The organism is Vreelandella sp. L-25 (assembly GCF_056857535.1).
On record NZ_JBSXNH010000084.1, the window covers coordinates 115,343 to 162,776 of the forward strand.

Sequence of the window (47,434 nt, forward strand, 5' to 3'; positions counted from 1 at the left end):
TTCACGACACTTACGGCATGGCGATTGCCAACCTGTACGCCGTACTGGAAGAAGGCGTGAGCGTGATTGATGCCGCCACGGCAGGCCTGGGTGGCTGCCCCTACGCTAAGGGCGCATCGGGCAACGTGGCCACCGAAGACGTGCTCTATTTATTGGAAGGGCTGGGCATCGATACCGGCATCGACCTTCAGGCAGTGATCGATACCGGCTACTGGATCACTCAGCAGCTTGGCCGTCAACCCAGTGCCAAAGTGGCACTCGCCAAAGGGTGTGCCAAAAGCAGCAAAGCATAACGCCACCCAAACAACCTAATAATTAAAAATGCGTCACTTCCCGTTCAGATAAGAAAAAGACATCGGAGACTCACCATGGCATCACCTGCAACCTTGCCCAGCTACACCAGCAGCACCGCAGAAAAGCCGCTGTTGGGCATGACCATTGGCGATAAATTCGACCAAATTGCCGCCCAGCACCCGGATAACGATGCGTTGATAGCGCTACACCAGAATATTCACTGGAGCTACCGCGAGCTTCAGCAGGAAGTGAACCGCTGCGCCCGCGCCCTGCTCGCGATTGGTGTACAAAAAGGCGACCGCGTGGGCATTTGGGCACCCAACTGCAGCGAGTGGACGTTGGCCCAGTTTGCCACCGCCAAAATTGGCGCAATTCTCGTGAACATCAACCCGTCTTACCGAACCCACGAGCTGGAGTACGCGCTGAACCAGTCCGGCGCGCGCTTTTTAGTCACCGCCAACCAATTCAAAAGCTCCGACTACACGGCGATGCTGTTCGAGCTGGCGCCAGAACTCAACAGCTGCGCGGAAGGTCAACTAAAATCACAGAAGCTGCCCGAGCTTGAGTGCGTGATTAATTTAAGCGCCGACAAGCACAGCGGCATGTGGCGCTGGGCAGATTTCATCGCCGAAGCCGACAAGGTGAGCCAAACCGACGTGGACGACCTACAGGCCACGCTGCAGTTCGATGATCCGATCAATATCCAGTACACCTCTGGTACCACCGGCTTTCCCAAAGGGGCCACACTCTCCCACCACAACATCCTGAACAATGGCTTTTTTGTGGCGGAAAGCATGGGCTTTACCAGCGAAGACCGTTTGGTCATCCCGGTACCCCTCTACCACTGCTTCGGCATGGTGATGGGTAACCTGGGCTGCGTGACCCACGGCGCGGCGATGATCTACCCAGATGAAGGCTTCGACCCCGGCAAAGTGCTGAAAGCCGTTCATGAGCAGAAAGCCACTGCGTTGTATGGTGTTCCTACCATGTTCATCGCCGAGCTTGAGCACCCGGATTTCGCCAGCACCGATTTTTCGACGCTGCGCACCGGTATTATGGCGGGTTCCATTTGCCCAGCAGAGATCATGAAGCAGGTCATCAACAAGATGAACATGAAGGGCGTGCAAATCGCCTACGGCATGACCGAAACCAGCCCGGTCTCCACGCAAACCGGCGCGAACGACACCATTGAAAAGCGCGTTTCCACCGTGGGCCGCACCCAGCCTCACCTGGAGAGCAAGATCGTCGACCCCGGCAACGGCGGCATTCTACCCCGTGGCGAAATCGGCGAGCTGTGTACCCGTGGCTACAGCGTGATGCTGAAGTATTGGAACAACGATAAAGCCACTGCTGAGGCCATCGACGAGACAGGCTGGATGCACACCGGCGACTTGGCCACCATGGATGACGAGGGCTACATCCAGATCGTCGGTCGCATCAAAGACATGGTGATTCGCGGCGGCGAAAACGTCTACCCGAAAGAGATCGAAGAGTTCTTGTACGCTCACCCGGCGATTTCCGAAGTACAGGTCACCGGCGTGCCAGATAAAAAGTACGGCGAAGAGCTGATTGCCTGGGTGAAGCTCAACAGCACAGCGGGCGAGATTACCGGGGAAGACCTGCGCGAATACTGCAAAGGCAAAATCACCCACTTCAAGATCCCGCGCTACTTCAAGTTCGTGGATGAGTTCCCGATGACCGTGACCGGCAAAATTCAGAAATTCAAAATGCGCGAAATCTCGATTAAAGAGCTGGGGCTGGAAGACCAAAAGTAAAAGGGATCGAAGCTGTTACAACGATCAACTGTCGATCAGAACAACCCGTAGCGGAGGCGTTCGCCAGGGTTGTTCTGATCCTGAGACGTTAGCACCAACCGAGGTTCCCCATGCCCACTTCCCTCGCCCACCACTACCATCAAGCGCTGCGCGACCAGGATATCCTTAACCAACTGAGCTCCCACTACCCCGATGGCCCCACGCTGCATCAATTAGCACCGCTCGACCAGCTGCATATTGGCGGTATCGCCGCATCGAAAAGGCTCTTGGATTTGCTCGATCAGAGCGCCCCTATGGCGCTGGATATTGGCGCAGGGCTGGGGGGATTGATGCGCCAGGGGGCCGCATTGGGTTTTCATCTCACCGGACTGGATATTACCCACCGCTTTAACGTGCTGAATCAAGCCATCAGCGAACTGGCAATGACACAGCCTCCTAACGATTCATCAGCGGGCACTCTGCGCTGTGTGACGGGAGATGCCTGCGCACTGCCGTTTAGTGATGCCAGCTTCGATGCTGTGCTGTTCCAACACAGCCTGATGAATATGCCCGATCCTGCACGCGTACTGGCCGAGTGCCGCCGCGTGCTGCGCCCCGGCGGGCAGCTGGTGATGCATGAGGTGGTCAGCGGCCCTCACTGCGAGGCACTGCGTTTTCCGGTGCCCTGGGCAGAAGGGCCGACACACTCGCATTTGCTGACGTTGGCGGCATTGACACAGCGACTGCAAACGGCGGGCTTCGATATTCGACACTGCGAAGACTGGAGCCACACCGCGCTTAAATGGCGCCAGCGCCAGCGTCAAAAAGAGCAGGCCCCGCGTACCGGTGTGCTCTCCCCGCAGTGGGTGTTTGGCGAACGGTTTATGTGCATGGGTAAACATTTATTGGAAAACTTGGCGAATGGTGCAATTAACGTGGTGGAAATCAGCGCCCGTTGCTAGTCTGTTAGGGATAACGTCAACAAGAAAGGACAAGAGGAACGCCAATGAACCGCTTGGCAAGCACCCTGCTCTTGAGTCTGTTCGGCACGCTCCTACCCCTAGAAGCCACCTTGGCCGATGATGACGCTCCTGCTCTCTCCTATGCAGCCCCCAATAGCGAATGGATGCGCCTCGATAACGGTGTGGTGCTGGAAGGCAGCGACCTGAGCAGCCTGGACACCAACACCACCGGCTTTCGGCTGACCGCGGGATTCAGCCCCGAACAGCTGCCCCGGCTGGATATCGGTGCCGAGATCGCCTATCGCGAAAGTGAAGAAGTCCCCATTACTTCCCAGATGAACCCGCTGCTCATGGACACCCTGAGCCTGGGTGGCGCCTTGGTGGCAGGCGTGCGCATGGGCGCCGTCAGCATTTATGCCAAGTCCGGCTTCACCGAGTGGCGTGGTGAAGCGTACCAGCCCCAGGCCGATGATGGCGGCACGGCGCTACTGCAAGGCTTCGGCGCCACCATGACCATCAACCGGTTGATCAGCCGTTTCGAGTACGAGCGTATCGATGCAGCCACGCTCAGCCACCTCAATATGCTCAGCGCTTCGCTACACCTGCCGTTTTAATCCCAGTTTTCGATGCTGCCAGCCGAGATGTCTCTTGACTCGGCGTTTATCCGTGTTAATGTACTATCGTACTAGTACATTAACACGGATTACATCGACCGCTGGTGACTCACTCATGCCCCTCTCTCCGTCACACTATCAGACTGAGCTGGTACGCCATCTGGTGGCCATCGAGACCCCCGAGGCCATGGACGCTGCGCTGGCAAGCCTTCTGACACCAGCAGAGTACCAAGAAATCAGCAAACGCCTACAGATTTTTAAGCTGCTGCGCGATGGCGTGCCCCACCGCAAAATTGCCGAAACCCTAGGCGTGGGTATTGCGACCGTGTCACGCGGATCACGCGCGCTGACGATGTTAGCCTCTTCACGGAATGATCACTTATGAGCACTACCGATACGGCCGCTGCGGCAGGCCCACAGCCGTTTACCCTGCCCCGCAAGCCCCACTACGTTACCCTGGCGGCGGACTGCGACTTCTTTGCCCTATTTCAAAAAATCGAGCGGCACTTCGATACCTGCTACATGCTGGAGTCGCTGGGCGAAGATAGCCACATGGCGCGCCACTCGATCATTGGTTTCGACCCCGAGTACACGCTCTACGCCAATGGCACCACGCTGACCATTGAAAACCGCGACGGCGATGCCAAGCATTACCAGAGCGACAATCCCTACGAGCTGCTGCGCAGCCTGATCCCGCAAAATATTATTTCACGCAAATACGCGGGCGGATTAAGCGGTTACCTGGGCTACGACGCCATGCAGTACTTCGAGCCGTCGCTGACGCTGAAAGCCAGCGACGACTTCGATACGTTCCGCTTTGGGCTGTATAAAGACGGCTTGATCCTCGACAAGATGACCGGGGAAGTCACCTACTTCTACTACGACAATAGCCGCTACGAGTTTCTGCAGACGCTGATCGACGCCGACGACGAACCCGCAGGCCCGCTGCACATTACAGCGCTGGGCGACACCATGAGCAAAGCCGAGCACGCCGAAGCGGTCGCCAAGGTGAAGCAGGACATCATCGACGGCAAAGTTTTTCAGTGCGAAGTGGGCTTTAAAAAGCGTTTTCGCATTCAGGGCGACACCCTGGCGCTTTACGAGCAGCTGCGTACCATCAACCCCTCGCCGCAGATGTACTACGTGAAGTTTGGCGAACAGAAGCTGATTGGCGCGAGCCCCGAGCTGCTGTTCCGCCTGCGCCAGGGCGAGATGGAGACGTTCCCGCTGGCAGGCACTACCCTGCGCGGCCAAACGCCCCAGGAAGATACCCAGCTTGCCCGCGCGCTGCTCAACGACCCCAAAGAGATCGCCGAGCACAATATGATTGTGGACCTGCACCGCAACGATATTGGCCGAGTGGCCCAGTTTGGCACGGTGAAAGTACGCAGCCTAATGGATATCAAGCGCTTCAGCCACGTTCAGCATATCTCTAGTGAGATCGTCGGAATCATTGCCGAAGGCGAAGACATGTTCACCGCGCTGGCCAGCAACTTCCCGGCGGGCACGCTAACCGGCGCACCTAAAATCGAAGCGATGAAAATCATCGATGACCTAGAAACCGATGGGCGCGGCCCCTACGGCGGCGCGGTGGGCCAGTTCTCTTTCAACGGCGACTGCACCTTTGCGATCCCGATCCGTACGGTGTTTGTCAACGGCGAGCGCGCCTACGTACAAACCTGCGGCGGCAACGTGTACGACAGCAACGCCGAGGATGAATACGAAGAGATTCGCCGCAAATTCGCCGGCACTCGCAAGGCCTTGGCCCCCTTTATGGATACGGAAACGGAGAGCCCCGCATGAAGGTGCTGATCATCGATAACTACGACTCCTTCACCTATAACCTTTACCAGTTTATTGGTGAGATTCTGACCACGGAGAAGAATCGCGGCGAGCTGCCTCATTTTGAGATCATGGTGAAGCGCAATAACCAGATTGATTTTAAAGCGATTGAAGCCATGGCGCCGGATCGCATTATTATCTCGCCTGGCCCAGGCTCGCCGGATGACCCGCGCTACTTTGGCGTATGTGCCGAGGTGATTGAGAAGCTGGGCAAAACCACGCCACTGCTGGGGGTTTGCTTAGGCATGCAAGGGATTGTGCATGTGTTTGGCGGCAAGGTGGTCAAAGCGCCGCTGCCAATGCACGGTAAAATCAGCCCCATTAATCACAATAACCAATCGGTATTCAACGGCGTGCCCGACCAGCTTGAAGTGATGCGCTACCACTCACTGATTGCCGATGCGGCGACACTTCCAGAGTGCCTAGAAGTGACCGCCACAGTAGGTGCACTCACCGCCGACAACTTTGCTGAGCGCGGCCGCTGGCAGGCAGCGGGTGAATTTGAGCTGATGGGCGTAAAGCACCGTGACTACCCAATTCACGGCATTCAGTTTCACCCGGAGTCGTTTGCCACCGAGGGCGGCAAAGAGCTCATCGCTAACTTCCTATTTGCCCCTAACGCAGTGGCATAACCGCGACAAGACCACCTAACACTGCAATATTGAGCAGCACCGTGGCCCAATAAACGCGTCGAAAGCTGGTTTTTTGGGTCTTGTGGCGCAGCTGCTGCTGCGCGCACCATGCCCCCGGCCAACCGCCTAGCAGCGCCAGCCAGTGCAGCGTTTTCTCACTCACCCGCTGGCGCTGTTTAATCGCGGCCCGCTTATCCCACGCATAGAGAACGTAGGTAATCACGCTGGCCGTCGCATACCACGCCAGTAGGTAACTCATATAAGTTGGCATCTCTGTCATGGAGAACTACTTGCGCCGGGAAGGCGGCTTACCGGAGGCAGCTTTACCCCCGCTGGGGCGTCCGCCCTTTATCGCGCCCTTACGCGCGCCCGGTTTGCCGCTAGAGTGGCTCCCGGGCCTCCCCTTTCCTTTAGTGGCCGGTCTTCCCGCTGACACTGCTCCTTTGCCGCCTGACTTACCAGCAGCGGCCCCTTTTGCCTTGGGATCCTTGCGGGCTTTGTTACCCGCGCCGGCACCTGAAGAGGCCCGTTTTGCTGCCGTCTTTTTATCCTGCGCGCTACTTCTACCGCCGCTGTAGTTGGGTCGGGCGATTTTTTTCTTCTCAGGTGCTTTCTTCTCAGATGTTTTCTTCTCAGGCGCTACATCTGAGGTTTCGGTGAGGGCAACAATGGTCTCGATCTCTTTGGGCGTCAGGTCACGCCAATCCCCCAGCGCCAGCCCTTTCAGCGAGACGTTCATGATGCGCGTACGTACCAGTTGCGTCACTTCGTAGCCAAAGTATTCGCACATACGGCGAATTTGGCGGTTGAGCCCCTGCACTAGCGTGATATTGAACACAAAGGTGGACTCTTTAACCACCTGACACTTTTTGGTCATCTGCCCAAGGATCGGCACGCCGCCCTGTATACCGGCAATAAACTCGTTGGTGATCGGTTTATCGACCGTCACCACGTACTCTTTTTCGTGGTTGTTGTTGGCGCGCAGGATTTTGTTGACCAAGTCGCCGTTGTTGGTGAGAAAGATCAACCCCTGGGAGTCTTTATCTAAGCGCCCAATGGGGAAAATACGCGTGCCGTGCTTCACAAACTCAACGATATTGTCTTTTTCTGCCGACTCCGTGGTGCTGACAATCCCCACCGGTTTGTTGAGCGCGATCAGTACTAAATCCTCCTCTTCCTGCGGCTCAATCTCCTGGCCGTTGACCTTTACCCGATCCCCCGCGACCACTTGGTCACCAGTGGTTGCCCGGCGGCCGTTGATCCACACATTGCCCTGCTCGACAAAGCGGTCCGCCTCCCGGCGGGAGCAGAGGCCGCTTTCGCTGATGTATTTATTGATACGGGTAGATTTTCGTAACGACATAAATCGCCATATAGCCTAAATAAACGTTAAAAAGAGGAGCCGGGCTGCTTGAGGAACTCGACCTCTTCCGGAGTCGAGGCTCTGCCCAAGACCGCATTGCGATGCGGGTAGCGCCCAAAGCGATCGATAATCTGTTGGTCGATTTGGGCATCTTTCTTAAACCACTGGGCTGGCGACAACTCCTGAAACCAGAATGCCAGCACGGCCTGAGCGTCTGTGGTCATGTTTCTGCCTCCAACACTGGACATAAAGAAAAGCGCCGCCACCCATCGGTAGCGGCGCTGGTGGGCTGTCTTCAGCTTAGCCGGTGTTACGCAGGCCAGCCGCAATACCCGCCATGGTGACCATTAACGCGCGGGAGAGATCTGGGCTAATCGCCCCATCAGCATCCCGGTTACGCTGCAAAAGCTCGGCTTGCAGGCCATGCAGCGGGTCGATGTAGGGGTTGCGCACGTCAATCGCCTGACGAATCAGTGGCGTGTTCTCCAGCAGTTTCTCCTGCTGCAGGATATCTAACACCACGTCTTCCAGACGCTCGAAGCGCTCACGGAGTTTTTTGCCCAGCGCTTTTAGCGACGGCTCGTCCACCAAGCGGTGCTCGTAGTAGGCGGCAATCGCCACGTCTGCTTTGGCTAGCAGCATCTCTAACATATCCAGGTAGGTGCCAAAGAAGGGCCACTGGGTGCGCATTTCTTGCAGCACTTCACGGCCGCCGGGCTGCTCCAGACGGCGGGAGAAGGCTTCGCCACTGCCAAGCCAAGCGGGCAGCATCAGGCGGATCTGCGTCCAGGCAAAAATCCAGGGGATCGCCCGCAGGGTTTCTACGCCACCATCCTGACGGCGCTTGGTGGGCCGCGAGCCTAGCGGCAGCCTACCCAGCGCGCCCTCCGGCGTCACCGCACGGAAATAGGGGACGAAGTCGGGATCTTCCCGTACAACACCCACGTAAGCCGCATGGGCCACCTTGGCCAGTTGATCCATCTCTTCGCGCCAGTGGGGTTCCGGCGCGGGCGGTGGCAATAGCGTGGCTTCCAGCACCGCACAGGCGTAGATCTCCATGGAACGCAGCGCGATATCCGGCTGGCCGAACTTAAAGCGAATCATCTCGCCCTGCTCGGTCACCCGCAGGCTGCCGTTCACGGAGCCAGGCGGCTGAGACAGAATCGCCGCGTGAGCCGGGCCGCCACCACGGCCAACGGTGCCGCCACGGCCGTGGAACAGCGTTAGGTCCACACCATGTTTCTCACACACGTTCACCAGCGCTTCCTGGGCGCGGTACTGTGCCCAAGCGGCGGCGAGCTGACCGGCATCTTTGGCGGAGTCGGAGTAGCCGATCATCACTTCTTGGCGGTCTTTCGTCAGGGCGCGGTAGCCCGGCAGCGCCAGCAGCTGATCAACCACATCCCCCGCGTGGTCCAGGTCGTTGAGGGTCTCGAACAGCGGCGCGATGGGCAGCGTTACTTGCCCACCCACTTCCTTCATCAACAGTGCCACGGTGAGCACATCAGAGGGCTCGGCGGCCATGGAGATAATGTAAGTACCCAGCGCTTCCGCGTGCTCCTGGGCGATCACCTTGAAGGTATCGATGACTTCCCGGGACTCTGCCGAACACTCCCAGCGGCGGGGAATCAGCGGGCGGCGAGACTCAAGCTCCGCCAGCAAAAACTCCTGACGCTGGGTTTCGCTCCACTCCTGGTAATGGCCTAGCCCCAGGGAGCTGGTGAGTTCTTCCATTACTTGGGCGTGGCGGCTGGCTTCCTGGCGAAGGTCGAGCTTGGTCAGCGTGACGCCGAACACGGCCACGCGGCGCAGGGTATCCAGCAGCGCACCGTTGGCAATGGTATCCAGCCCCACGTCGCACAGCGAGCGGTAGCAGGCCAGCAGCGGCGCGTAAATTTGGTCGCGGGTTTCAATAATCGGCCCGCCATCGTAGTTGCGGCCATCCAGCTGCGCTTTTGCCCAGTCGCGGGTGGCTTCCATTTTGGTTAGTAACCGTTTGAGCAGCTCCCGGTAGGGTTCCGCCACATCGCCCACTTCGGCTTTTAGGGCGCTGTTGGCTTTCCACATGGAGAGCTCGGTTTTGAGCTGTTCTAAATCGCGCAGATAGAGATCCGCTGCCATCCAGCGGCCTAGCAGCAGCACTTCCTGGGTGACTTTGGCGGTGACATTCGGGTTGCCGTCGCGGTCGCCACCCATCCAGGAGGCGTAGCGAATCGGCGCGGCATCCAGCGGCAGGCGCTCGCCCGCAGTGTCCAGCAGCAGGTTATCCAGGTCGCGGTGGAAATCCGGCACCGCCTGCCACAGCGAGTTCTCGATCACCGCAAAGCCCCACTTCGCCTCATCCACCGGCGTTGGGCGTTCGTGACGAATCTCGTCGGTATGCCACGCCTGACTAATCAGCTCTTCCAAGCGGCCTTGGGCGCGGGCGCCGCGTTCGGGGTAATCCTCGGAGCTTTCGATCGCAGTCAAGCACTCATCGATCGCATCGTATTTTTGGATCAGCGTACGACGGATGACCTCGGTGGGGTGAGCGGTCAGTACGAGCTCGACGCGCATATTAGCCAGGGTTTCCACCAGCTTGCGGGGCGAGTTACCGGCCTGCTGAGCGCGCCCCAAGAGCTCCCCTAGCGCGGGCTGCGAACCGGGTTTGTAATCCTCCACCCGACGGAACCGTGCCCGGTAGTGCTGCTCGGCGATATTGGCCAAATTCAAGAACTGGTTGAATGCGCGGGTCACCGGGAGCAGGTCCCGCTCGGGTAGCTGACGCAAATACTCGATGAGCTGGCGCTGTTGAAGCGAGTCGCCCTGGCGACCGCGCTTGGCGTGGGCACGAATGGTTTCAATCTTATCGACAAACGACTGGCCTAAGTCATCGGCGATGGTACGCCCAAGACTGTCCCCCAGAATACGCACGTTATCGCGCAGTGATTCGTGTAGATCATGACTCATTGGCGTGGCCTCCTTGCGGGGTCGCGTTGATAGGTGGTGACATTAGCGTTGTTCTTGTGCTTTCGCGGCTTGCCAGTGACTTTCCATCTCATCCAGCGAGGCCTCGTTCACAGGGCGCTCTGATTCAGCAAGCGCGCGCTCGACAAAGCGAAAGCGACGTTCGAATTTTGCGTTGGTACGGCGCAAGCACTGTTCGGGATCGGCACCCAACGTGCGCGCTAAATTGGTGACGGCAAACAGCAGGTCGCCGACCTCCTCCTGGGCGTGCTGACGATCCCCCGCCGCCAGCGCCTCTTCGACCTCCTCCAGTTCCTCGCGAATTTTGGCCAGTACGCCCTCGGCATTCGACCAATCAAAGCCTACGCGGGCGGCCCGCTTCGAGAGCTTGGCGGCGCGGCTTAACGCAGGCAGCGTTCGGGGTACATCGTCCAGCACCGAAGGAGGTTGCGTAGCACGCTTGGCGCGTTCGTCGGCTTTGAGCGCTTCCCAGCGGCTATTCACCTGCTGGGTCTTTACTTCATCGGCACTCACGCCGGTCGGGCGACGGGACGCCAGCGTTCCGTCTGGGAACACATGGGGATGACGGCGCAGCATCTTGGCGGTCAGCGTATCGACGATATCGTGAAAATCGAAGCGCTGCTCTTCTGCGCCAAATTGGGCGTAATAGACCACTTGAAAAAGCAGGTCGCCGAGCTCGCCGGGCAGTTCATCGAAGGCGCGACGCTCGATGGCGTCGGCCACTTCGTAAGCCTCTTCCAGGGTGTGGGGCACGATGCTGTCCCAATCCTGCTGGATATCCCACGGGCAGCCCTGCTCCCGGTCGCGCAGCACGGCCATTAGGGTGAGCAAATCCTCCAGGGTATGACGCATCAGGCCCCTCCTTTACGGGCACTTTTCTCGGGATCGGCGTTACGCAGGCGACGCACTTCGGTCACGTTGGGCAACTGCTGAATACGCGAGAACAGCCTGCCCAGGGATTCAAGGCCATCGACTTCCAGGGTAATCCTCAGTCGGGCGATGCCCTCGTCGGTATCCGTAAGCGTGTTGACCGCTAACACATTGACCTTTTCATTACCCAAGAGACCGGTCACATCGCGCAGCAGGCCGGAGCGGTCCCAGGCTTGAATCTCGATGGTCACCGGGTAGCGAGTGTGTGCCCGCTCGCCCCACTCCACCTCGATAATGCGCTGGGGCTCTTCCATACGCAATTGGAGAATGTTGGAGCAATCCTGGCGGTGGACGGTCACGCCGCGCCCCTGGGTAATAAAGCCCACAATAGGCTCACCGGGCACCGGGCGGCAGCAGTTGGCCATGCTGGTTTTCAGATTGCCCACCCCCAGCACGGTGATATCGCTTTGGGTCGCCTTGCTGGGCTGGCGGCGTGGTTTTGCCAATAGGCGGTCGAGCTGCTCCTGGTCGTCGGTTTCACCAAACAGCTGTTGGGCCTGGTGCAGCACTTGCCCAATACGCAGGTCGCCAGCCCCCAGCGCCGCGTACATATCGTCGGCGTTTTGGTAATTAACGGCCTTGGCGAGCTTGGTCAGGTCCAGCCCTTCCACATCCAAGCGGCGCATTTCGCGCTCAAAAAGTACCCGACCTTCATGCAGGTTTTGGTCGCGGGCCTGGTGCTTGAACCACGCCTGGATTTTTGCCCGGGCGCGGGAGGTGCGCACGTAACCTAAGCTGGGGTTGAGCCAGTCACGGCTGGGGCCGCCTTTGGTGGCAGTAAGAATCTCGATCTGCTGGCCGGTTTTGAGCTTGTAGGTCAGCGGTACGATACGGCCGTTAACCTTGGCTCCCCTGCAAAGGTGGCCAATTTCGGTATGCACCCGGTAAGCAAAATCGATCGGCGTGGCGATACGCGGCAGGTCGATGACGTGCCCATCGGGGGTAAAAACGTAGATGCGGTCTGGGGCGACATCGCTGGAGAGGCCTTCGCGCAGGTCGCCAAAGCCGCCCACTTCGTCCTGCCACTCCAATACTTGGCGCAGCCAGGCGATTTTCTCTTCGTAGCTGCGGCTCTTGGCGTTGGTATCGTGGCCTTTATAGCGCCAGTGGGCACACACCCCAAGCTCTGCCTCGTCGTGCATGGCAAAAGTGCGGATCTGAATCTCCAGCACCTTGTTTTCCGGCCCGAGTACCGCCGTATGCAGCGACTGGTAGCCGTTTTTCTTGGGGTTGGCAATGTAGTCGTCAAACTCGTTGGGAACGTGGTGCCAGCGGGAGTGGACAATCCCCAGTACGGTGTAGCAGTCGGTGACTTCCGGCACCAGAATACGCACGGCGCGTACATCGTGCACTTGCGAGAAGTCGATCCGTTTGCGTTTCATTTTGCGCCAGATGGAGTAGATGTGCTTGGCTCGACCACTCACGTCGTAACGGTGAATGTGTTGCGCTTCCATCAGGCTTTTGAGGGTTTCGACGACGTCGTGAATATAGCGGTCGCGGTCCAGGCGCTTCTCCGCCAATAGCTTGGCGATAGCCTTGTACTCATCCTCGTGCAGGTAGCGAAACGAGAGGTCTTCTAGCTCCCATTTGATCTGGCCAATGCCCAGGCGGTGGGCCAGCGGTGCGTAGATATCCGCTACTTCCCTGGCGACCTGTAAGCATTTCTCACGGGGAGCGTCTTTGACTTGGCGCAGCGCACAGGTGCGCTCGGCAATTTTGATCAGGGCAACGCGCACGTCGCCCACCATATTCACCAGCATTTTGCGCAGGTTTTCCTGCTGGTTGTACTGGCTCATGCCATGGTTGGGTGCCAACGGGTAGCTAATGGCGGCCATTTGCAGCACACCGTCGATCAGCTTCGCCACTTCATCCCCAAAGCGTTTGGTCACCGCCTCCAGGCTCAGCAGCCCTTCCCGCACGGCGCGGTAAAGCACGGCCGCCTCTAGCGCTGGCTGGTCGAGCTTCAGGTCGGCGAGGATGTCCGCCATCTCAAGCCCCATGCGGAAGCTGGAGCCGGGCGACAGCCACACGCGATGGGTTCGAGGCGCTTCCCGATCTAACTGCTCGGCAAGCTCGCAGGCTTCCTGCAAACGCTCGGGTTCACGTAGGCGCACATCTTCTTGAAGGCGCGTTAACCATTGTTGTATGTCCACCTTTCCGCTTTCTGTCAGCGGTTGGTCTTCACGCACTTTCACCATGACGTTCACTCATCCTTTCTGGGTGACGGCCTCCACACCGCCGCCACCAATGCTCGCTGCAAAGGGCAGGCTAGCCCGCATATTCAAACAGCATCAGCGTTTCCATGTGGGCAGTGTGCAGAAACATATCTGCCACTGTGACTTGCTTGACGCGATATCCCGCATGCACAAGGTGTGCCGCATCCCTGGCCAGCGTGGCCGGGTCACAGGAAATATAGGCCACCTTCGCCACCTGATGGCGCCCCACTGCTTGGCAAATAGCTTCCGCCCCGCTGCGTGGGGGATCTAATACCAACGCATCCACCGAACGCTCGCGAAGCAGTGTTTTTACCGCTATTGCATCGTTTAGATCTGCCTGCTGAACGCTCACATTGAGCTGGTTCAGCGCTGCGTTAGTGCCAAGGCGCTCTACCATGGCGGTGTTACCTTCTACCACGTGCACGCTGGCGCCTGCAGCGGCCAGAGGAAGGCTGAAGTTCCCCATCCCGGCAAACAGGTCGAGTAGCTGCATCCCAGGTACTGGCGTTAACCATGCTACCACCTGAGACACCATCTTTTGATTGACCTCGGCATTTACCTGCAAAAAGTCACCTGGCGCAAACTGCAGTACCAGTTCAGGACCAACGTCTTCCTGCGCGGGCGACACACCAAGCGCACTCAGCGAAAAGCGCTCTTCCAACACAGGCTCTGCACCATGCCAGTGCAAGGACGGTGACTCACGCCCTAACCATGCGCCTAATCTCACTTGGTGCTGGTCAGCAAACCCTTGCCAGCGCTGCCAATCCTGCGGCTGCTCTTTTAACTGCCTGACCAGCACCACCGTAGCCTGGGGCGTCGCCAGCAGTTCAATATGCCCTACCGCGCGGGGTGCATCCAGTTCAGTAAGCAGTTGCTTTAGTGGGGCTATCAGTGCTTGAAGGGCAGGTACCAATACATGGCAGTGGTCGATATCCACCAGCCGGTGGCTGTTGGCGGCACGAAAACCTAGCCGAACACTTCCCTGAGCGTCGACTTTAACACCTAGCCGCGCCCGTCGGCGGTAACCTTCCTGGTGCCCAGAAATCGCCGCCACCTCGCCAAGCGGTATGCCTTGGCGCGCCATTAATTCGCTAACGACTTCACGCTTGTGGGCGCGCTGGGCATCCACCGCCAGATGCTGCAAATCACACCCGCCGCAGTGTCCGAAGTGGCTGCAAGGCGGCGTCACCCGCTGGGGCGAGGTAGTCATCAGCGCTTTCACATGCGCTTCATCAAAGCGCTTGCGGGTGATGTGTATCGCCACCTCAACCTGTTCGCCCGGTAGCGCTTGGTCGACAAACACGGTTTTACCCGCCGGGTTATGGCTAACGCCACGGCCATCGTGGGCTAACCGTTCAATCACCAGCGGCGCCGAGAAGTCGCTAGTGGTAGCCGCACTCTTGGCCGCCTTGCCGTTGCCGCTTGGCTGGCGCGCCAGCCCGGAGTGGCCGGAGGCGGGACGCGGCGGCCGCCGCTTACCCAACATAGCCATCTATACCTCCGGGGCAAATAAGCCCGTGGAGAGGTAGCGGTCACCACGGTCACAGACAATAAACACGATGACCGCATTTTCGGTTTGTTCAGCAATGCGCAGCGCACCCGCTAGGCTTCCGCCAGATGAAACGCCTGCCAGAATGCCCTCTTCTCGGGCCAGGCGGCGCATATGCGCTTCCGCTTCTTGCTGGCCGATATCCAGGGTGGTATCCACGCGCGGCGCTTCAAAAATCGCTGGCAGATACTCTTTAGGCCAGCGACGAATGCCGGGGATACTGGCCCCATCAGCGGGCTGCAAGCCCACAATCTGAATCGCGCTGTTCTGCTCTTTAAGATAGCGCGACACGCCCATGATGGTGCCCGTGGTGCCCATTGAGCTCACAAAGTGGGTCACTTCACCGCCGGTTTGCTGCCATATTTCTGGCCCGGTAGTGCGGTAGTGCGCCAGCGGGTTATCTGGATTAGCAAACTGATTGAGCGGCTTACCTTCACCCCGGGCAATCATGGCATCTGCGATGTCACGAGCCTCTTCCATACCGCCTTCTTTACTGGCCGTAATCAGCTTAGCGCCGTAGGCCGCCATGGCCTGCTTGCGCTCGGCGGAAGCATTTTCCGGCATAATCAGGGTCATGTTGTACCCTTTTAGAGCCGCCGCCATAGCAAGCGCAATGCCGGTATTGCCGGAAGTCGCCTCAATTAACGTATCCCCTGGGGAAATTTCCCCACGAGCTTCCGCTTCACTCAGCATAGAGAGCGCGGGACGATCTTTCACCGAGCCCGCGGGGTTATTGCCTTCGAGTTTGGCAAGCAGCGTATTGTTCTTCCCAGCGGTAATTCGCTTCAAGCGAACCAAGGGCGTATTGCCGACCACATCTTCAAGCGTGGGATAATTCATCGAACATTCCTTATCGTAACCGTTATGCTGCATTATATCGGTGCTGCCTGTGACTGGACAGGCAACCTACTAGATTCAACGAGCTTCTTTCATGTCATTAAACACGCGCCTGCTGTTTGCTCTGCTTGGTTTCCCACTGTTGGTCTACGCCGTTATGGCAATATTGCTTGTTATCCAGAGCGACCTGGGAGGACGCGACGAGCTTAAAGAGCGCTTAATCAGCGCTGGTGAGTTGATGGCTCCCAGCTTAGGCGATGCCATGGCCGACGGGGATTTACAGCGCCTTGAAAAGCTCGCTAGGCAGCTGTTGGAGCATCGCGGGCTGCGAGCCGTGACGCTGTTTGATGAACAGGGCAACCGTCTGCTGGTGCTAGGTAGCTCTATGCCACCGCCTAGACTGGATGCGCCAATGGCAACGGCCATCACCATGGAAGAGGACGCCTGGCGGCTGCGGGTGCCGCTGGGCAGCAGCGACACCCTGCGCATGACGAACGGGTGGTTAGAGGCTGAGATGGATACCCGCACCCTAACGCTTGAGCGCTATAAGCTTATTGCAAGCCTGAGCCTTGGCGGTATGTTGCTGGGGTTACTGCTATTTTTAATCGCATTTGCCATTAGCCGCTATGCTACCCGTCCAATCGAAGAGGCTAACCAGGCACTTTATCGCCTGTCGCGTGGCGACTACAGCTTGCTAATATCATCGGCCAAGCCCACCGAGCTAAAGCAGCTGGCCGATCATATCAACCGTTTAGCCGAACATTTCCAGCAGGCCCAGCGGGATATGCAGAGCCAGATTGAGCAGGCCACCAGTGAGCTGCAGGAGTCGATGGAAACCATCGAAGAGCAGAATATCAAGCTAGACCTTGCTCACCGCAGCGCGCTGCGCGCCAATGCTGTTAAATCCGAATTTCTGGCCAATATGAGCCACGAGATCCGCACACCGCTCAACGGCATTATTGGTTTTTGCCGCTTGCTGGGCCGTTCATCCCTCGACACCCGGCAAGAAGAGTGGCTGGAGCACGTTCGCCGCGCCTGCGATAACCTACTGATGCTGGTGAATGATGTCTTGGACTTCTCCAAACTGGAAGCCGACCGGCTGACTCTGGAAGAGGTCGATGTCGATATTGTTGCCCTGGTTGACGAAATTATTGGCTTGCACGCCCCTGAAGCACAGCGCAAGCAGCTGCACTTGGTCGCCATGGTATATGACGATGTGCCGACTCCCTTATGCGGCGACCCGTTACGCATTCATCAAGTGTTGAACAATCTGCTAGGCAACGCACTAAAATTTACCAACGAAGGCGAGATCATCATTCGCGTTATGCTGGATAGCCAAGAGGGTCAGCATGTCATACTGCATATTAGCGTGAGCGATACCGGCATTGGTTTAAGCGATGAGCACCAGCAGCAGCTCTTTAGCGCGTTCTCACAAGCCGAACCGAGTCACTCTCGCCAGTTCGGCGGCAGCGGTTTAGGGCTGACCATTTGCCGCCAGCTTATTCAGCGGATGGGTGGGGAGATTACGGTAGAAAGCGAACTGGGTAAGGGGTCGACTTTCTCATTTACCCTGCCTCTTCTGGCACACCAGGCGGCTGAGCGCCCGCCGGAGCTGACGCTAGATAACCCCACTATTCGCCTTCACGAAACGCACCCACCCACTCGCCATGTGCTAGAGCATTTACTAGTACGCTGGGGCGCGCGCCCAGTCTCGTTTATTAATGCCGGCAATGAATCGCTGCTGATGCTATGTCTGGCGCAGAGTGACTTTGAAGGTGATCGCAAAGCGTACTGGCAGTCCGTGATTGCGCAAACTCCCTGCCCGGTCATTATTCTGGCGAATACTACTAGCTTTGACCTACCCACGTGGGAATTTCCCTACGGCGGCGAAATGCTGTGCAAACCGTTTACTCGGACGCAGCTTGTGACCACCCTGCGTCAGTTGCTGCAACTGCAACCACTCCCCCTTGCCAGTGAAGCAGTCAGCAAACCGCCGCTTGCCCCTCGCCTAACAATTTTGATTGTCGACGATAACTCGTCAAACCGTGAACTGTTAAAAGCGATGCTGGAGAGCGATACGCTACACATTGTGCTAGCAGAAAGCGGCCAAGAAGCACTGGAGTTTGCGCGCCACCAAATTGCCGATATGGTATTGATGGATATCCGCATGCCGGGGATGGACGGCATACAGGCCACACAAGCGCTGCGGCGTATCAATAATAGCTGGGCGCGCTGCCCTATTATTGCCGTGACGGCCCATGTACTGAGCACTGAACGACAGCAGTGGCTGGCCGAAGGGCTGGATGATGTGCTGATCAAACCCATCGACGATGCCCAGCTACAACAGCTGTTGCAGCGCTTTTTAGGAATTGCACCACGAAAAGCAGCCCCTACTGAAGCAGCTTCCACTCGTCAGTCACAGGTTCCCACCGCTCCCCCTAGCTCGCTGCCAGCGGTCGATTTGATGCTAGGTGCACGCTTGGCAGGAGGCAGGGAGACCTTAGCCAAGCAGCAACTGGTACGGCTCATTGACAGCCTGCCGGAGAGCGAGCAGCAGATACGCGACGCCTTTCAGGCAGGCGATCTAACGGCGCTACTGGACTGGGTGCATGGACTAAACGGAGCCAGCCGCTACTGCGGCGCACCAGAACTAGCCCTGTTGGTGGAAACCCTAGAAACGCGCCTGCGTACCAGTGGCCTACGCCATGTAGAGGCACTGCTTGACGAGCTATACGTCGCCATGACGCGCCTTAGCCAAGAGCGAGCTTCGCTGGTGAACTAACTGCCCCATCGGGGGCAGCTGGTTAGTTCTCTAACACCACAAAGGCGACGGCGTAGTCGGCTTCATCACTCAGCGTAATATGCGCGGCGGTCGCCCCGCTGGCGGTGAACCGCCGCTGCGCTTCACCGCTCAGTTTAAGGCTGGGCTTCCCCAGGGCATCATTGATTACCTGAATATCGCCCCACTGCATCCCCTGGCGAAGCCCAAGGCCCAGGGCTTTCACAAAAGCCTCTTTCGCCGCAAAGCGCTTGGCAAGATAGGCGACTGCTTGTCCCTTCTCCTGCCACACCGCCTGTTCGTCGGGCCCTAAGATACGCTGAGCAAAGCGCGGGCCGTGACGCGTCACGGCCTGGCGAAAACGCTCAACTCGGGCAATGTCCGAGCCAATTCCCACAATCATGTTAATGGCCGCAGCAGTGGTGACTGTCGCCGTGATCGTGGTCATGCTCGTGCTCATGGGCATCAAGCGCAGCCATTAAGCCCGCTTCTTGCCCGGCAATGATTAGTCGTTTCATCTCTTGCACGGCTTCTTTCAAGCCGACAAACAGCGCACGGGCAATGATCGCGTGGCCAATGTTCAGTTCATTAACACCGGGTAGCGCCGCAATGGCTTCCACATTGTGGTAGTGCAACCCGTGACCAGCATTGACCACCAAGCCCAGAGATACGGCGTGTACCGCCGCCGCGCTGAGGCGGTCATACTCGGCGTTGGCCTCGGCACTCCCCGGTTTTGTCTCTGCATAGGCTCCGGTGTGTAACTCGATGGTAGGCGCGCCTGCGCGCTTGGCCGCATCAATTTGTGCTTCATCCGGGTCGATAAACAGCGATACATCGCAGCCAATCGCAGCGAGACGCTGGCAAGCACTGGCGATATGATCAAAACCGCCGACGATATCCAACCCGCCCTCGGTGGTCAGCTCTTCGCGCTTCTCGGGCACCAAGCACACATGGGCCGGGCGCACTTCTTCTGCCAGCGCCAGCATCTCTTCGGTGACCGCCATTTCAAGATTCATGCGCGTATTGAGCACCTCCGCCAGCAGGCGCACGTCACGAGGCTGAATATGGCGGCGGTCTTCGCGTAGGTGGACGGTAATCCCATCGGCTCCAGCTTCTTCCGCCAACAGCGCTGCCTGAACCGGGTCGGGGTAACGAGTGCCACGGGCCTGACGCAGCGTGGCAATATGGTCGATGTTAACGCCGAGTAATATCCGTGGGGGATGCATAGCGGGTCTCCAATCAATAAGCAGCGATAGGTCGTTATCGCGATCAATAGTAACGGTTGTTCACTAACGATGACGGCGGCGGGCTAAATCCAGCATCAGCTCGCGAGAACGTAATGCCGTTGGGCCAAGATGGGGGGCCAGCGCTGCCCGCATGACCGCTTTCAGAGCGCTCGCTAAGCCCGTAGGCTGCCAGTCGCCTTGCTCTATGTAGCGTAAGGTGCGACCTTCAATACCCTGTTCCGCCGCCACAAAAGCACGGCTGTCAGCATCAAAGCGATAGCGTTGGTGCGGGTCCAGCGCTCCGCCTTCAGGGGTACAAAAACGCGGCGTGGCCTCAAGCACCTCCAATAGCGCCCACTCATAGCGTCTAAGCGCCAAGCCCCGCTCCGCAGGTACCGGCAGCGCATCTAGCAAAGCACTATAAAAAGCAAAGACATCGGTGGCGACCAGTTCAAGCGGGAGTAAGCGAGTAGCAATTTCATTGGCGTAGAGACCACACAGCAGGCCTTCGCCTGCTAGCAGCGCGGTGTGACCTCGCGATTCCATCAACGTTAACCGTTTTAACTCTCGCTCTCCCCGCCATGACACAAATAGCGGGGTGAACGGCTGCAGCCGCTGGCGAGATTTAGAACCGGGCCGCTGGCCGCCGTGGGCAACCGCCCGAATGCGGCCATGGTTGAGCGTTAATAAGTCGACCAGCGCGCTGGTTTCACGATATGCCCGACGGTGCAGCAGAAACGCAGGCTCGGCGGTCATGGCGGTGCTCAATCGAGATCGTAACCCAGGCTCTTCAGTGCCCGCTCGTCATCCGACCAGCCGCGCTTCACCTTCACCCACATATTCAGCATGACCTTAGTACCCAGCGCACGCTCCATATCCAGGCGCGCTTCACGGCCAATACTCTTGATTCGGTCGCCGTTCTCGCCGATCAAAATCACTTTCTGACCTTGGCGCTCCACCAAAATCAGCGCACTGATGTGCGTGACGCGCTCGGTCTCGCGGAACTCTTCGATCTCGACCGTCATCTGGTAAGGCAGTTCGTCACCTAGCTGGCGCATGACTTTCTCACGCACCAGTTCGGCCGCCATAAAGCGCAGGCTCTTGTCGGTGATTTGATCTTCTGGGAAGAAGTGGATGCTCTCCGGCAAGTGCTTGGCGACTTCCTCCTCCAGGGTCTCTACCTGAGTGCCGTGCTTGGCGGAGATGGGCACAACGGCAGCAAACTCACGGCGTGCGCCTACCTCGGCCAGCCAAGGCAGCAGGTCGGCTTTATCCTGGAGACGATCAACCTTATTGACCGCTAGAATTACCGGCGCTTTCACATGCTCTAAACGCTTTAATACGGACTGGTCTTCGTCGGTCCAGCGAGTGCGGTCGATGATGAACACCACGCAGTCCACATCGCGAAGCGCCTGGGTCGCCGCCTGGTTCATGAAGCGGTTGATGGCCTTGTTGCGATCTTTGGACATGATGTGCATGCCCGGCGTGTCGACGTAGATAAACTGCGTCTCTTCAACGGTTTTAATGCCCATCACTTGGTGGCGGGTGGTTTGTGGCCGCCGCGAGGTAATCGAAATTTTCTGCCCCAGAATCCGATTCATGAGGGTTGATTTGCCTACGTTGGGACGGCCAACGATGGCCACGAATCCGCAGGTTAGGCTCATGATTTGTCTCCAGGGGGTTGTTCGAGATAGGACAGTGCTTCTGCCGCAGCCTGCTGTTCAGCGTGGCGGCGGCTGGGGCCTTTACCAGTGGTATGCTCGCTTAGTAGCTCGATGTAGCACTCCACGGTAAAGGTCTGGGCATGCGCCTCTCCCTTTACAGAGACCACTTCATAGCGCGGCAGCGCCGCTTGGCGCGACTGCAAAAACTCTTGTAAGCGTGTTTTAGGGTCTTTTTGGGTATCTTGCAGCGAAATATTTTCTAGACGCTCGGCATACCACGCCAGCACGCGCTCGCGTACCGCATCCATACCGGCATCCAGGTAAATCGCGCCTATCACGGCTTCCACGGCGTCTGCGAGAATTGACTCACGGCGGTGGCCGCCACTCTTCATCTCACCGGAGCCTAAACGTAAACACTCACCGAACGCCATTTCCCGCGCCAGTTCGGCGAGGGTTTGGCCTTTTACCAAGCGGGCACGCAGGCGGGAAAGCTGCCCTTCCCGCGCCTGGGGAAAGCGCTGAAACAACGCTTCGGCAATCACGAAATTGACGATAGAGTCACCTAGAAATTCCAGGCGCTCATTGTTACGACCACCGTAGCTGCGATGGGTCATGGCCAGTTCCAAAAGCGTTGGGTCGCCAAAGGTATGACCGATTCGTCGGCAAAAAGCGGTTAAGGAATTACTCACAGTGCTCCTACGTCATTGACGTTAACTAAGATAACCACACTAACGGTTTGTAAATTATGCTGCTTCATTCAATACGCCGTACGCTGGTGAAGCTGGGCAGGCCGCCATCCCAGTGCATCCAAACAGCAAACGCGCGGCCCACAATGTTATCTGCGGGCACAAAGCCCCAGTAGCGGCTGTCATTGGAATGGTCGCGGTTATCCCCCATAGTGAAGTAGTGGCCTTCAGGCACGACGACTTCGCTCATTTGCGGGCCTGGGTCACGGGGGTTGTTATAAATAAAGTGGCTGACTTCGCCTAACTGCTCTTCCAGCAGTAGCTGTTGGGGAGAGAGCTCCGGGCCCTCTTCAATCAGTACTTTGGTAACCGGCTCGCCGTTGATATAGAGCTGCTTGCCCTCATAGCGAATACGGTCGCCGGGCAGGCCCACCACGCGCTTAATAAAGTTCACCGATGGTTCTTCGGGGAAGCGGAACACCATCACATCGCCCCGCTCAGGGTCGTCTACCTCCAAAAAGCGGTTATGGACAACAGGCAGCCGAAGCCCATAGGCAAATTTATTCACTAGAATAAAGTCACCGATTTCCAGGGTAGGCTTCATGGAACCAGAGGGAATCTGAAACGGCTCTACGATAAAGCTACGCACCACCAACACGACGAGTAGCACCGGAAAAAACGAACGCGCGTAATCGACTGGCCACGGTTCTTTTAGGAGCTTTTCCCGAGTTGGCGCATCCAGGCCTTCCATGGTGGCCGTTTCAGCTTTGGCCACACGCTCACGGCGCTTTGGCCGAAGCACCAGCACATCCAGCAGATAAATGGCTCCAGAGAGTGCAACGGCGAGTACCAGTAATAGTGAAAAATCCATGTGGGGTTCGTATCCCTAGTCGTTTACCTTGAGCACAGCAAGGAAGGCATCTTGGGGAATTTCAACACGCCCCACCTGTTTCATCCGTTTCTTACCGGCTTTCTGTTTCTCTAGCAGCTTTTTCTTACGGCTGACGTCGCCGCCGTAACACTTAGCCGTGACGTTTTTACGTAGAGCCTTCACCGTAGAACGAGCAACCACCTGACCACCAATCGCTGCCTGAATCGCTACGTCAAACATCTGACGCGGAATCAGCTCTTTCATCTTTTCCACCAGCAAACGGCCGCGGGAGTGAGCATGGTCGCGGTGGATAATGACCGCCAGGGCGTCGACTTTATCACCGTTAATCAATACATCGAGACGCACCAGTTTCGCCGCTTCAAAGCGCTCGAAGTTGTACTCTAGCGAGGCATAACCGCGAGAGATGGATTTTAAACGGTCAAAGAAGTCCATGACCACTTCCGACATGGGCAGCTCATAGGTCAGCTGAATCTGGTTACCTAAAAACTGCATGTCCAACTGGGTGCCACGACGCTGCTCGCACTCGGCGATGACGTTACCTACAAACTCCTGAGGTACCAGAATGCTGGCACGCACGATGGGCTCGCGCATCTGCTCTACATCGGCCATATCAGGCAGCTTGGAGGGGTTGGAGACGTACTGGATGTCGCCGTTCTTCATGGCGAGTTCATAGACAACCGTTGGCGCGGTGGTCAGCAGATCCAGATCGTACTCACGCTCCAAGCGCTCTTGGATGATCTCCATATGCAGCGTGCCGAGGAAGCCTACGCGGAAACCAAAGCCCAGTGCATCGGAGTTTTCCGGCTCGTACTCAAGAGAAGCATCGTTAAGGGCGAGTTTTTCCAGGGCATCGCGGAAATCTTCATAATCGTCCGCACTCACTGGGAACATACCAGCGTAAACCTGCGGCTTCACTTTCTGGAAACCTGGCAGACGCGGCACGTCTGGGGTCTTGGTGTGGGTGATGGTATCGCCCACGGGTGCCCCATGAATCTCTTTGATACCGGCCACGATAAAGCCGACTTCACCGGCACGGAGGATATTGGTCTCTTTGCGCAGCGGGGTAAAAATACCCACTTCCGTGGCGTTCCAGTCGCGGCCAGTCGACTTGATGCGAATTTTGTCGCCTTTGCGCAACGTGCCATCAAATAGGCGTACTAGAGAGACAACTCCTAGATAGTTATCGAACCAGGAGTCGATAATCAGCGCTTGGAGAGGTGCTTCAGGGTCACCTTTAGGAGGCGGAATATCCCGTACTAGACGTTCTAACAGCGCATCAATGCCAATACCGCTTTTCGCTGATACCTGACAGGCATCGGTGGCATCTAAGCCGATAATCTCTTCTACTTCCTGAGCTACCCGGTCGGGGTCGGCCTGGGGAAGGTCAATTTTATTAAGTACCGGTAGTACTTCCAGGCCCTGCTCAATCGCGGTATAGCAGTTAGCCACTGACTGTGCTTCCACACCTTGGGCGGCATCAACCACCAGCAGCGCCCCTTCACAGGCGTACAGCGAGCGCGAGACTTCATAGGAGAAGTCAACGTGCCCTGGGGTATCGATAAAGTTGAGCTGGTAGACCTGTCCATCGGCAGCGGTATAGTCCAGCGTTACCGACTGCGCCTTAATAGTAATGCCCCGCTCACGCTCGATATCCATGGAGTCGAGCACTTGCTCCTTCAGCTCACGTTCCGTCAAACCGCCACAGGTTTGAATCAGACGATCAGAGAGCGTCGATTTACCGTGGTCGATATGCGCGATGATGGAGAAATTGCGAATATGCTTGAGCTTTTCGCTGGAAACGTCATGAGACATCGAGTGTGTTCTGCCTTATTGGTACGCAAGCGTGGGGGTGCGGCGCTAGGCCGAAGGGCAAAAAATCGAGGACCACACCACTGCATTGCCAAAGTTCGTCAAAAGATAAGCGCTATTGTAGCGATATGCGGGGGATAGGAACAGCAGTCCGGCGAGAACCGCCGGACTGGAGTGAGGACAAGGAAGGGTTATTCGAGTCTTAATGCCACAAACAACGAACGACCATCCCGGTATAGCCGCACAGGAATAGCACGGTCATTGGGCAGCTCTTCTACAATGCGCATTAGCTCGTCTGCCGACGCCACGCTGCGGTGATCAATACTCACCAGAATATCGCCAGCGCGCAGGCCCGCCTGGGCAGCCACACTATTAGGCTCTACCTGACTGACTACAACGCCGCCATTGATGTTCAGCCGCTCCCGCATTGCTTGATCTACTTCAGCAACTGCGACACCTAGGCGTACTTGGCTATCGCTATTGGCTGCAGATGTTGCTTCGTTCATATCGGGCCAACTGCCCAGCTCTACCGTTTCTGAGACTTGCTCGCCATCACGCATTAGCGTTAGTTCGACATCATTGCCAGGTGCTACGCGACCAATTAAGCGAGGCAGCGTACTTGAACGGTCAACCTCTTCGCCATTCACTTCGATAATGACATCTCCCGCTTGCAGGCCACCCTGAGCCGCAGGGCCTTCTGGATCAAGGTCGGCAATCAGTGCGCCAATGGCTTTGCTCATGCCAAAAGACTCAGCTAGATCTTGAGATACCGGCTGGATCATGACGCCCAGCCAACCACGATTAACGTGGCCATCTTCACGAAGCTGATCAGCGACATCCATAGCAACGTTAATCGGAATAGCGAACGAAAGCCCCATAAAGCCACCGCTGCGGGTAAAGATCTGCGAGTTAATACCCACGACCTCTCCCTGTAAATTAAACAGCGGTCCACCGGAGTTGCCAGGGTTAATCGCTACATCGGTTTGAATAAACGGTACGTAGGCATCACGGGGTAGCGTGCGGTTAATCGCGCTAACGATGCCTGCAGTCACCGAGTGATCAAACCCAAACGGTGAACCAATAGCAGCGACCCACTCGCCTACTTTCAGTTCGTCAGAGTCGCCAAGGTTAAGCACTGGCAGATTGTTAGCATCAATTTTCAGGAGTGCCACATCAGTTTGAGTATCGCTACCGATCAGCTCAGCCGATAATTCGCGCCGGTCGTTCAAGCGCACCAGAATTTCGTCGGCATCCTGCACCACATGGGCGTTTGTCATGACATAGCCATCAGCGCTGATAATAAAGCCAGAGCCTAACGATTGGCGCTCCTCACTGCCTCCCCCGCTACTGCCTGGGGGTATCGGAAAACTATCGCCAAAGAAGTGACGGAAGATTTCAGGGATTTCCTGGCCGCCAAACCCTTGAATGGCCGGGCTACGCTGAACCGTTCGACTGGTGGAGATATTCACAACGCCCGGTGCTGCATCTTCCACCAATTCAGTGAAATCGGGCAACGTTTGCGCATAGGCGTTCTGGCCTATAAAAAACATCGCGACTAAGCATAGCCATAGTGTTGAGGGAAGAACCAAGCGCTTCATGCAACAGCTCCTAGTAAAGCAGATACGAAACGAAGGAAGTGCAACTCTTAGTGAGCTACGGAACAACTAACTGACCAAGCGCGGCCGGAAGCGTTCCATCCGCCCATGCATTAGATATTTAAGGACAATAACACCGCATATCAAGGCATTAAAGAAAAGCGCTGCGCTTAACCATTCATTAGTGCCTAGCAGCGAGGCACCTCCAGAGACTAACAACGCCGCCAATAGTGGCAACGCGTAAACCAGAAGCGCCAAATAGCTGATATCGTGTTTAGGTAGTGCAATGGTAACTTGGCTACCAAGAGGGTAAGCAGACGCACCGCTAGCGACGCTCGCCTTAGGATACACAGTGATGTGCTGCTGTTGGCGCCGCGCTAACAGCCCCATACCACAACCACGCCCTTCAGCACACTGCTGGCAGGCAGCGTTAAGCGACACATCAACGGTCAATCCATCACCCGTATAGCCAACGACGATACCCGTTCTTAAAAGCGATGCGCAGGCGGCATAAGGGGTAGACATGGCTATGGCTCAATACGAACAGATTGCACAATACGCTGCAGCATATCCGAAGGAAGTTCCCCAATGGCTATCAGTTGCCAGCGTTGATCACCCCCGGACACCAGCGCCACTGCTGCTGTTGAAACACCTAGCCGGTGAACGCCTTCTTTCAACACGCTCTGCTCAATAGGGTTAACGAAAAGGCTGACTGCGGCCAACCCATCGCTATATACCCGCTGGTTGCTGACCGGCTGCCCTGGATCTTGCGGCTGAGCAACAAACCCCTCTGGCAACCACTCTGCGTGCCAAGAATGATCGACTTGTTCGGCGCTCACGTCATCGGCGACGCCGCCATCATAAAGTTTAGGAGAGTGAAGCTGGGTAATTTGAAAGGTTTCCAGCACACGTTCTTGCCGGTCACTCATAACATGCTTAAGTAACAGCCCGGTCTCTTTATCAACCCACCATGCATGATAGTAGCGCTGCTGATCCCGGGGTGAAAAACGCAGTTGCACTGCATCGCGCCCTGCTACTCGGGCATCTTCTTGAAGGGAAATATCGTAATAGGAAGCCACATGTTGCGCCCAAGCTTCAGAGGCTTTTAAGCCACTGTTCACTTCTGGCGTAAAGCGCGCCATATAGCCAGCAATAGAGCGTCGCTCGATACTTACCGATGGCCCATCAAGATGTTGTACGACCTGCTGGCGAACACCATCACGAATGCGGTGGGAAAGTGCAAGCGTACGTACACCCAAGGCATCGATAGCGACTGCCCGGGCCTGAAAGTCATAACAGTGGCCCGCAACCAGTGCTAACTCAAGCCATGCTTGCGTGGTTGCTGGTGTTTGCTGTTCAGCAACCTCGGCACAGGAGAGCACCGTAGGGGTATCAGCAGTAACAAACGAGGAATGCAGGCTGGCACTCAACAGGCTTAACGTTAATGCAAGCCGGCCTCCCCATAAAGCACATCTGGCAGTCACCATACCAATCTATCAGCCCCTTACTCAGCGATCACGTTGTCCGGCGACCCGCCTTGCTTAACGCTGACCCAGTGGTTCTGTCACTGCTGAGCGCATCAGCGGCATCCAGCTGTCACCACCGCCCGTTGCAGCACCCTGCGCATGTTGCTCTAGGTAGGACTGAAGCATGCGCAATTGATCAACATCAATCGTCGTCGCTTGCTGTGCCATCATGCCTTGCGGAGCAACGGGGGCAGAAAACCCAGCTTCGCTAATATTCATTAAGCCGCTGTTGCCCGACTGACCATTAATGCGAAATGGTGTAGGTTCAAACATAGGCATGTCAGAAGCCGTCATAGCGGCAGGTTGTGATGCTGCCAAATTTACCGGCTGCACCTGAGCTCCAGCGCTATTCTGCGAAGCCACTGTATTACTCGCGGGCTGAGCACCACCGGTAGAAGCGTTACCATTAAAGAATTGAACGCCCGTAATGACCATCAACGACACCGCAGCAGCGACACCGGCACCACGAGCAAACGATATTCCACCTGCCCGTACAGGTGAGGCTGCGCTATCGCCACCCATAACAGGCGCTGGTTCTTCACGCAGGCGAGCCATAATGCCAGCAGAAAGGTCTACGCTAACGTCCACCCCACGCTCACGCTGCATCATACTGCGCGCTAAGTGATAGCGACGCCACGTTTCTGCCGCGTCGGCATCATCGGGCAGTGATTTCAACACCCGGCGCAATTCAAGCTCGTCACTCTCACTGTCCATTAATGCTGAAAGTGATTCCCGTGTGCTTTGACTCATACTTCACACCCTCACACTGTGTTAGAAGAAGCTCAGCGGCAACACGGCTAGCGCGTGCTTTAACCGCAAAACCTCGCAGGCCAAGGCCCTATTACAAATTACCGTTTGCATAATGCTAATCACTGACAGACAGATAGCATTACGGTAGCTGTCGGCGGCTCAACTCGTTAAAGCTAGATAACTTGTATGACGCCTCACTTGCCAGACAGTTCACAAAAAAAGCAAAAACGTAAATGACTGTGACCAAAGCACTACTTTGATTAGTCAGCGCCTTAGTCATCGCGGCTGTTACGCGCCGTAGTGACTAGCGGACGAATATGCTCATCAACCGCTTCCCGAGCGCGAAAAATTCGTGAGCGAACGGTGCCCACCGGACACTGCATCACTTGGGCAATATCTTCGTAGGCTAAGCCGTCCAGCTCACGCAGCGTAATAGCGGTGCGTAAATCATCTGGCAGTTTCTCAATCGCTTCATATACCGCCGCCTCAAGTTGATCCCGAGCAATAGATGCTTCTGGCGACTCTGAGTCCGCCAAGCGACCACTCTGATCAAGAATTTCAGCGTCGACAATATCTAAATCGCTACCTGGCGGCCGACGTCCACGAGATACCAAGTGATTTTTCGCCGTGTTAATCGCAATGCGATACATCCAGGTGTAAAACGCGCTCTCTGCGCGAAATTTACCCAGCGCACGATAAGCCTTGATAAAAGCCTCCTGCGCCACGTCCTGTACTTCTGCATGGTCGTGGACGTAGCGTCCAATCAAGCCAATGATTTTATGCTGATATTTTTTCACCAGTAGATCAAAAGCGCGTGTATCGCCTTTCTGAGCACGTTCAACCAGCTGTTGGTCTGTTTCACGAGTGCCCATTCACACGCTCCTTCTGCTCGAACGTTTTACGCCGAGCTTTGTGTCTTTTTCGCCCTGTAAGCCGGGCCTTCACAGCAAGCAGCATAGCGTCCCTTGGGCATAAGTTAATCATCATGGAGGAAATTAACAGGCAAAGCTCCACCTGCCCCCCTTGGTTATGTTGCACGCGTTGAATTGCTAAACACCAATATCGTCTAGTGTTACGCGTTCTTAGCAGCGCATCAAGCGCTTGCCCCCTCTATTAAAACCCTGAGGCTGACATTTTTCCTTAACGCAAAGTTCCGTAACAATTGATTTTTACCACCGTGACGCGCCATAGTAGTGGTCACTTTTAGCCCATCGCGCACGCACAGGTAGCAAGATGTCAGATCAACAGGTTAGTAACCTTAACGTCCTTGCACAGGATGTTCTTACCACCCCAGAAGCACTGAAAAACGCTATCCCTTTAACGGAAAGCGCCGAGCGTTCGGTTATCGAAGGCCGTCAGACCATCCAAAACATTCTAGATGGCAAAGATCCGCGTTTGCTCGTGGTCGTTGGCCCCTGCTCTATTCACGACGTTGAAGCAGCGCTTGATTATGCCCGCCGCCTGCGCACTCTGGCTGATCAAGTGAGCGACAGCCTCTATATCGTGATGCGTGTCTATTTCGAAAAGCCGCGGACGACCGTGGGCTGGAAAGGGTTAATTAACGACCCGCACCTGAACGACTCTTTCGAAATTGACGAAGGCCTGCACATTGCCCGCAAACTGCTGGTCGATTTAGCCGAAATGGGTCTGCCGCTAGCTACTGAAGCGCTTGACCCCATCTCTCCGCAGTACCTGCAGGACTGCATTAGCTGGTCAGCCATTGGTGCCCGCACCACCGAGTCACAGACTCACCGTGAAATGGCCTCCGGCCTCTCCTGCCCGGTTGGCTTTAAAAACGGCACCGATGGTAGTCTGGACGTGGCGATTAACGCACTGCAATCTGTCGCTAACCCGCACAACTTCCTGGGCATCAACCAGGCAGGCCAAGTGGCGATTATCCGCACCCGCGGCAACGCCTATGGCCACGTGGTCCTGCGCGGCGGCAATGGTAAGCCCAACTATGATAGCGTGAGTGTTGCCCTGGCAGAGAAAGAGCTTAAAAAATCTAATCTCTCTGCCAACATCATGATCGACTGCTCACACGCAAACTCGAATAAAGATGCCGCGCTGCAGCCACTGGTACTGGAAAACGTGACCAACCAGATTCTCGAAGGCAATACCTCGATTATCGGCCTGATGGTGGAATCCAACATTGGCTGGGGCAATCAAAAAGTGCCTGCAGACTTAAGCCAGCTGCAGTACGGCGTATCGATCACCGATGCCTGCATCGACTGGGACACCACAGTGGAAACGTTCACCCGTATGAACGAGAAACTAGCATCGGTACTGGCGAAACGCATCGCGTAACGAGCCACCGCTCTCGAAAACGTCCCGCTGAGCGCTGCTTAGCGGGCGTTTTTTATTGCCAGAACCTAACGCCCCTATCACCTATGCCTGTATATCGCGCCTGAAAGGCGGCAACGCATCTAATAGCGCCTGGCCATAGCGGCGCGTAATCACTCGCCGATCCAGCAGCGTAATGACTCCCCGATCGCTCTCTTTACGGATTAAACGACCACACGCCTGCACCAGTTTAATCGAAGCATCCGGTACGCTAATACGCATAAACGGGTTACCGCCCTGGCTCTCGATCCATTCGGCAAGCGTTGCCCCAACAGGGTCATCCGGCACCGCAAACGGCAGCCGAGTAATCACCACGTGGGTGAGATAATCCCCCGGCAAATCGATACCCTCGGCAAAGCTCGCCAAGCCAAAAATCACGCTACCCTTACCGCCATCCACCGCGGCCCGGTGGCGCTCAATGAGTTCACGTTTAGGCAACGCGTCTTGCGCCAAAATGCGCTCTTTTGTCGCAGCGGGCAGCGCCTTTTCCACCGCACGCAGCTGAGCACGGGAAGAAAACAGCACCAGTACCGCCTCCTCCTCACCTAGCTGCGACACAAAGCGTACAATGGCGTTCTCATGGGCATCCCGGTCACTAGGGTCGGTCGCTTCAGCAGGCACTCGCAAGACCGCATTGGCGTAATCAAACGGGCTTGGCAGCGCCTGATAACGATAACGGTTAGCTAAACCAGCTCGCTCCTGCAGGCGCTCAAAACGACCAAGCGCCGTGAGCGTTGCCGAAGTGACAACCGCCCCGTGGCAGCGCCCCCATAGGTGCTTGGCAAGCGTGTGCGCTGCAGAAACCGGGCTTGCTGAGAACTCAATCTCTGGTTCGCCCGCCACACGACTGAGCGTTATCCACCGTGCGCTGGGCGGCGCATTGGCGTCATCCTGTTCACTAAACGCTTGCCACAGCGCATGAGCCTCCAGGGCGCGACCATGGAGCAACGCTATTAGAGGCAGCCACGTTTCCGCCTGGTCACGGTCCAGGCCGGTCTGTTTATCCGGGTCCAGGCTTTCGCGCAGAATATCGCTAATGCTTTCTAGACTTCTCGACAGGGTGGCAAACATGACTAGCAGCTGCTGCGCCTGTTCGCGCAGCGCGTCGGGCACTTGGCCTTTTTCAAAACGCTGCTGATGGGTCGCCTCTTCATCTGCCAGACCATTTTCACGCCCTGCCAGCTGATGCCCCATGCTAAACACGTCACCCAGCGCAGGCTCCAAGCTATGCAGCAGCTCAGGCAGCCCTGCCAGTAAGCGAGCAATGGTGGGCTGTACCGCCAGGCCCTGGTTCAAATCCGTCAAACTACTTTTCAGGGTTTTTAGCCAGCGCAGACAGCCGCGCACCGCAAAGCGGTGGGCGAAATGGGACAGCGCCTTATCCGGCAGGTGGTGACCTTCATCGAAAATAAAGATGCAGTCGGCAGGATCTGGCAGAATCGCACCACCCCCAAGGGCAAGATCCGCCAGCACGAGGTCGTGGTTAGCAACGATAACATCCGCATTTTCCAACTCTCGACGAGAGCGGAAAAAGGCGCAGGCACCAAAATGCCCGCAACGGCGACCGGTGCACTGGCGATGATCCACCGTCAGCTGACGCCAGTGGCTGTCTTCGATAGACACCGGCCAGGTATCGCGATCGCCTTCCCACTCGCCTTTACCGTAGGCCTCCGCCATATCGGTGGCCAGTACGTTAAAGTCGCTGCTATCAGCTTGAAGGGATTGCTCGAACAGCGAAAGGGTTGGGTTGGGCTCACTACCCTCCAGCGCTTGATCCAGCCGCGCCACGCAGACGTAACGGCCGCGACCTTTCGCTAGCGCATAGCGAAAGGCAACACCGCTATGGCTAGCCAGCGACGGCAGGTCTTGATTCAACACTTGCTCTTGAAGGGCAACGGTGGCCGTGGAGACAATGAGCCGTTTGCCTTGTGCCTTGGCTATAGGCAGCCCCGCAATGAGATAAGCCAGCGTCTTGCCCGTGCCGGTACCGGCTTCCAGCACGCAAACGTGGCTATCGCTAACGCGCTTTCCCTCGCTGTCGCACTCGATATCACCTAGGGTGCGGGCGATTTCAGCAATCATTAAGCGCTGCCCGTAGCGTGGTGTCAGCCCTAGCTTTTCCACCACGTTACGGTAGGCTTGCTGAATATCGTTTTTAAGCGCGTTATCCAGCATGCCCGTTACAGCATGCCTTCCGGCGGATGTTCGCAGGGCAGCTTACCGTTAATGTAGCGCTCAATCTCTGGCAGTGAGAAGGCGTCTTCTTCACCAACAAAGCTGATGGAGACCCCTTTGGCGCCCGCGCGGCCAGTACGGCCAATACGGTGGACGTAATCTTCAGGGTCTTCTGGCAGCGTGTAGTTGATAACGTGGCTGACGTCTTCAATATGGATACCGCGACCCGCGACATCGGTGGCGACCAGTACCTGAATCTCTCCCTCGCGGAAGCTTTCCAGCGTTTTAATACGCTGGTTTTGAGGCACATCACCGGACAGCATAGCCGCGCTGACACCCGCTTTTTTCAGCAGATCGTCAAGCTTGCGCACCAAATCACGGCGGTTACCGAAGACCATGACGCGCTCAAAGCTCTCCTGCTCCAGTAGCTTCACCAGCAGCCGCTGCTTATCGTCATCGGAGACAAGATAGACGCGCTGGTCGATATCCGCCTGATTCTCGACGGTCACTTCGATCTCGACATGCGCCGGATCAAGCGTCCATTGGCTCGCCAGATTGAGAATATCGTCGGTGAAAGTGGCCGAGAACAGGAACGTTTGGCGCTCCTCTTTTTTCGGCGTGTAGCGAACAATGCGCTTCACGTCGGGGATGAACCCCATGGAAAGCATACGGTCCGCTTCGTCGAGCACCAGCACTTCGGTTTCAGAGAGGTCGATATCACGCTTCTGATGGAAGTCCAGCAGGCGTCCAGGCGTGGCGACCAGGATATCGATCTTCTTGCTCAGGCTATCGCGCTGTTTTTGATAATCCATGCCGCCGACGACACTGGCGACATTAAGCTGAGTAAAGCGCGCAAGCGCCTTGGCGTCTTTCTCGATTTGCAGCGCCAACTCACGGGTCGGCGCGATGATCAGCGCGCGGGGAGCCCCCGGCTTTTGGCCCTCCGGTGTGGGTTCTTCGAGAAAATAGGCCAACACGGAGATCAAAAAGGCGGCGGTTTTCCCGGTGCCCGTTTGCGCTTTACCGACAATATCGCCACCTAACAGCGTGTGGCGCAGTGCTTCCGCCTGAATGGGCGTGCAGTACTCAAACCCTTGGGCATGAATAGCGCGCATTAGAGGCAGCGGCAGATCAAAGTCATGGAAGCGCCACTTGCCGGCAACGGCGGGCACCTGAAACTGACGAAGATCCCAGTTCGACTGACGACGACGCGGTTTCCGACGACGACGTTTAGGCTTGCGGTTCTGGGCCGATGCTGTGGTCTGTTCCGACTCGCTCATAGGCTGTGTATCTGTCCATTGCTGTGGAGGTTAGGCATCACGAAGTGCGCATTGTACCAGGGGTTGGCGATAAGAGCGCGCCCTGCTGTCGAAGGAGCACGCTTGCCTGTTAGAATGAGGCATACATTAACCCAAGGAGCGCGACATGACGCGTAAGAAAAAGACTCGTTCATTAGCGGATAAAGTGACTATCCGCACTGGTCGCCGCAAAGATTATAAAAAGTGGCGCCATGAGAACCCTGAGCAGGTGACCTCATCGCGCCGCTTTGTGGCTAAAAAGCAGCAGCAGCGCAAACTACAAGCCGTGCGTAAACTAGCGCGCCAGCAAAGTGGCCAACCGATTGCGATTCACCCTGACAAAGGGGGCGACAACTCATCAGGAGACCCTTCGTAATGCGTTTGGTGTCGTTTAATATCAATGGCATTCGGGCACGGCTACATCAGCTTCAAGCGCTGATCGACACTCAACAACCTGATGTCATTGGCTTACAAGAAACCAAAGTGCAGGATAGTGAATTCCCCGTGGCTGACGTAGAAGCCATGGGCTATCACGTCTTCTATTATGGCCAGAAAGGGCATTACGGCGTTGCGTTACTGTGCCGCCAACAGCCGCAGGCGGTGTTTTACGGTTTTCCTGATGATGAAGAGGATGCGCAGCGCCGCATGATTGGCGTCAAGCTTCTCGCCGACGATGGCGAAGCGGTCACTGTGTGGAACGGCTACTTTCCGCAAGGCGAGAGCATTGATCACCCCACCAAGTTTCCGCACAAAGCACGCTTTTATCAACAGCTCGCACACCTGCTTAATACCCAGCATGCTCCTGAAGAGCGGCTGGCGGTCATGGGTGATTTTAATATCTCACCGGAAGACCAGGATATAGGCATTGGCGAAGCCAACCGTAAACGCTGGCTGCGCGATGGCAAAACCAGCTTCCAACCCATTGAGCGTGAGTGGCTGGAAGGCATTAAAGCGTGGGGGCTTAGCGACAGCTACCGGCTGTGCCACCCTAATAACAGCGAGTGGTTCAGTTGGTTTGACTACCGTTCTAAAGGGTTTGATCGAGAGCCAAAGCGCGGCCTGCGTATCGACTACATTCTCGTCTCAAAGCCTTTGGCCGAGTGCGTGACAGGCGCAGGCATCGATTACCCGCTACGCGGTATGGATCGCCCCTCCGACCACGCCCCAACCTGGAGCGACTTTACATTAACGCTCCCTGTTAATCAGTAGTATGTGAAGCAATTAGCAAGAAAATTCAGTAACAAGAAAACAGCCTGCCCCTTGTTTAGCGAAGGGGCTTTTCTTATCAACGAAAATTGGCCAGCCACTCTTCCGCTTGGGTATCCCCAAGATTAGCAGCGGTTGTAAGCGCCGCCTCTGCTTGCTCATTTCTCCCCCACCCATAAGCAAGTTGACCCAGTTGGCGCCAGTCATCGGCTGATTGCGTTACTTCAGCGAGCGCTTGCCAAGCGCCCAAGGCATTATCAATATGTTTCGCCTGCTGCCAGGCCGTCGCTCGCAAGCGCAACGTCTCTTCGTTGCTAGGAAGCTCGCCTGCCTCAAGCGCTGCCTCTAAATGCTCCCCGGCACGGGCGGGGGTCCCGCCTGCCAGATGAAGCTGGATAAGAGTAAGGCGCTCATCTGGGGTCGAGAACTTGCCTAACTGCCATGCCGCCTCCCAGACGGCGGCTGCTACGCCCAACTGGCCTGCCTGCTGGGCAAGCCCGGCTGCCTGACGCCATGCATCGGCTTCGCTCTCAGCGTTTAAGCCCTTCAACAGCCAACTTAGCGCCTGCTCATTCTCTCCTGTGTGCCGTAGCACAACATTCGTGAGCGTTTGTTGTTCAGCGCTGAGATCCCCTTGCTCTAGCAGCGGCACCAGCCACTCTAACGCAGCCTCCCAGCGCTCCTCTTCGGCCAGCATTCGCACCAACAGCCACGCCGTTTCTGCGTAACGCTCATTGCCCGAGGACTCTGACAACCACTGTTCGAACAGAGCAATGGCCTCATCACGCTCTCCGGCTGCACGGCGCAGCGACGCCTCATCGCGCAGCCAGCGGCGTACCTGGCTATCGGGAACGCTCGGGCGTTGGCGAGCGCTGGCCAGTTCATCGGCGGCCGCAAGGTTTTCCCCCTGGTGCACAAGGGCGCTTGCCGCTAACTGGTGATAAAGCGCACTGGCCCACTGGTCGGCCCGGTTACCGCCAGCCAACCGCTCAGACTGAGAGCGCGCATGGCTAATAATACGGCTTAACACCTCTGGATCTGCCGAACCGCTTGCTTGGCTTGCTAACTGGCTTTGCACCCCGTTCAGGTCTTGAATAATGTCACCGGGCAGCGGCTCATTGGCCACAGCGGTAGCGCTTAAGGCGCTCAGTAACATGATGGCGACCCACCGCTGCATCCTCTTCCCTCGGCCAGCATCGTTCACTAGCCTGTTTGGCGATTTTTCTCTACGAGACATGTCACCGCTACCTTAACTGGAACTCAATACGCTGGGTGGCGCGACGTAGCTGCTGGCTGGGTTCGAACTGCCAACGCGCAATCGCTTCGCGGGCAGCGTCTTCGAAGACCCGACGAGGCTGGGCATTGGTCACCCGAATAGAGCCACCGTCAACACTACCGTTACGCTGAATGACGAACTCCACCTCCACAAACCCCTCCATGCCACGACGCTGAGCACGGGGTGGATACGACGGGTTAACGCGATTCGTCGGCGCCACCTGCCCAACGCTCACCGGTTCATTGGAGGGCGCAGGCTCAGCGGCCGGTGCTGCGTCGCGCTGGGCAGCGGCGGGCTCAGGGGATGGCGCTGCCGTTTCTGCTGGCTCGGGCGAGGGTTCCGGCGCAGGTTCAGGAGCTGGCTGTGGTTGCGGTGTGGGTTCGGGCTGAGCCTCGGTCAGCTCGGGCAGCTCGCTTTCTAACTCGACGGGCTCTACCGGCGCGTCAGGCAGCTCTACCTCGGGCAACGCAATCGTACTGGTGGCCACTGGTGCAGGCGCGGGAGTCGGCATGGGCGGAGGCGCAGGTGCTGCTTGCGCAGGCGCGGGAGGCGGTGCCTCCTGTTCGGGCGCCACCTCCGGCGCTTCCACCATGGTCATGGACATCGTCATAATAGGCTCATCGACTTGCTGTTCAGGTGGTGCCACCAGCAGCGCCAGCATCCAGAAGAGTCCGACGGCCAGGGCAATACCGCCTAGCATCGACAACGCATGACGCATCATGGCGCGCTCCGGCTCGCTGCCACGGCGACCTGCTCGACCCCTGCCTGCTGAAGACGATCCATAACCTCAATCAGCACACCCGTGGTGGACTCTCGATCGGCTTGAATAACCACCGACCCTTCACCGCTGAGCATTCCGGCTACCTGCTGGCCAACACGATGTAGATCTACCGGCTGGCCATCTACCCATACCACTCCTTCGGGCGTGACAGCAATCAGCACCTGGGCATCGGGGCGGGGCGTGGCCGCCGACGCTTCGGGGCGGTCAATCTCCACCCCGCTCTCCTTGATAAAGCTGGTCGTGACGATAAAGAAGATCAGCATAATGAACACCACATCCAGCATCGGCGTTAAGTTCACCTCATTGCTGTCGTCGGCAGCCTCTATAGAACGGCGTCTACGCATCACTCTCCTCCAAGGCACGCGCTAAGCGGTCATGCAAACGCTGGTCTTCGCGACGGATAACGTGCTCTAAACGGCTAATAAACAGCATACCCACTACCGCAATGGCCATTCCCGTTAAGGTAGGCAGCGTTGCCCGGGCAACGCCATCGGCCATGGCCCTGGCTTGGTGGGTATCACTCATCGAAAGGCTATCAAAAACGGCGATCATACCGGTGACGGTGCCCAACAGCCCCAATAGCGGACAGAGCACCACCAGCAGTTTGATCCAGGGCAGTGGGCGGCGAAGCTTGGCTACCAAGGCCGCACTCCATACATGACGTAGCGTACGCGCACTCCAACTGCGGTGGTCGCTTCGGGCTGCCCAGCGACGAACCAGTTCATGGCGCGCGCGCCGCCAACTGATGCGGTAGTACCACCAGCGCTCAATCGCCATGGCGAACACCACCACCGCCACCAGCGCAAGCACGACTAGCACAGCGCCGCCCGCCTCTAACAGCCGCTCTACTGGCTCTAGCCAAAGGGGTAAGGTCGGCATGCTAGTTCACCGTTTGCCCAGAAAGAGTGGACTGCGCTTCCAGATGGTCGGCCAACGTGGCGCTGGCTTCGCCTTCAATCACCTGGGTAATAAAACGGCTGCGACTGGAGAGCGCCGTTTGAGCAAACAGCAGCGGCACAGCGGTTACCAAGCCCAGCACAGTGGTCACCAGCGCCTGACTGATACCGCCGGCCATTAGCTGCGGGTCGCCGGTACCAAATACCGTAATGGCTTGGAAGGTCACGATCATGCCTGTCACGGTACCCAGTAGCCCCAGCAGAGGTGCAATGGCGGCCAGCAATTTAACGATAGGCTGACCACGCTCAATCTTCGGCAACTCGGCCAGCACCGCCTCATCCAGCCTCGCTTCGAGCGCTTCTGGCGTTTGGTGCTTATCCATCTCTTTAAAGCGTTCTAACACGCGACCAAGCGGATTATCCTTGCTTGGCTGATCTAAGTTTTGGCGCTGGCGGCGCACACGCGCACTCACCGTCAGTAGGTAAATATACTGAGCTAACGCCACCAGCAGCCCGATACCACCGAGCACGACAACGACGTAACCGACGTAGCCCCCTTGCTGAAAGCGCTCCCAGAGCGTGGGCTGTTGCGCCAACGCTTCGAGAACACTGCCTTGCGTGGGGTCAATGGCAAATTCACGGCTCTCGCCCTGATGGTAAGCCGCTAACAGGTCGCTGATTGCTGTTGGCGTGCGCGGCACTTCGGCGAGGCTGCTCTCTTCGTCTTGCCCCTTTCTAAGCAGCGCAGACTCGGTAAAGGCAGCAAAATCCCCCAGCCGCACGACGCTATGTGACTCTATGTCGCCGCTTGCATCCGCCACCGGCAGCTCGAGACGCTCGGCACGACCGGTATTCACAGTGAGTGTTGCCAGGCTATCTACCACGGCCTCAATTTGTGAGCGCTCCAGAACGTCGACATCATTAAGGCGCGGCGGCAGCGCATCTGCCTCTAGCGTTAGCCAGCTATCGCCGCCTAGCTCATTGCGAATTTCTTCACTGTGACGGGCAAGATCTGCTAGCAATGAGGTTAACGCTTCTCCCTGCTCCTCTTGCCGCTGGGCAAGCGCTTGGGCCTGCTCGCTTTGCTCATCCTGCTGCGCTTCAAGGGCTGCCTGCTCGTCTTCAGCCGCCTCATGGGCAGCGCGTGCCTCCTCCAAGGCGGCTTCCAGGCCCTCTTGATCTTCTAAGAATGACTGCAGCCGCGCCTGATCACGCGCTTGGGCAGCCTCTCGGGCCTCCCTTAGCGACCCAAGTTCATCGCTTTGGGCCATGGCAGCGCTGTTCGTTAATGCGCCAACCAGTAACGTTAGGCAAAGCCATGCTTTTGGGCGAGAGAATAGACTCATGGCTGGCCCCCTTGGTCATTGGCAGTAATAGAGAGTGGTAGTTGCAGAAGCTCCGGCGTGCGCTGATCATTAGCGATGCGCAGGCCGTTGCGTACCTGACGGCGAGCGGGTTCGTCTAACGCCAGCCATTCACCGCCCTCTTTATCCCATACACCACCTTCCCGACCATCCGGCGTGAGGTAGTAAAAGCCAATACGGCCAATACGTAGGTACTCGACTTCTCTGGGCGACGCTCCCTCCATCACCAACCGGCCTCGCCAACTATCCACTTCACGGCCATAGGCCAGCTCAGCGCGCCAGGCTTCGAGCAAGCTGGCAATGCGTTCAGCGCTGCCTGCCTCGGGATTACCGGCGGATTCCACCCGGGCGAGGCGTTCATCGGTTAAGAAAGGTAGATCTGACTCGATCCAACGGGCTAGCTGCTCGGCCATATCCTGCTCGATCATGGGCAGCGCATCACGGGTATCGCTTAACGTATCCAGCGCTTGGCTTAATCGCTGCTGGCGCTCGGCTTCGCTAGCCAGGCGGCTACTGAGCGTTGCGTTGGAGGCTTCCATCTGGCGGGTTTCCCGCTCTAGGCGGCGCAACTCTTCAATGGCGGAACGCGTAGCTTCATCCGCGCTGTCAATTTGCTGCTGCAGTTCAGACTGGGTTTGCTGGGCCTCGACACTTTGGGCCGCTTGATCCATTGTCTCATCACTTGCCATTAGCGTACCGCTGACCAGCACTCCTGCAAGCCAACACCCACGCAAGGCAAAGAAAGGCCTTTTCAGCACGTTATGTCTCCGTCACTGCTTAACGCGCCCTCACGAACGGCGCGCTAAAACTCATTAGGTATAAGAACGATTTGCGTTTAACGCGTGCAGTGCATAGCGTAACACTAATAGAATAAATGACAATATTTATCATTAACATCCACCTACAGTCTGGCGGGAGTTGCGCGCATAAAAAACGGGAGCCATAGGCTCCCGTAGAGAACGTAACCACGGCGGTGATTAAAACGCCCAGTCGTCGTCTTCTGTGGCGACCGCTTTACCAATGACATAGGAAGAGCCAGACCCTGAGAAGAAGTCGTGGTTCTCATCTGCGCTGGGTGACAGTGCGGCCATGATCGTCGGGTCAACGTCCGTCACGCTGCTGGGGAACAGCGGCTCAAAGCCCAAGTTCATCAGGGCTTTGTTGGCGTTGTAGTGAAGGAATTTCTTCACATCTTCCGACAGACCCACTTCATCATACAGCGACTCGGTGTAGCGAACTTCGTTGTCGTAAAGCTCCAGCAGCAGCTCGTAGGCGTAATCTTTCACTTCCTGCTGTCGCTCGGGCGTCTCTTCTGCCAGCGCCTGCTGGAATTTGTAGCCCACGTAGTAACCGTGCACCGCTTCATCACGAATGATCAAACGAATCAAGTCGGCCGTGTTGGTCAGCTTGGCATGGCTGGACCAGTACATGGGCAAGTAGAAGCCCGAGTAGAACAGGAACGACTCCAGGAAAACGCTCGCCACCTTGCGCATCAGCGGGTCGTCCGAGCGGTAGCGCTTCAGGATGAGCTCCGACTTCATCTGTAGCGTCGGATTTTCCTCACTCCAGCGGAACGCGTCGTCTACATCACGCGTTGCACACAGCGTCGAGAAAATCGAGCTGTAGGAGCGCGCATGCACAGATTCCATAAAGGCGATATTGGTGTATACCGCTTCTTCATGAGGAGTGCGGGCATCTTCCATCAGCACAGGCGCACCCACGCTGCTTTGAATGGTGTCCAGCAGCGTCAGACCCGTAAATACGCGGATAGTAAGCTGCTTCTCTTGCTGCGTCAGCGTGTTCCACGACTGAATATCATTAGAGAGCGGCACTTTTTCCGGCAACCAGAAGTTACTGGTCAGGCGGTTCCATACCTCAAGGTCTTTATCGTCTTGAAGGCGGTTCCAGTTAATCGCATTCACTCGCGACAAACGTTGCATCATCGTCATCAGAGTTCTCTCACAAACATCTTCTTAAAAGCGTATCCGAGGTTACAGCGTACAGGAGACGCAACCCTCTACCTCGGTGCCTTCAAGCGCACTTTGGCGTAAGCGAATGTAGTAAAGCGTCTTGATACCTTTACGCCATGCGTAAATTTGCGCCTTGTTGATATCCCGCGTGGTGGCCGTGTCCGGGAAGAACAGTGTCAACGAAAGGCCTTGGTCAACGTGCTTGGACGCCTCCGCGTAGGTATCGATAATTTTTTCAGGACCGATTTCGTAAGCATCCTGGAAGTAATCGAAGTTCGCTTCGTTCAAGAATGGCGCTGGGTAGTAAACGCGACCCAGCTTGCCCTCTTTACGGATCTCGATCTTCGCCGCCACCGGGTGAATGCTGGAGGTGGAGTGGTTGATGTACGAGATAGAACCAGTCGGCGGTACCGCTTGAAGGTTACGGTTGTATAGGCCGTGCGCCATCACCGAGGCTTTCAGCGCTTGCCAATCGTCTTGCGTGGGCAGTGCAATACCGCTGCGCTCGAAAAGCTGACGGACTTTCTCGGTACGCGGCAGCCACGCCTGGTCGGTGTACTTATCGAAGAACGTACCCGATGCATAGGTAGAGTCTGCGAACCCGGCAAAGGTCTCACCGTGTTCGATGGCCAACTGGTTCGACGCACGAATGGCATGGAACGCAACGCAGTAGAAGTACAGGTTCGTGAAGTCCAACCCCTCTTCTGAGCCGTAATAAATATGCTCGCGAGCCAGGAAGCCATGCAGGTTCATCTGGCCAAGACCGATGGCGCGCGATTTGGCATTACCCTCGGCGATGGAGGGAACGCTGCGCAGATTACTCATTTCAGACACGGCGGTCAGACCGCGAATGGCGATCTCGACGCTGGTGCCGATATCACCGGAATCCATCACCTTGGCGATGTTCATCGAGCCGAGGTTACAAGAGATATCTTGTCCTACCTGACGGTAGCCCAAGTCGTCGTCGTACTCGGTCGGCGTGTTGACCTGCAGAATCTCGGAGCACAGGTTACTCATGTTGATACGGCCTGCAATCGGGTTGGCGCGGTTGACCGTATCTTCGAACATGATATACGGGTAGCCAGACTCGAACTGCAGCTCGGCCAGGGTTTGGAAGAAGGCGCGAGCATTGATCTTGTGCTTGCGAATACGCGCGTCGGCCACCATTTCATGGTACTTCTCGGTCACACTGATATCGCCAAACGGCACGCCGTAGACGCGCTCGACATCGTAGGGCGAGAAGAGGTACATGTCGTCGTTGCGCTTGGCCAGCTCGAACGTGATATCGGGAATGGTCACGCCCAGCGACAGCGTTTTGATGCGGATTTTTTCGTCCGCGTTTTCACGCTTGGTGTCCAAAAAGCGCAGAATGTCCGGGTGGTGGGCGTTGAGATAGACCGCTCCGGCACCTTGACGCGCACCTAGCTGATTGGCGTAGGAGAACGCGTCTTCCAGCAGTTTCATGATCGGAATGATGCCCGACGACTGGTTCTCGATACGCTTGATCGGCGCGCCGGATTCGCGAATGTTGCTGAGCAGGAAGGCCACGCCGCCGCCACGCTTGGAGAGCTGCAGCGCGGAGTTGATGGAACGCCCGATGGACTCCATATTGTCTTCGATACGCAGCAAGAAGCAAGAGACCAGCTCGCCTCGCTGGCGCTTACCACAGTTTAGGAAGGTGGGCGTCGCAGGCTGGAAACGGCCGCTGATGATCTCGTCGACTAGCGACTTGGCCAGCGCTTCATCGCCACGCGCTAGCGTGAGCGCCACCATGCAAACCCGGTCTTCATACCGCTCGAGATAACGTTTGCCGTCGAAGGTTTTGAGCGTGTAGCTGGTGTAGTACTTGAACGCACCCAAGAAGCTCGGGAAGCGGAATTTGTACGCATACGCCTGCTCGAACAGCGCTTTGACAAACGTAAAGCTATACTGCGCCAGCACGTCGGCTTCGTAGTACTGCTCTTCCACTAGGTAGTCCAACTTCTCTTCCAAGGAGTGGAAGAACACGGTGTTCTGATTGACGTGCTGCAAGAAGTACTGGCGCGCCGCTTCGCGGTCTTTATCCAACTGCAGTTCGCCGTTGGCACCGTACAGGTTCAACATCGCATTCAGCGCATGGTAATCCAGCGTGCGCGCCTCGGTGGCTCCCGCAGCAGGGCGTTGATCTGCCGAGTTTTTTGCAGCTACGTTCTTAGAGACTGAGCTTGACGTTTCCAAAACTCTTCTACTCCTTTGCGGACCTTGGCGACATCGTCATCGGTACCAAACAATTCAAAACGATAAAGCAGCGGCACTTGGCACTTTTGGGCAATGATTCGCCCCGCCAAAGCGTATGCGTCACCAAAATTAGTATTACCAGCAGCAATGACACCTCGTAAGAGGTGTCGGTTGTGCTCGTCATTTAAAAACCGAATAACCTGCTTTGGCACAGCCCCATTGGCCGAGCCACCTCCGTAGGTGGGGGTAACCAATATGTAGGGCTGCTCAATGCGTAGCGTCGGGGCTTCACGATGTAACGGCAGCCGCTGTGCACTTAAACCAAGCTTTTCAATAAAGCGATGGGTGTTGCCTGACTTGGTGGAAAAATAGACCAGCGTACCTGCCTGCTCGGCTTCCACGTCAGCAGCGTGCATGGGTGACGATTACGCCAACGCTTGGATGCGGTCCGGACGGAAGCCCGACCAGTGCTCTTCACCGACGACCACGACAGGCAGCTGGCGGTAACCCAGCGCTTCGACTTCTGCTTGAGCACCCGTTTCGGCGGTAATGTCGATGACGGTGTACTCAAGGCCTTGCTTATCCAGCGCGCGATAGGTGGCAGTACACTGTACACAGGCAGGCTTGCTATAAATTTGGATTTCCATGGCTATTTCCCCTTTTCATAGCGGCAATTTTCAGGTAGTGCGCAGCGCTTGCTCTACCCCTCTAAAAGTCACCACGCATACTATATATAGACTAAGAGAAAATCAATTTCAGCATATATGGTATTTTTTCATCCACAGGTTATGGACAGCTCATGCCCAGCGCTATACCCAGACACAAAAAAACCGCTCCCTGATAGGGAGCGGTTTTCCAGCGGTGTCAGTAGCTGACACCGCCCTCACAGGGCGTGAGTATTAGGCGATGGCGGCTTGGTAACGGCGCTCGACATCTTCCCAGTTCACCACGTTGAAGAAAGCATCCACGTAGTCTGGACGCTTGTTCTGGAACTTCAGGTAGTAAGCGTGCTCCCAAACATCCAGACCGAGTACGGGCGTGTTGCCGTGCATCAACGGGCTATCTTGGTTGAGGGTATTTTCGACGACCAGCTTTTTCTCAGGCGTGACGGACAACCACGCCCAGCCGCTGCCGAAACGGCCCAGCGCGGCTTTTTTGAAGGCGTCTTTGAATGCATCAAAACCGCCCAGCTCTGCGTCGATGGCTTTAGCCACGTCGCCATGCGGCTGTCCGCCACCGTTGGGTGACATCATTTGCCAAAACATGGAGTGATTAGCGTGGCCGCCACCGTTGTTGATAACGGCTTGACGCTTCTCTTCGGGTACGCGATCCAAGTTCGCCACCAGCTCTTCCACCGGAACGTCTTCTAGACCGGTGCCTTCCAGCGCACCGTTCAGGTTGGTGACGTAGGTGTTGTGGTGGCGAGAGTGGTGAATTTCCATCGTCATCGCGTCGATGTTCGGCTCGAGAGCATCGTAAGCGTACGGCAGTTCAGGAAGGGTATGTGCCATGCTATCTTCTCCTTGAGTGGCTTCTGTTGCGTTCACTACATTAGGTGTGGTCTTACTCCACCCTTTTCAACCACCGCCCCGGCAATTTTTTACCATCGGCGGCAAATCTTTGTCCCAGCACCTTAGTCAACTATTGTCAGTTTATCGAACCCGCCCACAATAAAAAAGCCGACTTCTGGCGAAGTCGGCTTTTGACAGGCAGCAAGTTCAATGACTTACAGCTTGCTTTCCAGCTCTGGCAGAATCTCGAACAGATCCCCCACTAGGCCATAGTCGGCGACCTGAAAGATCGGAGCTTCGTCGTCTTTGTTGATGGCGACGATCACCTTGGAGTCTTTCATGCCCGCCAAGTGCTGAATCGCACCTGAAATACCCACCGCAATATAAAGCTCAGGCGCGACGATCTTACCGGTCTGGCCCACCTGCATGTCGTTAGGAACAAAGCCCGCATCGACCGCCGCACGCGAAGCGCCAATGGCCGCGCCCAGCTTGTCGGCAATGCCGTCCAGCAGCTTGAAGTTCTCGCCGTTACCCATGCCACGGCCACCGGAGATGACGACCTTGGCACCGCCGAGTTCCGGGCGGTCGCTCTGGGCCAGCTCTTCTTTGACAAAGCTGGATTGACTGTTGTCAGCGGCGAACGCTACCGCTTCCACGGCTGCGCTGCCGCCCTGGCCCACCGCATCGAACGCGGTGGTGCGCACGGTAATGACTTTCAGCGCGTCGTCACTTTTGACCGTGGCGATGGCGTTACCGGCATAAATCGGGCGCAGGAAAGTATCGGCGCTCTCAACGCCAATCACATCCGACAACTGGCTGACGTCTTTCATAGCCGCCAGACGCGGCAGGACGTTTTTACCGGTGGTGGAAGCGCTGGCCAGTACGTGGGTGTAATCACCCGCCAGCTCCACCAGCAGCGCGCCCACGGGCTCGGCCAGCTGATGAGCGTACACGGCGTTATCTGCCACGCGTACTTTACTCACGCCGTCGAGTTTGGCGGCCGCGTCAGCGGCGGCCTGGACGCCTTCACCGGCGACCAGCACATCAATATCGCCACCGATGGCCTGGGCCGCTGCGACGACGTGAGCGGTCGCGCCCGCTAACTGACCTTCATGCAGGTCGGCAAGTACCAGAATGCTCATGAGATCAGCTCCTTTTAAAGCACTTTGGCTTCGTTTTTCAGTTTGTCGATCAGCTCATCCACCGAGGCGACTTTGATACCGCCTTTGCGCTCGGCGGGGGATTGCACTTTGAGCAGCGTGACCTTGGAAGCCACTTCCACGCCGTAGTCAGCGGGGGTTTTGACATCCAGCGGCTTTTTCTTGGCCTTCATGATGTCCGGCAGCTTGGCGTAGCGCGGCTCGTTGAGGCGCAGGTCAGTGGTGACGATGGCCGGGAGTGTCAGCGCGACGGTTTGCAGGCCGCCGTCGATTTCACGGGTCACGTTGACCTTGTCACCATCTACCGCGACTTCTGAGGCGAAGGTGCCTTGCGGCAGATTGGTCAGCGC

The 47,434-nt window shown here is 56.9% G+C and carries 45 protein-coding genes and 1 pseudogene (1 of these 46 only partly in view); 11 read left to right on the top strand and 35 right to left on the bottom strand.

Features of this window, described 5'->3' with window-relative positions; genetic code table 11:
- The 7 genes from AC13CN_RS14445 to AC13CN_RS14475 all read left to right on the top strand — a co-directional run.
- On the top strand, positions 1-293 hold the final stretch of the coding sequence (locus AC13CN_RS14445) for a hydroxymethylglutaryl-CoA lyase (RefSeq protein ID WP_062375101.1). 625 nt of this gene lie to the left of the window's left edge; the window shows 293 of its 918 coding nt (coding positions 626-918); the start codon falls outside the window, past its left edge; it ends in the stop codon at positions 291-293.
- A 75-nt stretch (positions 294-368) separates the two neighbouring features.
- Positions 369-2,069, top strand: a complete 1,701-nt coding sequence (locus tag AC13CN_RS14450) for an AMP-binding protein (protein ID WP_062375103.1) — start codon at positions 369-371, stop codon at positions 2,067-2,069.
- A gap of 110 nt (positions 2,070-2,179) precedes the next feature.
- Entirely contained in the window at positions 2,180-3,010 is an 831-nt protein-coding gene (locus AC13CN_RS14455; RefSeq protein WP_058578063.1) for a class I SAM-dependent methyltransferase, read from the top strand.
- Between the two features lie 44 nt (positions 3,011-3,054).
- Entirely contained in the window at positions 3,055-3,624 is a 570-nt protein-coding gene (locus AC13CN_RS14460) for a hypothetical protein (RefSeq protein WP_058578062.1), read from the top strand.
- Between the two features lie 115 nt (positions 3,625-3,739).
- Positions 3,740-4,009 carry a Trp family transcriptional regulator gene (locus AC13CN_RS14465; protein WP_062375105.1) on the top strand — a complete coding sequence of 90 codons (270 nt, stop codon included), beginning with the start codon at positions 3,740-3,742 and terminating at the stop codon, positions 4,007-4,009.
- Positions 4,006-5,427: an anthranilate synthase component I family protein gene (locus AC13CN_RS14470; protein WP_062375106.1), complete on the top strand. Its 1,422-nt coding sequence runs from the start codon at positions 4,006-4,008 to the stop codon at positions 5,425-5,427. Before AC13CN_RS14465 ends, AC13CN_RS14470 begins: the two co-directional genes overlap by 4 nt.
- Positions 5,424-6,098, top strand: a complete 675-nt coding sequence (locus AC13CN_RS14475; protein ID WP_054640824.1) for an anthranilate synthase component II — start codon at positions 5,424-5,426, stop codon at positions 6,096-6,098. The genes AC13CN_RS14470 and AC13CN_RS14475 overlap by 4 nt, the downstream gene beginning before the upstream one ends.
- Here the strand turns inward: AC13CN_RS14475 and AC13CN_RS14480 are convergent.
- From AC13CN_RS14480 to cysM, 8 genes and pseudogenes are all read right to left on the bottom strand, one after another.
- Positions 6,082-6,378 carry a DUF1294 domain-containing protein gene (locus AC13CN_RS14480; RefSeq protein WP_228219151.1) on the bottom strand — a complete coding sequence of 99 codons (297 nt, stop codon included), beginning with the start codon at positions 6,376-6,378 and terminating at the stop codon, positions 6,082-6,084. The genes AC13CN_RS14475 and AC13CN_RS14480 overlap by 17 nt on opposite strands.
- A 6-nt stretch (positions 6,379-6,384) precedes the next feature.
- Complete coding sequence (gene rluF / locus AC13CN_RS14485) at positions 6,385-7,461, bottom strand: 23S rRNA pseudouridine(2604) synthase RluF (protein ID WP_062375108.1); 1,077 nt, start codon at positions 7,459-7,461, stop codon at positions 6,385-6,387.
- A gap of 26 nt (positions 7,462-7,487) precedes the next feature.
- Positions 7,488-7,592: pseudogene (locus AC13CN_RS14490) on the bottom strand (DUF924 family protein); the annotation flags it as partial.
- A 169-nt stretch (positions 7,593-7,761) separates the two neighbouring features.
- The gene (gene ppc, locus AC13CN_RS14495) at positions 7,762-10,410 is read right to left on the bottom strand and encodes a phosphoenolpyruvate carboxylase (RefSeq protein WP_062375110.1); all 2,649 of its coding nucleotides are present in this window, start codon (positions 10,408-10,410) and stop codon (positions 7,762-7,764) included.
- Positions 10,411-10,452: 42 nt separating this feature from the next.
- Positions 10,453-11,280 (bottom strand): nucleoside triphosphate pyrophosphohydrolase, encoded by an 828-nt coding sequence (gene mazG / locus AC13CN_RS14500; protein ID WP_044628367.1) that lies wholly within the window; start codon positions 11,278-11,280, stop codon positions 10,453-10,455.
- On the bottom strand, positions 11,280-13,556 hold the full coding sequence (gene relA, locus AC13CN_RS14505) for a GTP diphosphokinase (protein WP_062375112.1): 2,277 nt from the start codon (positions 13,554-13,556) through the stop codon (positions 11,280-11,282). The genes mazG and relA overlap by 1 nt, the downstream gene beginning before the upstream one ends.
- A gap of 70 nt (positions 13,557-13,626) precedes the next feature.
- A complete protein-coding gene (rlmD, locus tag AC13CN_RS14510) occupies positions 13,627-15,066 on the bottom strand; it encodes a 23S rRNA (uracil(1939)-C(5))-methyltransferase RlmD (protein ID WP_062375113.1) in 1,440 nt (479 codons plus the stop codon).
- Positions 15,067-15,963, bottom strand: a complete 897-nt coding sequence (cysM, locus tag AC13CN_RS14515; protein ID WP_044628370.1) for a cysteine synthase CysM — start codon at positions 15,961-15,963, stop codon at positions 15,067-15,069.
- Positions 15,964-16,054: 91 nt separating this feature from the next.
- Here cysM and AC13CN_RS14520 point away from each other — a divergent pair, with 91 nt between their 5' ends.
- Positions 16,055-18,742: an ATP-binding protein gene (locus AC13CN_RS14520; RefSeq protein ID WP_062375115.1), complete on the top strand. Its 2,688-nt coding sequence runs from the start codon at positions 16,055-16,057 to the stop codon at positions 18,740-18,742.
- Between the two features lie 22 nt (positions 18,743-18,764).
- Here the strand turns inward: AC13CN_RS14520 and acpS are convergent, their stop codons facing one another.
- From acpS to rpoE, 12 genes are all read right to left on the bottom strand, one after another.
- A complete protein-coding gene (gene acpS / locus AC13CN_RS14525) occupies positions 18,765-19,142 on the bottom strand; it encodes a holo-ACP synthase (protein ID WP_062375143.1) in 378 nt (125 codons plus the stop codon).
- A 1-nt stretch (position 19,143) separates the two neighbouring features.
- On the bottom strand, positions 19,144-19,965 hold the full coding sequence (gene pdxJ / locus AC13CN_RS14530; protein WP_062375117.1) for a pyridoxine 5'-phosphate synthase: 822 nt from the start codon (positions 19,963-19,965) through the stop codon (positions 19,144-19,146).
- Between the two features lie 63 nt (positions 19,966-20,028).
- Positions 20,029-20,721 (bottom strand): DNA repair protein RecO, encoded by a 693-nt coding sequence (gene recO / locus AC13CN_RS14535; protein ID WP_058578052.1) that lies wholly within the window; start codon positions 20,719-20,721, stop codon positions 20,029-20,031.
- 8 nt (positions 20,722-20,729) lie between these two features.
- Positions 20,730-21,629 carry a GTPase Era gene (gene era / locus AC13CN_RS14540; RefSeq protein ID WP_062375119.1) on the bottom strand — a complete coding sequence of 300 codons (900 nt, stop codon included), beginning with the start codon at positions 21,627-21,629 and terminating at the stop codon, positions 20,730-20,732.
- The gene (rnc, locus tag AC13CN_RS14545) at positions 21,626-22,318 is read right to left on the bottom strand and encodes a ribonuclease III (protein ID WP_058578050.1); all 693 of its coding nucleotides are present in this window, start codon (positions 22,316-22,318) and stop codon (positions 21,626-21,628) included. Before rnc ends, era begins: the two co-directional genes overlap by 4 nt.
- A 64-nt stretch (positions 22,319-22,382) precedes the next feature.
- Complete coding sequence (lepB, locus tag AC13CN_RS14550) at positions 22,383-23,186, bottom strand: signal peptidase I (protein ID WP_044628376.1); 804 nt, start codon at positions 23,184-23,186, stop codon at positions 22,383-22,385.
- 15 nt (positions 23,187-23,201) lie between these two features.
- Positions 23,202-25,019, bottom strand: a complete 1,818-nt coding sequence (gene lepA / locus AC13CN_RS14555; protein WP_483053217.1) for a translation elongation factor 4 — start codon at positions 25,017-25,019, stop codon at positions 23,202-23,204.
- A gap of 188 nt (positions 25,020-25,207) precedes the next feature.
- A complete protein-coding gene (locus AC13CN_RS14560) occupies positions 25,208-26,614 on the bottom strand; it encodes a DegQ family serine endoprotease (protein WP_137094121.1) in 1,407 nt (468 codons plus the stop codon).
- A gap of 66 nt (positions 26,615-26,680) precedes the next feature.
- On the bottom strand, positions 26,681-27,136 hold the full coding sequence (locus AC13CN_RS14565; RefSeq protein ID WP_483053218.1) for a SoxR reducing system RseC family protein: 456 nt from the start codon (positions 27,134-27,136) through the stop codon (positions 26,681-26,683).
- 2 nt (positions 27,137-27,138) lie between these two features.
- Positions 27,139-28,098 carry a MucB/RseB C-terminal domain-containing protein gene (locus AC13CN_RS14570; RefSeq protein WP_483053219.1) on the bottom strand — a complete coding sequence of 320 codons (960 nt, stop codon included), beginning with the start codon at positions 28,096-28,098 and terminating at the stop codon, positions 27,139-27,141.
- A gap of 54 nt (positions 28,099-28,152) precedes the next feature.
- Entirely contained in the window at positions 28,153-28,887 is a 735-nt protein-coding gene (locus AC13CN_RS14575; protein ID WP_054640820.1) for a sigma-E factor negative regulatory protein, read from the bottom strand.
- 272 nt (positions 28,888-29,159) lie between these two features.
- Positions 29,160-29,759, bottom strand: a complete 600-nt coding sequence (rpoE, locus tag AC13CN_RS14580) for an RNA polymerase sigma factor RpoE (RefSeq protein WP_044628382.1) — start codon at positions 29,757-29,759, stop codon at positions 29,160-29,162.
- A 361-nt stretch (positions 29,760-30,120) separates the two neighbouring features.
- On the opposite strand from rpoE, the gene AC13CN_RS14585 reads away from it, so the two are divergent.
- The gene (locus AC13CN_RS14585; protein WP_044628383.1) at positions 30,121-31,194 is read left to right on the top strand and encodes a 3-deoxy-7-phosphoheptulonate synthase; all 1,074 of its coding nucleotides are present in this window, start codon (positions 30,121-30,123) and stop codon (positions 31,192-31,194) included.
- Between the two features lie 81 nt (positions 31,195-31,275).
- Here AC13CN_RS14585 and dinG read toward each other — a convergent pair whose 3' ends face one another.
- Both dinG and rhlB read right to left on the bottom strand, forming a co-directional pair.
- Positions 31,276-33,405, bottom strand: a complete 2,130-nt coding sequence (dinG, locus tag AC13CN_RS14590; RefSeq protein WP_483053220.1) for an ATP-dependent DNA helicase DinG — start codon at positions 33,403-33,405, stop codon at positions 31,276-31,278.
- Between the two features lie 5 nt (positions 33,406-33,410).
- Positions 33,411-34,685, bottom strand: coding sequence for an ATP-dependent RNA helicase RhlB (rhlB, locus tag AC13CN_RS14595; protein ID WP_044628385.1), 1,275 nt, complete (start codon positions 34,683-34,685; stop codon positions 33,411-33,413).
- A gap of 145 nt (positions 34,686-34,830) precedes the next feature.
- Here rhlB and AC13CN_RS14600 point away from each other — a divergent pair, with 145 nt between their 5' ends.
- Together AC13CN_RS14600 and xthA are read left to right on the top strand one after the other, a co-directional pair.
- Positions 34,831-35,079: a hypothetical protein gene (locus AC13CN_RS14600; RefSeq protein WP_044628386.1), complete on the top strand. Its 249-nt coding sequence runs from the start codon at positions 34,831-34,833 to the stop codon at positions 35,077-35,079.
- Positions 35,079-35,912: an exodeoxyribonuclease III gene (gene xthA / locus AC13CN_RS14605; protein ID WP_253557108.1), complete on the top strand. Its 834-nt coding sequence runs from the start codon at positions 35,079-35,081 to the stop codon at positions 35,910-35,912. The genes AC13CN_RS14600 and xthA overlap by 1 nt, the downstream gene beginning before the upstream one ends.
- 76 nt (positions 35,913-35,988) lie before the next feature.
- On the opposite strand, the gene AC13CN_RS14610 is transcribed toward xthA, so the two are convergent.
- From AC13CN_RS14610 to AC13CN_RS14670, 13 genes are all read right to left on the bottom strand, one after another.
- The gene (locus AC13CN_RS14610; RefSeq protein ID WP_367399283.1) at positions 35,989-37,065 is read right to left on the bottom strand and encodes a hypothetical protein; all 1,077 of its coding nucleotides are present in this window, start codon (positions 37,063-37,065) and stop codon (positions 35,989-35,991) included.
- 88 nt (positions 37,066-37,153) lie between these two features.
- Positions 37,154-37,906, bottom strand: a complete 753-nt coding sequence (locus AC13CN_RS14615; RefSeq protein WP_253557111.1) for an energy transducer TonB — start codon at positions 37,904-37,906, stop codon at positions 37,154-37,156.
- Positions 37,903-38,310, bottom strand: coding sequence for an ExbD/TolR family protein (locus tag AC13CN_RS14620; RefSeq protein WP_172514576.1), 408 nt, complete (start codon positions 38,308-38,310; stop codon positions 37,903-37,905). Before AC13CN_RS14620 ends, AC13CN_RS14615 begins: the two co-directional genes overlap by 4 nt.
- Entirely contained in the window at positions 38,303-38,845 is a 543-nt protein-coding gene (locus AC13CN_RS14625; RefSeq protein ID WP_044628391.1) for a MotA/TolQ/ExbB proton channel family protein, read from the bottom strand. Before AC13CN_RS14625 ends, AC13CN_RS14620 begins: the two co-directional genes overlap by 8 nt.
- 1 nt (position 38,846) lies before the next feature.
- Positions 38,847-40,208 carry a MotA/TolQ/ExbB proton channel family protein gene (locus tag AC13CN_RS14630; RefSeq protein WP_253557112.1) on the bottom strand — a complete coding sequence of 454 codons (1,362 nt, stop codon included), beginning with the start codon at positions 40,206-40,208 and terminating at the stop codon, positions 38,847-38,849.
- On the bottom strand, positions 40,205-40,984 hold the full coding sequence (locus AC13CN_RS14635; protein ID WP_253557113.1) for a DUF3450 domain-containing protein: 780 nt from the start codon (positions 40,982-40,984) through the stop codon (positions 40,205-40,207). The genes AC13CN_RS14630 and AC13CN_RS14635 overlap by 4 nt, the downstream gene beginning before the upstream one ends.
- A 219-nt stretch (positions 40,985-41,203) precedes the next feature.
- The gene (nrdF, locus tag AC13CN_RS14640) at positions 41,204-42,175 is read right to left on the bottom strand and encodes a class 1b ribonucleoside-diphosphate reductase subunit beta (protein WP_044630793.1); all 972 of its coding nucleotides are present in this window, start codon (positions 42,173-42,175) and stop codon (positions 41,204-41,206) included.
- A gap of 42 nt (positions 42,176-42,217) precedes the next feature.
- Positions 42,218-44,413, bottom strand: a complete 2,196-nt coding sequence (nrdE, locus tag AC13CN_RS14645; RefSeq protein ID WP_074210486.1) for a class 1b ribonucleoside-diphosphate reductase subunit alpha — start codon at positions 44,411-44,413, stop codon at positions 42,218-42,220.
- Positions 44,380-44,829 (bottom strand): class Ib ribonucleoside-diphosphate reductase assembly flavoprotein NrdI, encoded by a 450-nt coding sequence (gene nrdI / locus AC13CN_RS14650; protein WP_044630794.1) that lies wholly within the window; start codon positions 44,827-44,829, stop codon positions 44,380-44,382. Before nrdI ends, nrdE begins: the two co-directional genes overlap by 34 nt.
- A gap of 9 nt (positions 44,830-44,838) precedes the next feature.
- A complete protein-coding gene (gene nrdH, locus AC13CN_RS14655; RefSeq protein ID WP_044630795.1) occupies positions 44,839-45,060 on the bottom strand; it encodes a glutaredoxin-like protein NrdH in 222 nt (73 codons plus the stop codon).
- Positions 45,061-45,312: 252 nt separating this feature from the next.
- The gene (locus AC13CN_RS14660; RefSeq protein ID WP_044630796.1) at positions 45,313-45,924 is read right to left on the bottom strand and encodes a superoxide dismutase; all 612 of its coding nucleotides are present in this window, start codon (positions 45,922-45,924) and stop codon (positions 45,313-45,315) included.
- 215 nt (positions 45,925-46,139) lie between these two features.
- Positions 46,140-47,066 carry an electron transfer flavoprotein subunit alpha/FixB family protein gene (locus AC13CN_RS14665; protein ID WP_172514492.1) on the bottom strand — a complete coding sequence of 309 codons (927 nt, stop codon included), beginning with the start codon at positions 47,064-47,066 and terminating at the stop codon, positions 46,140-46,142.
- Positions 47,067-47,080: 14 nt separating this feature from the next.
- Positions 47,081-47,434: electron transfer flavoprotein subunit beta/FixA family protein (locus AC13CN_RS14670; RefSeq protein WP_483053221.1), on the bottom strand; the 354-nt coding region annotated here is incomplete at its 5' end.

What these genes read in the sequence shown, in the direction of transcription:
- AC13CN_RS14570 (WP_483053219.1), bottom strand. Translation starts at nt 28,098, where the DNA reads ATGGTGACTGCCAGATGTGCTTTATGGGGAGGCCGGCTTGCATTAACG.
- AC13CN_RS14565 (WP_483053218.1), bottom strand. Translation starts at nt 27,136, where the DNA reads ATGTCTACCCCTTATGCCGCCTGCGCATCGCTTTTAAGAACGGGTATC.
- AC13CN_RS14450 (WP_062375103.1), top strand. Translation starts at nt 369, where the DNA reads ATGGCATCACCTGCAACCTTGCCCAGCTACACCAGCAGCACCGCAGAA.
- AC13CN_RS14625 (WP_044628391.1), bottom strand. Translation starts at nt 38,845, where the DNA reads ATGCCGACCTTACCCCTTTGGCTAGAGCCAGTAGAGCGGCTGTTAGAG.
- rpoE (WP_044628382.1), bottom strand. Translation starts at nt 29,759, where the DNA reads ATGGGCACTCGTGAAACAGACCAACAGCTGGTTGAACGTGCTCAGAAA.
- AC13CN_RS14460 (WP_058578062.1), top strand. Translation starts at nt 3,055, where the DNA reads ATGAACCGCTTGGCAAGCACCCTGCTCTTGAGTCTGTTCGGCACGCTC.
- AC13CN_RS14620 (WP_172514576.1), bottom strand. Translation starts at nt 38,310, where the DNA reads ATGCGTAGACGCCGTTCTATAGAGGCTGCCGACGACAGCAATGAGGTG.
- cysM (WP_044628370.1), bottom strand. Translation starts at nt 15,963, where the DNA reads ATGAATTATCCCACGCTTGAAGATGTGGTCGGCAATACGCCCTTGGTT.
- AC13CN_RS14600 (WP_044628386.1), top strand. Translation starts at nt 34,831, where the DNA reads ATGACGCGTAAGAAAAAGACTCGTTCATTAGCGGATAAAGTGACTATC.
- recO (WP_058578052.1), bottom strand. Translation starts at nt 20,721, where the DNA reads ATGACCGCCGAGCCTGCGTTTCTGCTGCACCGTCGGGCATATCGTGAA.
- AC13CN_RS14480 (WP_228219151.1), bottom strand. Translation starts at nt 6,378, where the DNA reads ATGACAGAGATGCCAACTTATATGAGTTACCTACTGGCGTGGTATGCG.
- dinG (WP_483053220.1), bottom strand. Translation starts at nt 33,405, where the DNA reads ATGCTGGATAACGCGCTTAAAAACGATATTCAGCAAGCCTACCGTAAC.
- AC13CN_RS14520 (WP_062375115.1), top strand. Translation starts at nt 16,055, where the DNA reads ATGTCATTAAACACGCGCCTGCTGTTTGCTCTGCTTGGTTTCCCACTG.
- AC13CN_RS14455 (WP_058578063.1), top strand. Translation starts at nt 2,180, where the DNA reads ATGCCCACTTCCCTCGCCCACCACTACCATCAAGCGCTGCGCGACCAG.
- AC13CN_RS14560 (WP_137094121.1), bottom strand. Translation starts at nt 26,614, where the DNA reads ATGAAGCGCTTGGTTCTTCCCTCAACACTATGGCTATGCTTAGTCGCG.
- AC13CN_RS14585 (WP_044628383.1), top strand. Translation starts at nt 30,121, where the DNA reads ATGTCAGATCAACAGGTTAGTAACCTTAACGTCCTTGCACAGGATGTT.
- mazG (WP_044628367.1), bottom strand. Translation starts at nt 11,280, where the DNA reads ATGCGTCATACCCTGGAGGATTTGCTCACCCTAATGGCCGTGCTGCGC.
- lepB (WP_044628376.1), bottom strand. Translation starts at nt 23,186, where the DNA reads ATGGATTTTTCACTATTACTGGTACTCGCCGTTGCACTCTCTGGAGCC.
- nrdI (WP_044630794.1), bottom strand. Translation starts at nt 44,829, where the DNA reads ATGCACGCTGCTGACGTGGAAGCCGAGCAGGCAGGTACGCTGGTCTAT.
- AC13CN_RS14630 (WP_253557112.1), bottom strand. Translation starts at nt 40,208, where the DNA reads ATGAGTCTATTCTCTCGCCCAAAAGCATGGCTTTGCCTAACGTTACTG.
- xthA (WP_253557108.1), top strand. Translation starts at nt 35,079, where the DNA reads ATGCGTTTGGTGTCGTTTAATATCAATGGCATTCGGGCACGGCTACAT.
- era (WP_062375119.1), bottom strand. Translation starts at nt 21,629, where the DNA reads ATGAGCCTAACCTGCGGATTCGTGGCCATCGTTGGCCGTCCCAACGTA.
- AC13CN_RS14470 (WP_062375106.1), top strand. Translation starts at nt 4,006, where the DNA reads ATGAGCACTACCGATACGGCCGCTGCGGCAGGCCCACAGCCGTTTACC.
- AC13CN_RS14665 (WP_172514492.1), bottom strand. Translation starts at nt 47,066, where the DNA reads ATGAGCATTCTGGTACTTGCCGACCTGCATGAAGGTCAGTTAGCGGGC.
- AC13CN_RS14475 (WP_054640824.1), top strand. Translation starts at nt 5,424, where the DNA reads ATGAAGGTGCTGATCATCGATAACTACGACTCCTTCACCTATAACCTT.
- nrdH (WP_044630795.1), bottom strand. Translation starts at nt 45,060, where the DNA reads ATGGAAATCCAAATTTATAGCAAGCCTGCCTGTGTACAGTGTACTGCC.
- lepA (WP_483053217.1), bottom strand. Translation starts at nt 25,019, where the DNA reads ATGTCTCATGACGTTTCCAGCGAAAAGCTCAAGCATATTCGCAATTTC.
- AC13CN_RS14615 (WP_253557111.1), bottom strand. Translation starts at nt 37,906, where the DNA reads ATGATGCGTCATGCGTTGTCGATGCTAGGCGGTATTGCCCTGGCCGTC.
- rlmD (WP_062375113.1), bottom strand. Translation starts at nt 15,066, where the DNA reads ATGGCTATGTTGGGTAAGCGGCGGCCGCCGCGTCCCGCCTCCGGCCAC.
- AC13CN_RS14660 (WP_044630796.1), bottom strand. Translation starts at nt 45,924, where the DNA reads ATGGCACATACCCTTCCTGAACTGCCGTACGCTTACGATGCTCTCGAG.
- AC13CN_RS14610 (WP_367399283.1), bottom strand. Translation starts at nt 37,065, where the DNA reads ATGTTACTGAGCGCCTTAAGCGCTACCGCTGTGGCCAATGAGCCGCTG.
- AC13CN_RS14575 (WP_054640820.1), bottom strand. Translation starts at nt 28,887, where the DNA reads ATGAGTCAAAGCACACGGGAATCACTTTCAGCATTAATGGACAGTGAG.
- acpS (WP_062375143.1), bottom strand. Translation starts at nt 19,142, where the DNA reads ATGATTGTGGGAATTGGCTCGGACATTGCCCGAGTTGAGCGTTTTCGC.
- pdxJ (WP_062375117.1), bottom strand. Translation starts at nt 19,965, where the DNA reads ATGCATCCCCCACGGATATTACTCGGCGTTAACATCGACCATATTGCC.
- ppc (WP_062375110.1), bottom strand. Translation starts at nt 10,410, where the DNA reads ATGAGTCATGATCTACACGAATCACTGCGCGATAACGTGCGTATTCTG.
- relA (WP_062375112.1), bottom strand. Translation starts at nt 13,556, where the DNA reads ATGGTGAAAGTGCGTGAAGACCAACCGCTGACAGAAAGCGGAAAGGTG.
- nrdF (WP_044630793.1), bottom strand. Translation starts at nt 42,175, where the DNA reads ATGACGATGATGCAACGTTTGTCGCGAGTGAATGCGATTAACTGGAAC.
- rhlB (WP_044628385.1), bottom strand. Translation starts at nt 34,685, where the DNA reads ATGAGCGAGTCGGAACAGACCACAGCATCGGCCCAGAACCGCAAGCCT.
- AC13CN_RS14465 (WP_062375105.1), top strand. Translation starts at nt 3,740, where the DNA reads ATGCCCCTCTCTCCGTCACACTATCAGACTGAGCTGGTACGCCATCTG.
- rluF (WP_062375108.1), bottom strand. Translation starts at nt 7,461, where the DNA reads ATGTCGTTACGAAAATCTACCCGTATCAATAAATACATCAGCGAAAGC.